Raw genomic sequence first — 57,198 nt, 5'->3', positions numbered from 1 at the left:
ACGCGCAGAATGCGCTCGCCGAGCTGTACGGGCTGCAGGCCGGCCTCGGTCAGCTTGTCCACTTCATAGGGTATCCAGCCGCCTTCGGGACCAATCGCCAGCGTTACCGGTCCGGTCAATGCTCGGGGACAGGGTGGATAATCGCCTGGGTGGCCGATCAGGCCGCAAGTACCTGCCACCAGCTGTGGCAGGCGGTCCTCGACGAAGGGTTTGAAGCGATTTTCGATCGTGACCTCGGGTAACACGGTGTCGCGGGCCTGCTCCAATCCGAGTAGCAGCTGTTCGCGAATGGCCTGCGGCTCGAGGAAGGGGGTCTGCCAGAAGCTCTTTTCCACGCGGTAGCTATTGAGTAACACGAGCCTGGGCACGCCCATGCTGGCTACTGTCTGTAGTACACGGCGCAGCATCTTGGGGCGCGGCAGGGCCAGCAACAGGGTAACGGGCAATTTGGCCGGTGGGGCTTGCTGCAGCTCGATCCTGAGTTCGGCTTCCCTGGCATCCAGACGCAGCAGGCGCCCCTGGCCCATTGGCCCATCTAGCACCCCGACCCGCAGGCACTCGCCCGCCTCGGCGCGGTGAACTTCCTGGATGTGCTTCAGGCGGCGGTCACGCAGGATCACCCGATCGGCGGCAACAAAGTCGGCCGCCTCCAGCAACAACAGATTCACGGGTGCGAGGCAGGCGGCTGATCGCTGGAGCGGGCCTCGTTGTCGTCGGCGTCGCCACGAAACTCCTGCTCACGCTTCTTGACCATGCTGCCGCAGATCAGGCCGGCTTCGAAGAGTATCCACATAGGCACCGCAAGCAGGGCCTGGGAAAAGACATCCGGTGGGGTCAGCACCATGCCGATCACGAAACAGCCCACCACGACATAGGGGCGGCTCTTGCGCAGGGTAGCTACGTCAACGATGCCGACCCAGATCAGCAGGAAGGTCGCCACCGGTATCTCGAACGCGACTCCAAAGGCAAAGAACAGCGTCAGGACGAAATCCAGGTACTGGCCGATGTCGGTCATCATCGCCACGCCTTCGGGCGTCACGCTGGCAAAGAAGCCGAACATGATCGGGAAGACCACGAAGTACGCGAAGGCCATGCCACCGTAGAAGAGGAAGATGCTGGAGATCAGCAACGGCACCGCAACGCGCTTTTCATGCTTGTACAGACCGGGCGCAATAAAGCTCCAGATCTGGTGCAGGATCACGGGCATCGACAGAAACAACGCCACCATCATGGTCAGCTTGAACGGTGTCAGGAACGGCGAGGCCACGCCGGTGGCGATCATCGTCGCGCCTTCTGGCAGGTAGGCTCGCAGTGGTGCGGCCACCAGCGCATAGATCTGCTGTGAGAAATAGAACAACCCGCCGAACAGCAGCAGGATCGCCACCACGCAGCGCAGCAGGCGCTTACGCAGTTCCGTCAGGTGGGCGATCAGCGGCATTTCCTGATCATCAATGGAAGTATTGCTCATGGCTCAGGCGATTTGTCCGGGCGAGGTACGGGGGCCGTGTCGGCGGGTTTGGCTTCTATAGGCGCTGGCTCTTCGAGATGGCTGGCATCCGGTGGCGGTGTGGCCGATTGCGGAGATGGCGTGCTGTTGGTGCTGGGCGAACTGGGCATGATGCTCTGCTTCATTTCCCGCTCGAGGTCGAGGATGCGCTCGTTGTGGAGCTGACGGCGAATTTCGTCGGCGCCAATCTCGCGCTCGACCTCGGATTTGATATTGGCAAAGCTCCGCTTGGCGCGCCCAACCCAAAGTCCTGCGGTGCGCACGGCACCAGGCAAGCGCTCAGGGCCCAATACGAACAGCGCAACCAGGCCGATCAGTAGCAGTTCGGTGAAACCGATATCGAACATGGCGCCTCAGTTCTTCTTTGTCGGTTCTTCGACCTTGCGGGCCTCGGCATCGATGGTGTGATTCTGCTTCTCTTCGGCGCTCGGCTTTTCTTCGTCGGTGCCCATGGACTTGCGGAAGCCCTTGATGGCGTCACCCAGGTCCGAGCCCAGACCCTTGAGACGCTTGGTGCCGAAAAGCATGATCACGATAAGCAGAACGATCAGGAGCTGCCAGACGCTGATTCCACCAAAACCCATGCTGCAATACTCCGAAGTTATCTATCAGGTTTGTGGGCGAGCGGCTTTTTCCGCATGCCCGGAGAGACCGAATCGGCGGTCCAGTTCGTCCAGTACCGCCTGAGGATGCTGATCGAGAGCGGCCAGCATTACCAGGCTGTGAAACCAGAGGTCGGCGGTTTCGTAGATCAGGTCGCTGGCGTCACCGCTGGAGGCGGCATCCTTGGCGGCCAGAATGGTTTCCACCGACTCCTCACCAACCTTCTCGAGAATCTTGTTCAGGCCCTTGTGATACAGGCTTGCCACATATGAACTGTCCGCTGCGGCGCCCTTGCGGGCTTCCAGCACCTCGGCCAGACGGGCGAAGGTGTCACTCATGTGCGTGTCCTGCATAAATGGCGTTTGGATCCTTCAGCACCGGGTCGACGGATTTCCAGTCACCATTCTCGAACACCCGGTAGAAGCAACTTTCCCGACCGGTATGACAGGCAATTCCGCCAACCTGCTCGACCAGCATTACGATTACGTCGGCATCGCAGTCCAGGCGCAGCTCGTGCAGCCGCTGGACATGACCGGACTCCTCGCCCTTGCGCCACAGCTTGCCACGCGAACGTGACCAATAGATGGCGCGGTTTTCCGCAGCCGTAAGCTCCAGTGCTTCCCGATTCATCCAGGCCATCATCAGGATGCGCCCGGTCTGGTGATCCTGGGCGATGGCCGGCACCAGGCCGTCTTCGTTCCAGTTGATGTGGTCCAGCCAGTTCATCGAATTCTCCGCTCAATGGCCCAAGTGTGCCAGCCTCGTGGACCGGTGGCTATCGGCGCACCACGATGTAGACGCCTGTTACCAGCATCAGCCAGGCAGGCCAGGCGGCAACCGACGAAAAACTCTCCACCGTGGCCGCCAGGGTTGCACCGCCGCCCAGGAGTAGAGCGCCCACGAGGCGCAGCGGCCAGTGGCGGTGATGCTCGTGCCACGGCGGCGGCAGATTGTGCGCATGGGGCCCGGACATGCGCTCCAGCAACTCGCGGGTCATGCCTGCCAGGTGCGGCAGTTGTTCGATCTGCGCCTGTGCGTTCTTCAACAGCTGTTTCGGGCTCATGCGCTCACGCATCCAGCGCTCCAGGTAGGGCTGGCCAGTGGCCCAGAGGTCCAGCTCGGGATACAGCTCGCGGCCCAGCCCCTCGATGTTGAGCAGCGTCTTCTGCAACAGCACCAACTGCGGCTGGACTTCCATGTTGAAGCGACGGGCGACCTGGAACAGGCGCACCAGCAACTGGCCGAAGGAGATGTCCTTTAGCGGCTTTTCGAAGATCGGCTCGCAGACGGTACGAATCGCTGCTTCGAATTCGTTGACCTTGGTTTCCGCCGGTACCCAGCCGGAATCGATGTGCAACTGGGCTACCTTGCGGTAGTCGCGGCGGAAGAAGGCCATCAGGTTGCGCGCCAGGTAGTCCTGATCTTCCGGTGTCAGGCTGCCGACGATGCCGAAGTCGACCGCGATGTACTGCGGGTTCCAGGGCTGATGGGTGCTGACGAAGATGTTGCCGGGGTGCATGTCGGCGTGGAAGAAGCTGTCGCGAAAGACCTGGGTGAAGAAGATCTCCACACCGCGTTCGGCCAGCTGTTTCATGTCGGTGCGCTGTTCGGCCAGGCGCTTCATGTCCGTCACCGGCACGCCGTAGATGCGCTCCATGACCAGCACCTGCGGGCGGCACAGGTCCCAGTAGACCTGGGGCACGTAGAGCAACGGAGAGCCCTGGAAGTTGCGCTTGAGCTGGCTGGCGTTCGCCGCCTCGCGCAGCAGGTCGAGTTCATCGTAGATGGTCTTGGCGTAGTCATCGACCACTTCCACCAGATGCAGGCGGCGGGCTTCGGTGGAGGCGCGTTCGGCCGTTTTTGCCAGCAGGAACAGCCAGGCGATGTCCTGGCTGATGATCGGCCGCAGGTTGGGCCTGACAACCTTGACCACTACTTCCTCACCGCTGCGCAGCTTGGCGGCGTGTACCTGGGCGACCGAGGCGGAGGCCAGCGGCTTGCTGTCGAAACGGGCAAAGACCTCGCCAACCGGTGCGCCCAGCTGGCGTTCGATCAGCGCCGTGGCGACGGCCGAATCGAAGGGAGGCACGCGGTCCTGCAGCATCGACAGTTCTTCGGCGATATCCAACGGCAGCAGGTCACGGCGGGTCGAGAGAATCTGGCCGAACTTGATGAAGATCGGCCCGAGGCCTTCGAGGGCCAGGCGCAGACGTGCGCCGCGGGACAGGTGGCGGTTGCGGCGGGGCAGCCAGCGCCAGGGCAGCAGGTAGCCTGTCGCACGCAGCCACCAGGGCATTGGCAGGTCGAGGATGATGTCGTCCAGGCGGTAGCGGATCACCACCAGCAGGATGCGAAACAGGCGGCGAGCCGCGGCGAACAGCTTCATTCGGATCGGTCTGGTTTCAGTTGGGTGAGCCGTTCGACCCGGGCTTCGAGTCGGTCGAGGTCCAGCTTGAGGCGGTCGAGCTCGGCGAAGCGTGTTTCTGCCTCGGCCATGCCAACCAGTGCACGTGATTCTTCGCTGAGGTAGTCGGCCAGATCCTGGCGCAGGCTGTCGGCGCTCTGGCGCAACCAGTCGGCCTGGTTGCGCAAGCTGGAGCCCAGCAACTGCGTGGCGACCGGGCCGAGCAGGCGGGACACTTCGTATTCCCAGTCCAGCTCCAGGTCCTGCAGTACTTCGGCCAAAGCCATCAGTGCGCCGCTGTCGCCCTCGATGTCGACGTCGGGTCCATGCAGGACCGCCGTCTTGTTCTGGCTGGTGGCCAGGCGGACCAGGCTGGAGGCTGACGCACGCAGACGACAGTCCGGTTCGCTGGCCCAGTCTGCTGCCAGCCGCAGGCCATCGGCGTCGGCCAGGATGAACAGCCGCCAGGCCGGCGCCGTGCAGTCTATCTCGATGATCCGGCCGCTGAGCTGGGTCAGCCGCGGCAGGGCAGTCGGGTCCAGGCGCAGGAGGCGGTTGATCGCGCCTTCAGCGCCGGCCAGCACGGCGGTGCGCAGCATCAGGGCTTGATGCCGCGGTGCAGGGCGACGATGCCGCCGGTCATGTTGTGGTAGGTAACACGCTCGAAACCGGCATCGGCCATCATGCCCTTGAGGGTTTCCTGATCCGGATGCATGCGGATCGACTCGGCCAGGTAGCGGTAGCTCTCGGAATCGTTGGTAATCAGCTTGCCCATCATCGGCAGCAGGCTGAACGAATAGGCGTCGTAGGCCTTGGAGAACAGCTGGTTGGTGGGCTTGGAGAACTCCAGCACCAGCAGGCGGCCGCCGGGTTTGAGCACGCGCAGCATGGACGCGATGGCGTCTTCCTTGTGGGTCACGTTGCGCAGGCCAAAGGCGATGGTGACCACGTCGAAGTGGTTGTCCGGGAAGGGCAGCTTTTCGGCGTCGGCCTGGACAAACTTCACATTGCCCGCGACGCCCTTGTCGAGCAGTCGATCGCGACCGACCTTTAGCATCGAGGCGTTGATGTCCGCCAGCACCACTTCGCCGGTCGGACCGACAATTCGCGAAAACTGCCGCGTCAGGTCGCCGGTGCCGCCAGCAATGTCCAGCACGCGGTTGCCGTGACGCACCCCGGACAGCTCGATGGTGAAGCGCTTCCAGAGACGGTGCACGCCAGCGGACATCAAGTCGTTCATCAGGTCGTACTTGGCGGCTACGGAGTGGAATACCTCGGCCACCTTCCGGGCTTTTTCGCTTTCCGGCACGTTCTTGTAGCCGAAGTGCGTGATGGGTTCTGCGGCAGGCTCTTTGCGGGGATCGGTCATGTCACTGTCACCGGAAGAATGTGCGGGGCATTCTAAACCTAAATGGTGCCAAAGCCGACATCAGCGCAAGGCAGGGCGCAGAAGTGCAGGGGACAAGCGGCAGGCCAAAGCAAATGCCGGCAGGGTTGCGCTGTACAGCCCCAGCCGTCAAAGCATCAACTTGACCGGCGAAACATCCGGATCGCGCGATTTGCCCACCCTGGCCAGCGCCTCCAGGTAACCCTCCCACAGCGCCTGCTGATGGGTGGCCAGATGATGCAGGTAATCCCAGGTGTACAGACCGCTGTCGTGACCATCGCTGAAGACAAGCTTCAGGGCGTACTGCCCGGCTGGTTCGATACCCTCGAGCGCAACATTGATTTTGCCGGTCTGCAGCACCGGATTGCCGTGCCCCTGCACTTCGGCAGACGGCGAGTGGACACGCAGGAACTCGGCGGGCAGCACATGACGCTGCTCCGGCCCGTACTCCAGCTCCAGTGTCCTGGAGCGCTTGTGCAGCTTGATTGCGGTGGGGATGTGCATATAAAGAACCGAAGAGAGGCTGGACGGCTGGAGGCTGAACGAGGGCGGCTCTTTCGTCCAGCCTTCAGCCTCCAGCATCCGGCCGGTTAAAGGATGTACCGCGACAGGTCTTCGTCTTCGGCCAGCTCGCCGAGATGGCTGTTGACGTATTCGGTGTCGATGCGGATCGGTTCGCCATTCTGCTGTCCGGCCAGGTCGCCTGCGCTGAAGGAGACTTCCTCAAGGAGGCGTTCGAGCAGGGTATGCAAGCGGCGCGCACCGATGTTCTCGGTCTTTTCGTTGACCTGCCAGGCGATCTGGGCCAGACGCTTGATGCCGTCCTCGGAGAACTCGATGGCGAGCCCTTCGGTCTTCAGCAATTCGCGGTACTGCTCGGTCAGCGAGGCGTGCGGTTCGGTGAGGATGCGTTCGAAGTCTTCCGGCGACAGGGCCTTGAGCTCGACACGAATCGGCAGGCGCCCCTGCAGCTCCGGTACCAGATCGCTGGGCTTGGACAGGTGGAACGCGCCCGAGGCAATGAACAGGATGTGGTCGGTCTTGACCATGCCCAGCTTGGTGTTGACCGTGCTGCCTTCGATCAGCGGCAAGAGGTCGCGCTGCACGCCTTCACGGGAGACGTCGGCGCCGCTGGTATTGCCGCGCTTGGCGACCTTGTCGATCTCGTCGATAAAGACGATGCCGTGCTGCTCCACCGCTTCCAGAGCCCGGGACTTGAGTTCTTCCTCGTTGACCAGGCGCGCGGCCTCCTCGTCGCGGACCAGCTTGAGCGCGTCCCTGATCTTCAGTTTGCGGCTCTTCTTTTTGCCCTTGCCCATGTTGGAGAACAGGCTCTGCAGCTGGTTGGTCATCTCCTCCATGCCCGGCGGGGCCATGATCTCGACGCCGCCCGGGTTCTCGGCAACTTCGATATCGATTTCCTTGTCATCCAGCTGGCCTTCGCGCAACCGCTTGCGAAATAGCTGACGCGTGTTGGAATCGGTGCTCTGCACCGGTTGCTCATCGTTGAATCCGGCCGGGCGCGCCTGGGGCAGAAGTGCATCGAGGATGCGCTCTTCCGCCGCGTCTTCGGCACGATGGCGCATCTTCACCACTTCCTGCTCACGCAGCATCTTCAGGGCAGCGTCGGCCAGATCACGGATGATGGATTCGACATCCCGACCGACATAACCGACTTCGGTAAACTTTGTCGCTTCCACTTTGATGAATGGCGCGTTGGCCAGCTTGGCCAGGCGACGAGCAATCTCGGTCTTGCCGACGCCGGTCGGGCCGATCATCAGGATGTTCTTTGGCGTCACTTCCGGGCGCAGCTCGGCGGGGAGCTGCATGCGCCGCCAACGGTTGCGAAGGGCAATGGCGACGGCACGCTTGGCGTCGTCCTGGCCGATGATGTGGCGGTTGAGTTCGTGGACGATCTCGCGAGGCGTCATGGACATTTTTGTTACTCCCGAAGCTGGCAGGGCACAGGCCAGGTCGTTAGAAAAAAACGAGGTGAGGCAGGCAAGGCAGTGCAAAAACAGGCGAGGTAGCGGGCCGTGGTGGCCTCAGTCGGTCGGCCCGACCCGGCTCGCGACAAGCCTGTCTTTAGCGAAAAATTGCCAATGCAGGTAGTTTTCCGTCGGCCTGTCAGATCGCGCTGTCCAGCTCCTCGATGGTGAGATTCTGGTTGGTGAAGACACAGATGGTGCCGGCAATGTTAAGTGCGGTTTCGGTGATGTCCTGTGCGGACATGCTCTCGTCACCCTTCTGCATCAGGGCCATCGCGGCAGCCTGGGCGAACCCGCCGCCGGAACCCATGGCGATCAGGTCGTTCTCCGGCTGCACCACGTCACCATTGCCGGTGATGATCAGCGAGGCGTCCTTGTTGGCCACGGCGAGCATGGCTTCCAGGCGACTCAGCGAACGATCGGTCCGCCAGTCCTTGGCCAGCTCAACGGCCGCACGTACCAGATGGCCCTGGTGTTTTTCCAGCTGGCCTTCGAAGCGCTCGAAGAGGGTGAAGGCATCAGCGGTGGCACCGGCGAAGCCTGCCAGCACCTGGCCGTGGTAGAGGCGCCGGACCTTCTTGGCGTTGCCTTTCATGACGGTGTTGCCAAGGGAAACCTGGCCGTCGCCGCCCATGACGACTTTGCCGTTGCGGCGCACTGAAACGATGGTGGTCAAAGGGAAAATCTCCACGCAGCGGGGCGATGAATGCCCGAATGCGCTTGATATGGGGGACCCTGCTGCGCATTTCAACCGATGTAGGCAATCCGCGGCTGTGTGCGCCCCCATCGGCAAGCGCCGATAGGGGGTGGCTCATGCGGCGCCGACGCCTGCCGGCGGGTCAGGCTCGGTGGGGGCGGGTCGGTCATCGCCAAACGCGATCACCTTGCGCACCCTTACCGGGATGGACTTCGCTGCCGGCACTTTGCTGCGTTCGGCATGATGCCATACGGGCAACAGCGCATTGCATTCGGGGTAGTAGCCGGCACAGCAGCCTTCGGGTATGTCATAGGGGGTGACCCGCAAGGGGCCGACCGACCGATGTATGCCGTCGTGCACGACGGTTATCGCCTCGATCTTGTCCCCTTCGGCCAGGCCGAGGCGTGCCATGTCGTTGCTGTTCATCAGGATCACTGCGCGGGTACCCTGAATGCCCCGGAAGCGGTCGTTGTACCCGTAGACAGTGGTGTTGAACTGGTCATTGCTGCGCAACGTCATCAGTTGCAGGACGTCGCGCTGCTCGTGGCCGCCTTCCTCCGTGTCCGGATCTTCGGCCAGCGCCGGCGGGTTGATGAAGTTGGCCTTGCCGGTCTCGGTCGCCCACTCGCGCTTGCTCGCACCCAGCGGGCGATGGAAGCCGCCCGGCTCCAGCATACGGGTATTGAAATCATGAAAGATGTCGGGATAGCTCTCGGCGATGGCGCTGCGCACCAGAGCATAGTCACCGACCCAGGCATCCCAATCGAGGCTGGGGGTGTCCGGCAGCGTTGCCTTGGCCAGGCGTGCCACGATAGCGGGCTCCGACAGCAACAGCTCGCCGGCAGGTTCAGCCACGCCGCGCCAGGCGCGAATACAGCCGGTGCTGTCCTCGGTGGTGTGGCGCTGCTCGCCGGTCGCCTGACGGTCGATCTCGGTGCGGCCCAGACACGGCAGGATATAGGACACCTTGCCGGTCACCAGATGATTGCGGTTCAGTTTGGTCGAGACCTGCACGGAGAGCTGCAGCTTGCGCCAGGCCGGCTCCATTTGCAGGGTGTCGGGGATGGCCCGGACGAAATTGCCGCCCATCGCCACAAAGCCCTTTACCCTGCCCGCCAGGATGCCTTCGCAGGCCTCGATGGTATTCACCCCGTCTTCCGCAGGCGGCTCGAAGCCGAACTGGCGCCGCAAATTGTCGGCCGGCACCTTCTTTGCCTTTTCGGTGATACCCACCGTCCGCTGACCCTGCACGTTCGAATGCCCGCGCACCGGTAGGATTCCGGCGCCTTCCTTGCCCATGTTGCCCCTCAGCAGCAACAGATTGACCAGCATCTGGATGGTCTGAACACCATAGCGGTGCTGGGTCAGGCCCATGCCGTAGGCGGCGATGACCCGGTTGCAGCGTGCATAGGCGACCGCTGCTGCTTCCATCGCGCCGCGACTCAGCCCGGAGCGGCGTTCCAGCAGTTGCCAGCTGTAGCCGCGCATGCGCGCTTCGAACGCTCCGAAGCCATGGGTGTGCTGCTCGATGAACGCGACATCCAGCACCCGCGGCTGCCCGTTGCCTACCGCTGCATCGTCCAGATCGAACAGCGCCTTGCAGATGCCGGCGATGGCCGCGATGTCGCCACCGATCTTCACCTGGTGATACTGGGTACTGATCTTGGTCTCGTCGGGGGTCATCATCTCCCGCGGTGACTGCGGATTGACGAAGCGCTCCAGTCCGCGTTCGCGAATGGGGTTGAAGGTGATGATCGGTGCGCCGCGCTCGCGTGCTTCCTGCAGGTCGTGGAGCATGCGTGGGCTGCAGGTGCCGGTGTTCTGGCCGAAGAACAGCATGCCGTCCATCTTGTGCATGTCGTTCAGCGTCACGGTGGCCACCGGCACCCCGATGCTTTCGGGCAGTGCGATGGAGGTGCTTTCATGGCACATGTTCGAGCTGTCGGGCAGATTGTTGGTGCCATAGATCCGCGCCAGGATGGCGAACATGTAGGCCGTCTCCAGCGCGGCGCGGCCGGACATGTAGAAGACCACCTGGTTGGGATCGGCCATGGCCTTGAGCTCGCGGCCGATTTCCTCGAAGGCCTGGTCCCAGCTGACCGGCTGATACTTGTCGCTGGCCGGGTCGTAACGCATGGGGTGGGTCAGGCGACCCTGCTGTTCCAGATCGAAGTCGGTCCAGTTGAGCAGCTCGGTCACGCTGTGACGTTCAAAGAACTCCGGACCACAGCGGCGGCTGGTGTTTTCCCAGGCGGTAGCCTTGGCGCCGTTCTCGCAGAACGACAGCGGGCGCGACGGGTGGGGTTTGGCCCAGGCGCAACTGACGCAGGCGAAGCCGTCGATGGGCTTGTTCTGTTTGAGCAACAAAGCCGCGCCGGCCAGTGGGATCCTTTCGCGGATCAGGATGTTGGCGACCGAATAGGCCGATCCCCAGCCGCCTGAAGGCGCAGTGTAGGGTTTGAACGTTGGCTGGCTCACGTCGTTCTCCTGTGCTGGGCGGGGAATACCGCGGCGGCAAGTACTAGTTACGACGTGGGGTCGGTTCGATTGTTCAACTGCGCTGATGACAGGGCTTGGCGCGGGCTCAACGCTGCGTCACTGGAGCGCGAAATCAAGCTGTCGCCAGGCTTCATAGACAGCAACGGCGACAGTGTTGGACAGATTCAGGCTACGGCTGTCGGGGCGCATGGGCAGGCGCAGGCGCTGCTCGTTGGGCAGCGCATCGCGGATTTCCGGTGGCAGACCGCGGCTTTCCGGGCCGAAGAGGAATGCGTCGCCGCGCCGATACTGCACCTGATGGAAGGGTTGCGAGCCCTTGGTTGTAAAGGCGAACAGCCGCGGCTGTCCGAGGCTGGCCAGGCAGGCGTCGAGGCTGGCGTGGCGCTTGAGCGGTGCGTACTCGTGATAATCCAGGCCCGCCCGGCGCAGGCGTTTGTCATCCAGCTCGAAGCCCAGGGGCTCGATCAGATGCAGGCTGCAGCCAGCATTGGCACATAGCCTGATAATGTTGCCGGTATTCGGCGGAATCTCCGGTTGAAAAAGGATCACATGGAACATGCGCGACACCCGCTCTGAAAACGACGCGCATTCTACTGCGCCTGTCGACCCGCTACCTCGTCTGCGCCGGCGCTTTTTCGGCTCGCTGGTGCTGCTCGGGTTGCTGTTCGGATCATTGCTGGGGCACGTTTTCAAGCCAGGGCCTGTGCAGTTGCTGCGTGTGGAGCCGGTGGGAGGTGGTCTGCAGCTGTGGTTCGATCGCGAGCCGGAGATCTACAGCCAGGATGTGGAGGGCGCGGTGGGTATGCTGTTCCAGGCCGAGGGCCGGGCCGAAACCGGGCGCCTCGACGTGGCCGGTGCGAGTGCCAGCTGGAGGGTGCAGACAACGGAGAAGGGCCTGCTGGTGCATGTCGTGGCGACCCGACCGCTGGCAGCCAGCTGGTCGGGCGACAAACTTGACGGTGACTGGCGCCTGCTCTTGCAGGTCCAGCCGCGCTAGCGAGCGTGCGGAGATCAGGCCTCCTCGCCTTCGTCCTCGTCGGGGCCGTCACCGCCCATGCCCAGTTCCTTGATCTTGCGCGTCAGGGTGTTGCGGCCCCAGCCGAGCAACAGCGCGGCATCGCGGCGGCGACCTGCGGTGTGCTTGAGCGCTGTCTCGATCATGATCCGCTCGAACGCCGGCACTGCCTCGTCCAGCAGGTTGGACTGGCCGCGAGCCAGCGCCAGGTCAGCCCAGTGGCGCAGTGCCTGCTCCCAATTGTTCGATGGCATGGAATCGGTCGGCTGGTTGAGCAGTTCCGGTGGCAGGTCGCTGACGTGCACCTCGCGCCCGGACGCCATGACCGTGATCCAGCGGCAGGTGTTCTCCAGCTGCCGCACGTTGCCTGGCCATGGCAGGTTCTGCAGGTACTCCTCGGTCTCGGGCTTGAGCAGCTTGGTTTCGACGGACAGCTCGGTGGCGGCATTGGCGAGGAAGTGTGAAGCCAGCGTCGGAATGTCCTCGCGGCGATCGGACAGGCGCGGAATATGGATGCGGATCACGTTCAGACGATGGAACAGGTCTTCTCGGAACTTGCCGGCCTGGACCAGGGTTTCCAGGTCCTGGTGAGTCGCGGCAATGATGCGCACGTCGACCTTGACCGGCGTATGGCCGCCGACCCGGTAGAACTCGCCATCAGCCAGGACGCGCAGCAGGCGAGTCTGGGTGTCGGCCGGCATGTCTCCGATCTCGTCCAGGAACAGGGTGCCGCCGTCGGCCTGCTCGAAGCGCCCACGGCGTTGGTTGGCCGCACCGGTAAAGGCGCCTTTTTCGTGACCGAACAGCTCGGATTCCATCAGATCCTTGGGAATCGCCGCCATGTTCAGGGCAATGAAGGGTGATGCCGAACGCGGGCTGTGACGGTGCAGGGCGTGGGCAACCAGTTCCTTGCCGGTACCGGATTCGCCATTGATCAACACGGTGATGTTGGAATGAGAGAGCCGGCCGATGGCGCGAAACACTTCCTGCATCGCCGGCGCTTCGCCAATGATCTCCGGTGTATGGCGCTGATCGGCCGGTGCCTTGCTGAGCCCCTGCTGCTCCTTGGCGTGCTGGTTGGCGCGCTTGACCAGAGACACTGCCTCATCCACGTCGAAAGGCTTGGGCAGGTACTCGAACGCGCCGCCCTGGTACGAGGCAACCGCGCTGTCGAGGTCCGAATGGGCGGTCATGATGATGACTGGCAGGCGCGGATAGAGATCACGGATCTGCGCCAGCAGGTCCAGGCCGCTTACGCCGGGCATGCGGATGTCGGAGATGATCACGTCGGGCTGCTGCCGCGAGAGTTTCGCCAGCACGCCATCGGCGCTGTCGAAGCTCTGGGTGGTCATGTTTTCCTGCTGCAGGGCCTTTTCGAGTACCCAGCGGATGGAGCGGTCATCGTCGACAATCCAGACAGTTTCACTGCGGCTCATGCGGTTGGTGCTCCTTGTTCCAGTGGCAGGAAAATCGAGAACGCGGTGTGCCCGGGATGGCTTTCGCATTCGATCAACCCCTGATGCTGACTGATGATGTTCTGGGTAATGGCCAGGCCCAGCCCGGTGCCATCCGGGCGACCGCTGACCATCGGGTAGAAGAGGGTGTTCTGCAGCTCGGCAGGAATGCCGGGGCCGTTGTCGATGATTTCGATGCGCGCCACCAGGCGATGCCGGATATGCCCGATGGTGAACTGGCGCAGGGTGCGGGTGCGCAGTGTGAGGCGGCCGAGCCCAAGCTCAGTCTGCCCGGCCAGCGCCTGCATGGCGTTGCGCATGATGTTGAGCACCGCCTGGATCATCTGCTCACGGTCCATCAGGACTTCGGGAATGCTCGGGTCGTAATCGCGCACCAAAATGAGGCTTCCCTGGCACTCGGCTTCGATCAGGCTGGCGACATGCTCAAGGACCTCATGAATGTTGGTCATCGACAGCGATGGCAACTTGTTCGAGCCCAGCATCCGGTCAACCAGGTTACGCAGGCGGTCAGCCTCTTCGATGATGACCTCTGTGTAGTCCTTCAGGTGCTCTTCGGGCAGCTCACGGGCCAGCAGCTGGGCCGCACCCCGTATGCCGCCGAGCGGATTCTTGATCTCGTGGGCGAGGCCGCGCACCAGCATCTTGGTGGTTTCCTGCTTGGATAGCTGCGCCTCTTCCTTAGTGATGCGCAGCAGGCGGTCGCGTGGCAGCACCTCGAGCAGCAGCATCGTCTCCTGCTTCGTCAGTATTGGCGTCACGGCGTAGTCCACGGTCAGCGACTGGCCGCTGGCGGAGGTCAGGGTCGCTTCCCGCTTGGTGAAGGGATGGGCTTCCTCGACAGCCAGGCGCAATGCGGCCAGGGCCTCGGATGATTCGGTGAAGAGTTCGCTGATGAACTGACCGTGGCTGCGCTGGCCGCTGACGGCAAGCAGCATCTCGGCGGCCGGATTCATGTGTTCCAGGCGCAGCCGTGAGTTGAGCAGCAAGGTGGCGGTGGTGAGGTTCTCGATCAGCAGGCGCTGTAGGGCTTCGTTGATCATGGCAGTCCGCATCCGGTGTGTAGAACGGGAAATGCAAGAAGCAAACCAAGGCGCTCCTTTTCGGCGCGGCACGGTGGGCACTGGCGCTCCAGAGCGGGGCGCGCTGGAAACGGGGTGACACGAATCGGGACGGCTTCGGCTGCGCACCATTGCGGTGCGCAGCATGATCACAGAAAGGGCACGAAGGGAATATCTTTCTTTTCCACTGGCTTGTCCCTGAGCGGGCACTCCGGGCGGACGCCGTAATCATCCTTCCTGCATGGATTGACCTGCCGGCGTTGCGCCAGGGAGGTGCGCATCATATGAAAGGCACGCGGCGTGCTGGCTTGCAGGGTCATTCCCTGGCTGTCGATCACTTCGACTAACAGCTCGTGGCTGCCTCGGTCGACGTTCTGCAACATCAATACAGGGCTCTCGCCTGGCGCGCCAAAGGGAGCGCCATCAAGCAGCAGCCGGTATTGGTGGCCGGGATGCAGGGCTGGGTCGCTGGTCACGCTGACGGTCAGTTCACCTGCATTGTTGCGGATGGTGGCATCGGGAGCTGGCTGCACGATATCGAGCAGCGCGTAACCCGGTGTGGCTGCCTCCAGCACCCTGACCGCCTGCTTTGGTGGAGGTAGCGGCTGGGCGGCCATGCTGTTGGCCGGCCTGGTCTCGACCTGCTCGGCGGCGCGACCACCAGGGCGGTCGGTGAAGACCCGATTACCCTCGGCATCGATATAGCTGTAGATCGCTGCGCTGGCCGGTAGGGCAAGCGTCAGCAACAGCCCGGGCAGGGCGAGCGTGGGGCGGATCATGGGCGGGCCGGGCTGGAGGTATGCACGCGCTGAACGGTGAACTGCTCCTCGGCGCGCTGCACAACCTGTCCGCCGCTGAGCACCTGGACTTCGATCAGGTGAGTGCCACGGTCGACGTTGGTCAGATGCAGCGCTGTGGTGTCGCCGGGTTCTGCCTGCGGCACGCCATCGAGTAGAAATCTAATCTGATGCCCTTGTTTCAGCGGCGGGTCGAGCTGCGCGTTGACGACGAAGGTGCCGTTGTTGGCACGCAACGCCTGTTCGTCCGGGACGCCGCCAATGGCGAGGCTGCGGTAAGGCTGCTGCTGACCCTCGCCGCTCTGCTCGTCGGCCAATGGTGGTGGTGCTTCCGGCGTCTTGATGTCTACGGTGTTGGCGGGCGGAAGGTCGACAGTATCGACCGCCACGCCTTCGGGCGGCTGATTGGTAAACACGGTGTTGCCCTTGTCGTCCGTGTATTTGTAGATCTGCGCCATGGCAGGTGCCATGAATGCGAGTAGCAGGCTGAACAATGCAATGCGCATGGGAGGCTCCGCGATGTGGGGTTCATAAAGCCTTGCACCGCTGGGCGGGCTAGGCAAGTGCGGTCGATGGGATTTGGGAGCGACGCCACTCCGGTTGCGTGGCGAGGCGTTGAGGGTCCTGTCTGGTGGCAGCGCAGAAACGAAAAAGCCTCCCGAAGGAGGCCTTTTCTGTCACGCGGACCGGATCAGACGCTGTAATACAGGTCGTATTCCAGCGGATGAACGAAGGTACGGACCTTGATTTCTTCCTCGCTCTTCAGCTCGAGGTAGGCGTCGATGAAGTCGTCGGAGAACACGCCGCCCTTGGTCAGGAACGCGCGGCCCTTGTCCAGCTCTTCCAGGGCTTCCTTCAGGCTGCCGCAAACCTGCGGGATCAGCTTGCCTTCTTCCGGCGGCAGATCGTACAGGTTCTTGTCCGCCGCATCGCCAGGGTGGATCTTGTTCTGGATGCCGTCCAGGCCAGCCATCAGCAGTGCAGCGAAGCACAGGTAAGGGTTGGCAGCCGGGTCCGGGAAGCGCGCTTCGATACGGCGGGCTTTCGGGCTGGAGACGTAAGGGATACGGATCGAGGCGGAACGGTTGCGCGCCGAGTAGGCCAGCATGACCGGCGCTTCGAAGCCTGGCACCAGACGCTTGTAGGAGTTGGTCGACGGGTTGGTGAAGCCGTTCAGAGCTTTACCATGCTTGATGATGCCGCCAATGAAGTACAGGGCGGTCTCGGACAGGCCGGCATAGCCTTCACCGGCGAAGGTGTTCTTGCCGTCTTTGGAGATCGACATGTGCACGTGCATGCCCGAACCGTTATCGCCGTACAGCGGCTTCGGCATGAAGGTAGCGGTCTTGCCATAGGCGTCGGCTACGTTGTGCACGCAGTATTTCAGGGTCTGGACTTCGTCAGCCTTGTTGACCAGCGTGTTGAACTTGACGCCGATTTCGTTCTGGCCGGCAGTCGCCACTTCGTGGTGATGCACTTCGACGACCAGGCCCATCTCTTCCATGGCGTTGCACATGGCAGTACGGATTTCGTGGTCGTGGTCGCACGGCGGAACTGGGAAATAGCCGCCTTTAACGGCTGGGCGATGGCCCTTGTTGCCGCCTTCGACGTCCTGATCGGTCATCCAGGAGCCTTGCTCGGAGTAGATCTTGAACATGGAGCCGGAGATGTCGGACTTGAACTTCACCTGGTCGAAGATGAAGAACTCAGGCTCCGGGCCTACGAATACGGTGTCACCGATACCGGTGGACTTGAGGAACTCCTCGGCGCGCTTGGCGATGGAGCGCGGGTCGCGGTCGTAGCCCTGCATGGTGCTCGGCTCGACGATGTCGCAGACCAGGATCAGGGTCGGTTCTTCAGTAAAGGGATCCAGTACGGCGGTTTCGTCGACCGGCATCAGGATCATGTCGGAGGCTTCGATGCCTTTCCAGCCATGAATGGAAGAGCCGTCGAACATCTTGCCGTGCTCGAAGAAATCTTCGTCCTGAGCATCACGTGCCGGAACGGTGACGTGGTGCTGCTTGCCCTTGGTGTCGGTGAAGCGCAGATCAATCCACTTCACATCGTAATCTTTGATCAGTTGAAGCGACTTCGACATGGTGCTCTCCAAGTGGTGGAAGCGTTGACAGAGACAAGCTTCCGAAATCTAGGGGTGAAGCCGAGCGGGGATACTCCGTCAAGGCGACCTGCCTCACAAGGGAGCAAATTGCATGCCAGTGCTCCGAGATGGGTCTGAAGCGCCTGGGACCGCCTTGGCGGGCCATACGTTTCGACATGCGGCACTAAATCGCCCTCCTGGCGCACTCTAATGGTGCGGTGCGTAACTGATATGACCCAGTATGGTGCGCAGAAGGCATCGCAGAATAAACTGTCTAAAGGTTGATCAAATTCCGATATACTCCGCCCCCCTCTTTTACGCCATGTCGGCGCACGCGCGTTTTCAATGAAGCTGATCGTCAAGGTTTTTCCCGAAATCACCATCAAGAGCCCGCCGGTACGCAAGGGTTTCATTCGCCAGCTGGCGAAGAACATCCGTACCGTGCTGCGCGACCTCGATCCCGGACTGCGGGTGGAGGGGGTGTGGGACAACGTCGAGGTGGAAACCGCAGTCAGTGATTTGAAGACATTGCACCAGATGATCGAGCGCCTGCGCTGCACGCCCGGCATCGCACATTGCCTTGAGGTGCATGAATACCCATTGGGGGATATGGACGACATCCTGGCCAAGTGCAAGGCCCACTACGCCGATCGCCTGCCGGGCAAGATCTTCGCGGTGCGCTGCAAGCGGGCCGGCAAACATCCGTTCAGTTCGATGGACGTCGAGCGCTATGTCGGCGGTGAGCTTCGCGTGCAGTGCGGTGCGGCCGGCATTTCCCTGAAGTCCCCGGAAATCGAGGTGCGGATGGAAATCCGCGACCAGCGCCTGTTTGTCGTGCACGCACAACACGACGGCATCGGCGGCTATCCGCTGGGTGCACTGGAGCAGACGCTGGTGCTCATGTCCGGCGGTTTCGACTCCACTGTAGCGGCTTACCAGATGATGCGCCGCGGCCTGATGACCCATTTCTGCTTCTTCAATCTGGGTGGCCGCGCCCACGAGCTGGGCGTGATGGAAGTTGCCCACTATTTATGGAAGAAGTACGGCAGCTCCCATCGCGTGCTCTTTATCAGCGTGCCGTTCGAAGAAGTCGTCGGTGAGATCCTCGAAAAGGTCGACAACAGCCAGATGGGCGTCGTGCTCAAGCGCATGATGCTGCGCGTATCGACGCAGATCGCCGAGCGCCTGCATATCGATGCACTGGTGACAGGCGAGGCGATTTCCCAGGTCTCCAGCCAGACCCTGCCGAATCTGTCGGTGATCGATTCGGCCACCGACATGCTGGTGCTGCGCCCGCTGATCGCCAGCCACAAGCAGGACATCATCGACACCGCATTCGAGATCGGCACCGCCGAGTTTGCCAAGAACATGCCCGAGTACTGTGGCGTCATCTCGGTAAACCCGACGACCAAGGCCAAGCGTTACCGCGTCGAGCACGAAGAGAAGCAGTTCGACATGGCCATCCTCGAGCGTGCCATGGCCAACGCCCGACAGGTCGCCATCGATCGCGTCATCGACGAGTTGGGTCAGGATTTGCAGGTCGAAGAAGTCGTCGAAGCAAGTGCAGGGCAGGTGGTGCTCGACATTCGCCATCCTGACCTTGCCGAGGACGAACCTCTTGAAATGCAAGGCATCGAAGTGCAAACGCTGCCCTTCTATGCGCTGAACAACCGCTTCAAGGAGCTGGATGAGAACCGCCAGTACCTGCTTTATTGCGATAAAGGTGTCATGAGCCGCCTGCATGCTCATCACTTGCTGAGCGAGGGGCACCAGAACGTGAGGGTTTATCGGCCGGTAGGCTTGAAGCTTGAAGCTGGAAGCTCGAAGTGAAACGTCTCTGTTCTACCAGCCACTTCGTCATCAGACGCAAGCACCCTCCCGACCCGGCGGTGTGCGCTGCCTTTTCTTCCGGCTTCCAGCTCCAGGCTGCCGGCTTTCAGCTTCTTTTAGGTACCCCAAAGTGATCGATAATCTCCGTAACATCGCCATCATCGCCCACGTTGACCATGGCAAAACCACACTGGTCGACAAGCTCCTGCGTCAGTCCGGCACCCTGGAGCGCGGCGAGCTCAACGACGAGCGCGTGATGGACAGCAACGACCAGGAAAAAGAGCGCGGCATCACCATCCTGGCCAAGAACACCGCCATTCGCTGGAACGAGTACCGCATCAACATCGTCGACACCCCCGGCCACGCCGACTTCGGCGGTGAAGTCGAGCGGGTGATGTCGATGGTCGACTCCGTGCTGCTGCTGGTCGACGCCCAGGACGGCCCGATGCCGCAAACCCGCTTCGTGACCAAGAAGGCCTTCGAGGCCGGCCTGCGTCCGATCGTGGTGATCAACAAGGTCGACCGTCCGGGCGCGCGTCCTGACTGGGTGCTGGACCAGATCTTCGACCTGTTCGACAACCTGGGCGCCACCGAAGAGCAGCTGGACTTCCAGGTTGTCTACGCCTCGGCCCTGAACGGCATCGCCGGTCTGGATCACACCGACATGGCCGAAGACATGACCCCGCTGTACCAGGCGATCGTCGATCACGTGCCAGCTCCGAAAGTCGATATCGACGGTCCGTTCCAGATGCAGATTTCCGCGCTGGACTACAACAGCTTCCTCGGCATCATCGGTGTCGGCCGTATCGCCCGCGGTCGCGTCAAGCCGAACACGCCCGTCACCGCTATCGACATGCATGGCAAGAAGCGTAACGGCCGTATCCTCAAGCTGATGGGTCACCACGGTCTGCACCGCGTCGACGTCGAAGAAGCCACCGCGGGCGACATCGTCTGCATCAGCGGTTTCGACGAGCTGTTCATCTCCGATACCCTATGCGACATGAACAACGTCGAAGCGATGAAGCCGCTGACTGTCGACGAGCCGACCGTTTCCATGACCTTCCAGGTCAACGATTCGCCGTTCTGCGGCAAGGAAGGCAAGTTCGTCACCAGCCGTAACATCAAGGAGCGCCTGGACAAGGAACTGCTGTACAACGTGGCCCTGCGCGTCGAAGAAGGCGACTCCGCGGACAAGTTCAAGGTCTCTGGCCGTGGTGAGCTGCACCTATCGGTACTGATCGAGAACATGCGCCGCGAAGGCTTCGAGATGGCTGTAGGTCGTCCGGAGGTGATCATCCGCGAAGTAGACGGCGTCAAGCACGAGCCGTTCGAGAACGTCACCATCGACATCCCTGAAGAAGCGCAGGGCAAGGTCATGGAAGAGATGGGCCTGCGCAAGGGCGACCTGAGCAACATGGTTCCGGATGGCAAGGGCCGCGTGCGCCTGGAATACAACATCCCGGCCCGTGGTCTGATCGGCTTCCGTAACCAGTTCCTGACCCTGACCAACGGCGCCGGCATCCTGACTTCGATCTTCGATCGCTACGACGTGATGAAGTCGGGCCACATGTCCGGCCGTCAGAACGGCGTACTGGTTTCGGTCGAAACAGGCAAGGCGCTGACCTACTCCCTGGAAACCCTGCAGGCGCGCGGCAAGCTGTTCGTCGAGCACGGCCAGGAGATCTACAACGGTCAGATCGTCGGCCTGAACAGCCGCGACAACGACCTGGGCGTCAACCCCACCAAGGGCAAGAAACTCGACAACATGCGTGCGTCGGGCAAGGACGAGACCATCGCCCTGGTCCCGCCGGTACGCTTCACCTTGGAACAGGCTCTGGAATTCATCCAGGACGACGAGCTGTGTGAAGTGACCCCGAAGTCGATCCGTCTTCGCAAGAAGATCCTCGACGAAGGCGAGCGCAACCGCGCGGCAAAGAAAGCCAAGGCTTGATGCTGGTTTAGCTGGAAATGAAAAGGCGCCCTAGGGCGCCTTTTCTCTGCTGCTTGGATTACCTCCATGCTTTCTGTTGGCATGAGCGAGGCGTACAGAAAAGCAGCTAGCAGTCTCGCTTCGCATACAAGAAGACTGCAGAGGTGTAGTGGTCTGCTGACCCCCGGACGTCGAGTTATGAAGTACTCCTGGCCAGAATATCTAACTACAGCAGGTTACCTACAGCTCGGAGGCATAGGGGCATCACTCACTACCTGATCCAGCGCTACAACAAGACCAGACCGCATCGGGTCGATAACGGGCTGCCGCCTGCGGTCGGCTGTCGGATACCCACAAAGTTTGAAGACGCTCCATTGCTGCTGTCAGGGAGCAGGCAGTACCCACGATAACCCTACAGGTGACCCCGAGTTAGGGAAATGTTGGCAATTTCTCTAAGCTAAAGCATTCAGGCAATGCGGCGGCTAACCACAATTTTTATAATATGAGTAAATGCCCTGGGTCCGCCTTGCCGAAGACAAGAGCCTTAACATTGAAGACTAATGGGTTTCCTTAAGTTTCACCGTACTTATTATTTCAAAACTTCCTATGGAGCCTGCAGCTGCTTAATTTAACTTGAGTTAATCAGCACTTTGAGGGTTCGTGCATTTTATTTCTGACAACGCCCTGCCCTTGGCCTCGACAGTACACCTTTGTACATACTCTCCTGGTTCTTCATTCAGAAGATAGTTAAAATCAAAACTGACGGCGCTGCCATAAAAGTCTATTTTTGAAAAGCCTGCATATGAAAAATCATTTGCCAGAGACAGGCCGTTCATTTCACAAATATCCTTTCGTTCGACAACAGCCCGGTCATCTTTAGGGTTTATCAATTCAAGTCTAAGGCATGGATATGGCGACTCCGAATTGAATCGCGTATATTTGAATAAGAGACCTTCAGCTCTCTTAGCATTAACTTCTACTGCATACCGATATACATCCGTATCGGCAACGGAATAAACCGGCGCAACGCCTAATGCCAACGCAGCAAGCAACATATTCCAGCGCATACTATTCATCTATGTACCTTGATCTTCTCAAGAAACGATCACTGGGTAGGTTTTGTGGCCAATTTGATCGGTTTTTTATCACACTGCTAAATCGTGCAAGATCGTTACTCGCCACATATTCTTGGAGCAGGGCGCGAATATCCGGCGTGTAATCTCCTCGGTAACGCAAGTCCACCAACATGTCCTTTATTTTTGGATGAAGCGCATCCCAATCTGTAGCTCCGTACGCTTCAATAACATCTCTCTTTTCACATATCCTTTTGACATCCTTCTCCATAAACTCATATACAAAGACAAACAAGTCATGCTGTTGCTTTCTTGTGATATGTGTAGATCTAATTCTTGCGGTTGCGGAGTTTAAATAATCACTCGCCTTGCTTTCAGTAAGCCCCTTGCCACCAGACAGCCAAGATAGCAGCGGCTCTGAAATACCAACGCACTCTAAATCATCTTTCACATTTGGCTGATGACCGACGTCATAACCCCGACCTATGGTTACCCCGGAAGCGCCAACCGGAGGCCAGTGGGGCACCCTACTGAAAAAAAGAGAGTCTTCAATATCGTTCCCTTCAGCATCAAATGTTAGCTGCCCACGCGGAACTTTTAGCCACTTAAGGTCATTTTCATCGTCTATGAGACTAAAGTCGTTCGTTAATCCGATGGTCTGAATATGCCACGCTTCCCTGTCCTCACTAAAACCATGCTGCCCAACCAGTTCGCCCCACCAGCTCAACTTCTCGATCCGCTGCTTTTCCACCTCCCAAACAAGGTTCGGCTTTCCGGGCTCTTCCGCTAACAACGGATCAAGCTCATCCCACTTGCCCTTGTTCCAGAACCACTCGCTTTCATATTTGGCGACCAGTTGGCCAAGCACTTGAGCGTGCCAAGGCCTGGCCAGCGCTGCTTGGATTTCAACGCTGGTCAATACGCCATCCTTATCGGTATCGGCGATATCGTAGAGTCGAGCGAGCGTTACGATTGGGCTGCCATCGGCCTTGCTGACCTGCGCCCGGTAGTTGTGCTGTTCGTCTGGGCTCAGCATGCCTCTGGCATTGAAGGCGTAGGCGAGCTTTTCGACGGGCGTTCCGGTTTCCTCGATACACTGGAAGCCTTCCCACTCCCACGGGCTGTGGCGAGTAGTGATCAGCTCCTGCGTAAGCGCTCCCTTGTAGCGTCATGGCGAAAGCGCGTTTATGGCAGGGTTGTGGGGTGATGGCAATATGGTGTCGTTGGTTTTGCGGAGACGCCTTAGTTTGAGTGCGGTCTCGGAAAGTTATTCAAGGTCAAGCAAACTTCCATCCACCGAGGCTGAAAGGCATGGGATATAAGTTAAGTAGTTTGAGTTTTTCTTAACCAGTATGCCGTGCTTGGGCTCTTGGACGTCAGCAACCCTGTTGATGGCGGATATCACTGTGTACGTATATTCGCCATTATGTAAGCTGATGGAGTTGGTCAGTTCGCTGCCAGACACGTTGCCTATTAAGATTACTATCTCGTCTAATGTTTTTTTAATTTTAGCTCTGGCGGATGGTTAGGTCGTCCGAAAGTATAAGTAATCGTGTTGTCTTGCTTATGTAGTTCGATGAGCTTGTTAGATTCCGCTGTGCAGCTGAAGAGGAGCTTAGGCTCTTCGATAGTCTTTGCCGCTAGGGTGGACGAGAAAGCTAAAGTCAAGGCCAACGTAATATCGTAAATGGAGCTGCTTAGACGTGATCCACGCTGCATTTTTTCAGCACGTTATTTTCTTGATCAACAAAATCCGGCTCATTTATCCATTCTCGTGAATTCGATATTTTGTTGTAAAAACCAAACCACTTAATTTTTGCGGACTTATCTGAAATCATTTGCATCTCAGCAATTGGTATTGCCCTAGAAAAGCTATCCCAGTCTAGCGACATCCCACCAAATCCTAAATCAGTAGGCTCGATTAACTTTATAACCAATTTTTTTTTGCTGATTTTTCCAGCGGCATGTATGTAAATTTGGTTCGCATTAACCTCCATTGTTATGTCTTCCTTGCTAGCAATTGAGATCCAGCCACTTTCGTCACACTTTAGTGCCCATTTCCCTGACAGGTCACTTTCTTTTAATGGTTCTTTCTCGCTGCCATGGCCTAAGGATGATAGGCAGAGAACACCCACAGCCAACAAGCAACTGGGCGTAAATATAGACATAATGGTCAATATCCAAACTCCCCTAGAAACCCTGATTTTATATGTAAGTCTGTTTCACTTAGCTTTTCTTCCTTGAGGAATTTTTCATAATTCCCAAGAGCCTCCTCCATGGTTTCTATAGGCTGCCCATATCTGCTTGGAGGTAAGCTAGCCCATATCCAACTACAGCTCTCTATGGCTTCTTTTATTTTATCGTCCACGATCATTTTCAGAGCATTTCCCTTAGTGGCATATCTAAGCAATACGACCCCGAACCTATCTTGGGATTCTGGGGAAAAATCTTGTATCCTCAGTCTGCTCCTTATCTTTATATAGTTGGCGTCACTCCATGTATACCCCATTACTTGATATGCCCCTGCTGCCGAAGAAACATATCCTCCAGCTTTTATTTTAATTTGTGGGTGGTCAGAAAAATCTTTCCCATGATCCTTAATGAAAGATGAACCACCGAATAATCTTTCATAGCCGCGAGGGCCAACAGTTCCCTCTCCGACCCTAATCATTCTCATAAATGCACGGACTCTTAGCTCTTGAAGAGAAATCTTTGTAGGGTGAGTAAATGCAGCCGATAGCCACATAGGCTGAAAATGCCAAGCGCTCCCGTCCGCACTGATTCCACCCTTACCCTTCAAACTCTCCCACCAACTCAACTGCTCAATACGCGCCTTTTCGCTTTCCCAATCTTGGTTCGGGTCAACATACGGGATATGCCCCATCAACGGATCCAGCTCTTCCCATTTATCGGCCTTCCAGAACCACTCGCTTTCATGATGCGTAATGAGTTGTGCGATGGATTGTGCATGCCAGGGTTTTGCCAAGGCGCTACGGATCTCGTTAGCAGTGAGCTTGTTGTCACGGTTGGTGTCGATGATGTTATACAGCCTTGCCTTTACTGGTCCCTGGTCTTCCTGGCTGACCAGGGCACGGTAATTGGCGCGCTCCTCGTCGGTGAGTCGACGCAAGGCATCATAGAAATAAGCAGCTTTGCCGATGGGGCGGCCGGTTTCCTTGATGAAGTCGTAGCCCACCCATTCCCAGGGGCTATGGCGAGTGGTGATGGGCTCCCGTTCTGCCAGCCAGCCACTGATGGGGTTACCGCTGCTATCGGCAAGTAAGTTGTCCAGCCGCCACCAGCGGTTCACCACAGGTGTGCTGCTGCCAGGCATGATCGTGCTGGCTTGCAATTTGTGGTCGGCTGGGAGTGCATCCAGCACGCTTTGCGGAATGATCAGGTCTACGCCGACGGTTGTGCCAGCATCGCTGGTCTTCGGCGGATTGCTAGCGTTGATATCTTCACGGTGTGGGATGAGTTTGCTGGCACCCTTGTAGACCTTCAGGAGGGTTTTCTGTTGATCGGGCAAACCGTTAGCCCAGGCCCGGCTTTGGGCGATGAAAGCGGGTACGTCTTCACAACTGAAAACCTCCAGATGCAGGAGTGGTTTGGCACCCCCTTCATCGTGGTTCTGGTACTGGCCAAGGTGCCCAATCAGCTCGCCAGCCTTGATCGGATAGGGCTTAGGCAATACATGCACTTGATCCAACACGGGTTCCGAGCGAGTGGCTTCGAGCGAGCCGAAATGCACGAAGCCCTTTATGTTGTGAGCACTATTGGCCGACAGCGGCAATGCTTCATGCCCTTCGATGATCTGCTGTAATTCCCGATAGGCCGTTGTTCCAGCCTTGAGCGAGAACTTTGCTCCAACAGGGAGCAAGCCGGTTTTCGGATCGCTACTTTTGCCGTTACCAGTTTTTCTTACATTCAGGCCTTTTTGTGGGGCAAGGCTCGGCTCCTCATCATCGGCATCGTCTGCGACCAGAAAGGTATCTGGTTCACCCGCTACGGCTTGCATTTCCTTGATGAAGACCCACGACTCTTCGCCTGTGAGCGCGGGTATGGCGCAGCCTTCCACGATGCTCAGTAACTCGCGCCAGTTGGAAGAGTCGGTGCCTGGAGCGACCTTCACCTTGGTGCCTTTGGGTAGCAAGGCAGTGACTGCGCCATTCTTGGGGGCTGCACGCACTCGCAAGCCGCGCACGCTATCGACAGCCTTATCGGGCTTCACGCTGTACAGCGTGTCCCCCATGAAGGCAGGGGCTGTAGGTGCTCCTGTCTTGCTGTAGCTGTCCCAGTCCAGCAGGTGCATGTAGAGGCTGAAAAAGGTCAAGGAGGGGGACGGTACAGGCGTCACGCCTTCCTTCGGCGGCAACGCTGGCGCCTCCAGGCGATGTTTGACCAAGACAAAACAGCGCGAGAATGGGGCCGAGAAGGTGGTTTTCGCTGAGTTGAGGTAGAGGCTTTTGGGATAGCTTTTGTCGATTCGATAGGCGATCACCTCGCCATCGGCAATGCAGCACACTTGGGATTGATCGAATACCACCGCTGTCTTGTCATCGAAATGAATGCCGCCATGCCACTGGCCATTCTTGCCGATGGGGTAGTAGCCACCGCCCGCCTTGGCCATCGCGGTCAGATGTTGAATGGGATCGAGATTTTCCTCCTTGGGCTTGAAGGGAAAGCTCCAATTGTTGACTTTGGTCGTGTCGCTCATGTCTACCGATCCTTGATTGATTACTTCCTAAGCCATCAGCCCGAGAAGTTGAACATTCTTTTGGGCTGCTTGGGTTCTGAGGACTCATTCGCCAACGCCTGCTCCAACAAGCTCCCCGCCTTGTCGCTATCCGCCGCGCCCGGAAGCACGGGCGGTTTGATCTTGATCCCCGAGCCCTTACCCGGCGCGCCGCCAGCGTTGATTCGCACCAGCGGGCCGGAGACGGTGATGCCGCCCGGGTCGAGCTTGATGAAGCTGCCGCCGGCCTTGAGGGTCAGTTCGACGCCGGCTTCGATGACCATCTTCTGCCCGGCCTTGAGGTGGATCTCGCGACCGGCCTTGGTCAGCTGGGCGGTGCCAAGCTTGATGTGCTGGGTCTGGCCGACGGTGAAATGGTCGTCGGGTTTGACTTCCACCTTGCGGTCGCCGGCAACGGTCAGGTGTTCTTCGGCGCGGAATTCGCTGTAGCTGTTGGCTTCCACCGTATCGTGGCGTTCATGGCCGACGCGGATCTTCTGGTCGTGCTCGATGTTCTCGTCCCAGTCGCGCTGGGCGTGGAGGTAGATCTGCTCGGCGCCCTTGCGGTCTTCGATGCGCAGTTCGTTGTAGCCGCCACCACCCGGTGAACTCAGGGTTTTGAACACCGTGCGGGTCTTGTTTGCCGGCAGGTCATAGGGTACCTGGTGCTCCTTGTGGTACAGGCAGCCGGTCACCAAGGGATGGTCGGGATCGCCTTCAAGGAAGGTGACCAGCACTTCCATGCCGACACGCGGGATGGCGATGCCGCCATAGCGGTCGCCGGCCCAGCTCGAGCTGACGCGCAGCCAGCAGCTGGTCTTGTCGTCGGCCTGGCCGTGGCGATCCCAGAAAAACTGAACCTTGACCCGACCGTATTCATCGCAGTGGATTTCCTCACCAGGCGGCCCGGTGACGACGGCGGTCTGGCTGCCCAGCACCTTTGGTTTGGGATGACGCAGGGCGGGGCGGTAAGGGATGTCCCAGGGGGTGGCGGTAAAGCGGTTGCGGTAGCCTTGGGTAAAGTTCGAGTCGCCTGGGGCACCCTCACCCCAACCCTCTCCCTGAGGGAGAGGGGGCTGTCCGCGGTGGGCAGGGGATGAGGTGATCGATTCCTCCAACACCTGCGGCTGCTTGCCTTCATGCAGTACTTCGGTCAGCAGCCACAGGTCATTCCATTCGCGGCGCGGGTGGTCCGAGATTTCCAGCAAATGACCGCTGACGAGCCTGGGCTGGTCGCTGTGGCCTTCGGCCTGGCGGAAGTCGGCGCGGTGGCGTTCGAGGGTACGCTGGGAGAGGTGTTTACCGAGCGAGCGGTCGGTGAAGCGGCCCGGATAATCGTAATCCTCCAGCGCGAGCGGCTCTGTACTTGGGCGCTGCTCGTTATGGCTGGCTTCCATCACCAGGCGTGGTTGTTCGAAGTCGTAATCGCGCCGGCTTACCCGATTGGGTCGGGTTTCCAGGCGAACGGCGAAGCGTTTGATGACCGGCTCGTCAGCGACCAGACCGCTGTCCTGCAGATACGCGGTGGGCTGGCCAAGGCAGGGAAAGCTGGTCTGGTCATCACCGAATACCAGCACATGACCCTGGGCGCTGTGCTCGAAGTGGTAGTGGATGCCTTCTTCCTCGCACAGGCGTTGGATGAAGTGCAGATCGGTTTCGTCATATTGGGTGCAGTAATGGCGCTGCGGATAAACGAAGGGACCGAGCTGGAAACGATAGGCGTCTGCCTGAATGCCGTGGCCCTCGAGCACTTGCGCGATGATCTGCGGCACGGTCAGGTGCTGGAAGATGCGTTGGTCTGTGCGATGGCCGAGGTAGGCGAGCTGCGGCACCAGTTTCAGCCTGTAGCGGGTCAGGCGTTTGCCGGATTCACCCTGCGCGACGCGATGAACCAGGCCATGAATGCCATCGCCGGCGGGCGAAAGCGCGAGGAAGGCGGGGCGGTGGAGTAAGTCTTTGAGGTCGAGGTCGGCACGCTCGCTGACCAGCTCCAGATCGAAGCGATAAGGCTGGCTGATAGCCTCATGGCCGGTAAAGGCGAGCACCTGTAGGTCGTGCTCAAGGTCCGTGACGGTCAGGCTGAAATGAGTTTGATTGGCCGCGTTGAACATGGCGCTTCCTTGTGTCGTGTCATCGGGCCCGCCCAAGCCAGCGCTGCAGGCGGCTCGGTGCGGGGCGCAGAAATGCGTCCAGTAATGGGTGCAGGCTGGCGGCCCGCTCGCTGTTGTCGAACGCCAGTGCGGCGCGCAGGGCTGGCCAGCCGTGTGCGGGGAAGGTCGGTGGGCATCGCAGCGCCTTGTCCAACGCCATCGCGCGAGCCTGCTTGGCACTGAGGCGGCGGAACGGATGCTGCCCGGACGCCAGTTCGAACAGCAGGCAGCCGAGTGCGTAGATATCGCTGGCGGCCGACGGCTCGGCCCCCTCGAGCAGTTCCGGCGCAGCGTAGCGGGTGGTCCAGGCCTTGAAACGCGTGCGCGACAGACGTGGCAGGTTTGCCAGCAGGCCGTCGATGGGCTGCCCGAGACCGTAGTCGAACAGGCGCAGGCCGTCATCGGCGAGGATCACGTTGCTTGGCTTGATGTCGCCGTGGATCACGCCACGGCTGTGCGAATACTCCATCGCCTGGAGCAGGGGCACGGCGATGTCCCGCAACGCTTGCCCCGCGAGGCCGTGCGGGTGTTCAGCAAGAAGCTGGTCGAGTGTCGGCCCCTTGAGTAGCTCGAGGGTGATGAAAGCCCGTTGGCTGGCGGTGTCCACGTCGAAGCCGAACAGGCGCACCACATGGCGGTGGCTGAGCCGGGCCGTCAGGGCGAATTCGCTGTAGAGCAGTGCGTGCGCATCGGGGTATTCGGCGAACTCGTCACTCAGGGTCTTCAGGGCCACAAAGGGTTCCGGATCGCCGAACTGTTCGCGCAGCAGGTCGCGTGCCCGGTAGACCGCGCCCATGCCGCCGACGCCGAGCAGCCGCTCGATCAGGTAGCGACCGGCAAGGATGTCTGGCAGCTCGCCAGGCGCGATCGACGGGGTCGGCGCCGCCGGTGCGCTGGACGTTGTCGCGTTGGCAGCGAACGCGAAGTAGGTCAGGTCCGAATCCAACTCGGCGCGTAACGGATCGGTCATCGGCGGATCACCACGGCGCTGAGGTTGTCCCGAGCCGGGCCGTCCAGCACGGCATCGAAGAGCCGCTGCAGGGCCAGGCTCGGCGACGGCGCATCAAGCGCCGCACCAAGGCTGTCCGGCGTCAGGCTCTGGTACAGCCCGTCGCTGCACAGCAGCAGGGTATCGCCCGGATGGACGTCGAACTCAAGGATGTCCAGCACCAGCTGCTCGCCGGCGCCGATGGCGCGGGTAAGGGCATGGGCGGCGGGATGACGTGCGGCCTGCTGTGGGCTCAGTGCCTGCTCGTCGATCAGCTGCTGCATCAGCGAATGATCGCGCGAGAGCTGATACAGCCGCCCACCGCGCCAGAGATAGCAACGGCTGTCACCCGCCCAGACGCAGGCCGCGCGCGCGTCGTCGATCAACAGCGCAACCACGGTGCTGCCGATCACCGGATCGGGTTGGTCGGCCGTTACCGTGAGGTCATGTCCAAGGCGCCGGTTGAGCGCGTGCAGGCAGTGACGCAGGGCGATCAATCGCTCCGGCAGGCTGCCTTCAGGCAGCTCGGCCAGGTGCTCGACGATCAGGCGGCTGGCCAGCGCGCCGTTGTGATGCCCGCCCATGCCGTCGGCAACGACCCAGAGACCCTTCTCGGGCACATTGAGGAAGGCATCCTCGTTACGGGCGCGGACCTTGCCGGTATCGGTCCGCGCCGCGCTGCGCCAGGTACAGGCCGGGCGTGTCATGGTCATCACAGGGTCGCCGGCAACTTGAAGTCACGCAGCAGCGCGATGTCGAACGGGTTCGGCGAGCGCTGGCTGTGCAGCAGGAAGTTGGCGTGGCGACCATCAAGGTTGGCCTTGAGCATCAGGACGTCACGGCCACTGTGATAGTCGACCTGCATCAGGTCCAACAGGCGGAATAGCGACCAGGGTCCGGTATTTTTCTCGATGCCCACGCGTCGCCCGCCCAGCTCTTCCACGACCAGGTTGGTGCGGCCTTGCTCGGCATCGGCCGGCCAGGTGAAGGCGGTCTGCAGGATGGGACCGTGACGGTATTCGAGATGCTGGTCGCCGAAGCGGAAGTCGGCACGGCCCAGGCTCGAATCCAGCGAGTAGGGCTCAAGCTTGAAGCGAATCTGCGGCTCGTTGGGGTTTTCCGCGAAGAAACTGCGGCGGATCGTCTGCGCGTGACGCATCTGCGCCAGGAATTCACGCGACAGTGGCAGCCCGCGACCATCGACACGGCGTATTTGATAGCCACCCGCGGTGCCGCTGACAAACGGCTTCAGGTAGCGCTCGAAAAACCCGTCGGCAACCCCCTGTGCCTTGAAGAATTCCCGGAAATCGGCAATGGCCACATCGCTCTGGCTGTTGGCGCTGAAGGGGTAACGCTGGCGCAGCGAGCCCTTGTAGAAGGCATACAGCTCGCCCTGGTAGCGCTGGTTCAGGTAGTGATAGGCATCGTTGAGCACCAGCGACCAGCTGTCCTCGGCGAGCAGGCCAAGCCAATTGCCGATCGGCTGGGGCAGGCGCGCCGCGCTGGCGCGCAGCTGGTTGATCGCGTCGCGCTGGCCACCCATGCGGGCCTTGGCCAGCTCGAAAGCCGCCTGATCGGGCGCACTGGCGTGAGCCAGCCCGGCCAGCTGCAGTTGCAGGGCGTCGAGCGCCTGCAGGGTTGGAATCAGCTCGGCGCTGGGGCCCGCGTTCTCGTCCAGCAGCCGATGCAAGGGTTCGAAGCGCCGCTCCAGGGTCTTGCGCGCGGTATCCGGCAGGTTTTTCGCCAGCGCCGCCTGCGTCTGCTCGGCGGCAGCCGAGGCAAGCCGGGCCGCTTTGCCGAGCTTGCCATTGGCGCCGTTGAGCGCCTCGGCCGCTTCCGCCGCGTCACCCGCAGCTTCTGCGGCCCCGGCAAAGCGCGTGTTGTCGCGAACCTCGACCAGCAGCTGCAGCAGCGGGGAGTTGGCGGCGGTCAGCCCACCGAGCAGCGTCGCGCCCTGCGCGGTGCCGGCGATGGGTTCCAGGTTCAGCTGCGCCACGGCTTCGGCCCAGTAATTGGCGTAGTCGCGGAAATACAGCTGCTCCATATCGACCATCAACCGGCCAAGGTCCTTCAGGCTGAGGCTGTCGCCTTCGCCCAATACCCAGTTGTCGCGCAGAATGTCCCGTACCAGGTCGCTGCCCTGGGCAACATAGAAGCTGTCATAGCCGTTGCGGGTGTAGAAACCGGGAATCGCATAGTCGCTGCCGCTGAACAACGCGCCCTGCGGCCCGAGGCGCTGGCTGAAGCGATAGGCCGGCAGGCTGCGCGCTTGATCGCGCAACATGCGGTAGACGACATTGGCCAGCGATTCGCTGCGCAGCACCTGGCGCGCCTCGGCAACCAGCGGGTCGTTGAGCGTGTGCGGGGTGTAGCCTTCGTCGAGCAGGCGCTTGAAGTGCGTGTTAAGGCCATTCTGCGCGACGGCATTGCCGGCGTAGCGCAGCGACCAGTCGGCGGCCAGCCAGTCCTCGAGGAATCCGTTGTCACGTCGTTCAGCCAAATTGAGCATAAGGTAGGCGCGCAGGCTGCCCAACAGCCGCTCGCGATCGCCAAGATTGGCCCGAATCTGAGCCTCGAGCTGGCGGGCGACACGTGGCAGGAGCAGGCGTTCGAGTTCGCGCCGGTAAGCCTGGTGCAGCGTCGGGTCGACATGTTCGCCCTGGTAGAGACCGCCGCGTTGCAGATAGGACACCTCGTTCTTGTCCGGGAACACCAGGGTTGCGGCGTAGCTGGTATCCAGTGCCTTGAGAATACGCAACGCATCGTCCTGTTCGGCGATACCGTCATGCTCCCGGTCCAGCTGCTCGGCCAGGCTGCGCAGCTGCTCAAGACGCTCGTGATTGCCGGAGAAATTGTGCGCCCAGATCGCCCCGAACAGCGCCAGGCAGGCGAAACTCGCGGCATACAGGGCACGCTGGCCCCAGTCGATGCGTCGCACTTCCTTCTGGTCCAATCCGGCCAGGTCGGCTTCGGGAAAGATGACCCGACTGAGCAGGTGGTTGATGAAGCGCGCCCGGCCGCTGCGGAAGGTCGGCAGTGCACTGCTCGACAGGCCGAGGTTGCGTCCGATACCGCTCGTCAGGGGATCGAGCGACCCTTCCAGCTGCGGCGCGCTGGTCAGATAGAAGCCGCGTAGCTGGCTGGCGCGCTGGTAGCGATTGCCGGAAAAGGCGAGCTCGATGAACAGACACAGGCGCTCGCCGATCTGGCCGAGCTGGTGCGGAAAATCGAGGATTCGGCCACGCCGTTGGGTGTCGCGCTCCTGGTGCATGCGCAGGATGACCTGGCTGTTGAGCCGACGCAGCAGCTCTTCGAATTCACTGCGGATCACGCCTACATCGGTACCGTCCTGTTCCTTGCGGAAACTGGCGCCAAGCACCTGGTCGCTTTCCTCGCGTGATAACTGATCGAAGAACTCATCGAAGCCCAGGATGCCGTCCGCCTTGCTCAGCACCAGATAGACAGGAACATCGGCACCCAACCGTTGATGAATGTCATGCAGGCGCTGGCGACTCTGGCGCGCCAGGGTTTCGAGCTCGTGTTCGCTTGCATGCAGCAGCGATTCGACCGGGATGTTGACCAGCACGCCGTTGAGCGGGCGGGCGCGGCGACGGCGCAGCAGCTGCAGCAGTGTGTCCCAGGCCTTGGCATCGACCGTGGCGTCGGGCTGGGTCAGGTAGCGTCCGGCGGTGTCGATCAGCACGGCGTGGTCGGCGAAATACCAATCGGCATAACGGGTGCCGGAGACGTCCTTGGTCAGACGCTGGTTCTCGCCACGGTTGAGCGGAAAGTCCAGCCCGGAGAAGTCCAATAGTGAGGTCTTGCCGCTACCCTGGGGGCCGAGCAGGAGATACCAGGGCAGCTCGTTGCGCCATCTTTCGCTGCGGCCACGGTACAGGCTGGAACTCTTCAGCGTGCGCAGTGCATCGCGATGACGCTGACGCAGGATCGCCTGCTCCTCGCTGATCAGGCCGTCGCGGCGCAGCCGCTCCTGAGCGTCGTCGTCACTGGCTTCGGCCTGCTTCTGCCGGGTGCTGCGCCAGCTGGCGAAGACCATAAACAGACCCCAGGCCAGGCAAAGGCCGGCGATGGTCAGCAGGCGACTGGTCGCCGACTCCCAGAACTTGTAGTCGTCAACGGCCAGCAGCGGGCCGACGAACCATACCAGCAGGATGAGGATCAGCAGCAGGCATAGGCTCCATACCCAGGTCCTGCGGAAAAACGCGGCAAGCTTGCCGAAAAAATCCTTCATGGCGTCACGTCCTTGTTACGGCTTGGGCTCGACCTGCAGGGTCGGATCGGTGGATTGGTAAGGTTGCAGAATGGCGTTGCGCTGTTCGCCCAGTACCCAGGCGAAACCGGCATACAGCATGCCCAGGCAGGTCAGGGTGAAGAGCGCAACCATCCACCACGGGACGATGCGAACCAGGCGCCGGCGGGTGTCCTTGAGCCCTTGCCAGTGCGGAGACACTTCACGGGGCACGTCGCCGCGAAGCTGGCGGATCTGCCGGTACAGGCTGTCGCGTACCGCTTCGAGCTCGAGCATGCCGCGTGGCATCACCCAATACTTGCCTTCGAATCCCAGCGACAGGCAGAGGTACATCAACTCCAGCATCGGCAGGTGTTTGACGGGATTGCGGGACAGCCGCTCGAGCAATTGGAAGAATTTCTCCCCGCCGAAGGTCTCGTTGTGGAACGAAGACAGCAGGCTCATCTGCGACCACTCGCTCTCATTGCCCCAGGGCGTGGTGACGACCGCCTCGTCGACGGCGGTGCAGAGCACGTAGCGTGCGGCCATGACCTGGCTGCTTTCGGCGCCATCGTGCAGCGCGCGATGCTCGAACAGTTTCAGTTCGCTCGAGAGGCGCTGGTTGAGCGCCTGCAGATCCTCGCCCTCGTAGCTGTGCTTGAGCCGCACGACTTCGGAGAGCAGCGAGGAGGCGGCCGCGACCAGGGGGTTTAGGCTGATATTGAAGGTTTCCGCCGGGCGCAGGCGCGCCGCGTAGATCATGCGTTCTTCGAGCTGCTCGAATTTGGGCGCCGCGCTGAAATCCGTCAGCGGGCTTTGCGCCGGGGCGTCGCCGTGGCGATTGAGGATGACGGTCTTGTCATCCTGTGCGTAGTCCATTTCTCTGATCATGTCGGTCAGTTCCTGATCGCCCAGAATTTCAGCTCAAGCCCGGAGAACTCCCCGGACACGTGGAAGGCGAAGCCGCCGGAGCGCTCGAGTTGCGCCAGCTCCTCGGAACTGAGCTCGAGCGCGAAGTACGTCTTGCCGGCGTGGAAAGGGATCTGCCGTGGTGCCACCGGCAGCGGCTTGACCTTGATGCCGGGCAGGTGCAGGTTCACCAGCTGGCGGATCCGCTCCACCGGGCCGGCCTTGAGGTGCGCCGGCAGGCGCGTACGCAGCTCCTCCGAGTCGCATTGGGCGCTGGCGGCGAGCACGAACGAGGCGCTGCCCAGCAGCTTGTGGTCATGCAGCGGCGAGACCTGGATGCCGTACTGACGCTGTTGCAACAGGAGTTCGATGGCGTGCTGCTCCAGGACCATCGACAACACCTGGCGGATCGCATCCATCAGCTTGCGGAACGACACGCCCTGGTCGTTGTGCAGGTAGCGGCCCTCCAGGCGCGGACGCTTGGTCTCACTCGAGAAGGTCGCCAATTCGCCAAGCAGACCCAGCAGTTCCCGATAGATCTGTTCAGGGTGGACTCGGTCGATGCCAAGGTAGTGACGCAGCACGGGTTCGTAGCGGTTGATCAGCTGCAGCATCATGAAGTCGCCCACCTCTGCACCGCCCACCTTGCCGGTGGCACGGATGCGCTCGGCGAGGATGTCGCCGCGGTGTCCGAGCATGCTGATCACTTCCTTGAGGCAAGACAGCAGGTAGCTCGACGCCTGGAAGTCGACAAAGGTCGGAATGTATTCCGTATCCAGGCTGATCACGCCGTCCGGTGTGGTGTCGAGGATGTCGCACAGCTTGAGCTTCACATAGGCCTGATCGCTCTGCTGCTCACCGAGCAGCAGGCGGAAGTCCGGCCTTGCAGTGCTGACCTGGCTGCTGCTCGTGTCCCCGGCGTTGGAGTCGGTGACCTCTTCATCGAAGGCGGTGTAGCGCGCCAGTACGTCCTTCTGCTCGGGGCGCCGGCATTCGATGTGATTGCCGGTGACCAAGGGCAGCGCCAGGTAGACCGGTGTGTTGCTCGTATTGGGCGGTACATCGAGGGCGAGCGGTTCGCGCTCGGCACCGATCTCGAACAGGCTGCCGTCAGGCAGCAGGCCATTGGCCTGGCTCACCACCAGCTTGCCCATGTTCAGAAACTGACGGTCGATCTCCAGCTCGAAGAAGCCCCACGCGTAATGGCCCAGCTTCTGGGTGCGTTGCTTGAGCTGCGCATCGTAGTAACGGTCGTTCTGCTGGAAGTGCTGTGGGCGCAGCAGCATGCCTTCCTGCCAGACCACCTTGTTCATGCTCATCGCCCGGACTCCTTGGCGAGCGGGTCGACCGGCTGGATGCCGCGCTCGTCGAGGCGCAGCTCGATGCGGTTCTGGGCCCTGTGCCGGATGGGAATCACGAAGCGCCAATCCGACTCGGGGAGGTCGCGATAGGCGGCCAGTACACCCACGTAGCGGCTGCCGTCCTGCACGTAGACCTTCAGGTCGCGCTGCTCACCCGGGCGCAATTCCAGCTCTTCCTGAATCACCAGGTCGGGTGCGAGGACTTCCTTGGGGCGTTGGTAGAGCGAGAAGAAATCGGCGTTCTCGAAGGCCACCGGATGCTTGAGTTCGAGCAGACGCACCACGATTGGCGAGGGCCGGTCGTTGAGGTCGGGGTTGAGCCGGTCACTACCGTGCAATGTCAGGTCCAGCTTTGTCAGGCTGGAATTGGGCGAAAGCGCCGAACAGCCGCCGACAAGAGTCAGCGCCGCTAGCAATGCAGCGGAAAAAAAGCGAGACATGGGCATCATCCTTGAAGGTCGGTATTGAGGGTGGCGATAAGGCGGACCTGCTCCTCGTAGGCCTGTGCGAAATCGCGGGTGAACAGGCGCTCGCTCCAGTCGTCGTCCTGCTGCAAGTGCTGGTGCAAGCGCCGGTAGGCACGCCAGCGGCTTCCCGCCGTGGCGATCATGGGTTTTCGGTCGCGCTCGAAGCGCATGACCAGTTGCTCGGGCGCGAGCTGCTCGAGCATCGCCTTGGCCGCGGCGCGGCTGCCGGCGACCAGCGCAACCTGGTGTGCCTGCAGGTCGCGGAAGGCGCGTCCGACAGCCTGTTCCGCTGGCAATTGCCCGCTTTTGCCGCCGCGTAACAATTGGTTGAGCGCCTCGCAGCTGTCGACGCCATGCTTGAGCGGGTTGTTACCGGCACTTTGTACGGTGGTCAGCGACAGGCGCATTTCGTTTTTCAGCTCGCTGCGGGTGCGGAGCGCTTGTTGCAGCCCGCCGACTGACTGCCGGAGCAGGGCGGCTGCCTTGAGCGCCAGCGCCTGGCGGGCCTCCTCGTCAAGATCATCGAGCGGGACGCCCAACGCTTGGCCGAAGCGCGTCCAAAAGTCGGCGTTCAGCTGCTCAGGTTCAGGCATGGGTTTGGCCTGCGTTGCCGGCGGGGCGGCGACCAGTTGCGGGACCTGCAGATTCTCCTCGTCGATCTGGGCGTAGTCGCGCTGCTGGGCATGCGCCCGAGGCGGTGCCAATACCGCTGCCAGGTCATCGACCTGGGCGTATACCCGTTCCTGCTGATCCATGGCGGTCAGCGGATCGAGATCAAGAAAGGCATCGTCCGGAATGATGCTACCGGCCGGTTGCGGTCGGCCCAGCTCGCCATCGAACGCGGCTGGGTCCTGGATCAATCGCGCGCGTATTTCGAAATCGCCAAGGCAATACACGCTACCGTGCTCGATACGCTGAGCCTGGCCCTTCATCAGGCTGGCGCCGGTGTCCTTGAGCAGGATGCCGTTGCTGCTGGTGTCGGTAAGGAAGAAGGCGCCGTTGCGGTAGCTCACTTCGGCGTGACGCCCGGACAGTACACGCTTGCGGTCCGGGATGACCCAGTCGCAATCCTGGTTCCGCCCGATGATTCCGCCGGCCTGTTTGAATGTCTTGCTGCTGATCAGCCCCGGCACGAACTGCTGGGCGCTGACCATATCGAAAACCAATTCCATGGTTCTGTGCTCCTGGTGGATCAGTTGCGGCGGGTGGAGGCCTGCGGATCGCCCAACGGACGATAGTCATCGTCGTTGAACTTGTAGTTGCCGGAGCAGCCGGCAAGGGCGAGGGATGCGGCGAGTAAGACGGGGGCGCAATAGCGGGCTAGCACGCGATTTCCTCCTTGAAAGCGTGTGGGCAGGCGGCCCGCGCAGCGACGTGGCGCGCGGCGGGACTCAGGCTGAGCATTGAAGTTCACCCAGGTGTCCGTGTGGGTGAACGAGGTCACGAAACCGGGCGGGACTGGGTCGGAAACGAGAGCTGGGGCTATAAATGCGGGGCCAGGCGCTAGGCGATTGCGCTCGCACCGCGTGGTGCGTTGGCTGCCTGCCGTTCCGCATTCTGGTTGTCCTCGATGGCACCCCACTGCGCGACCAGCTCTGGCAGATCTGGCCGCTCCGCGTGCTCTCCAAAGACACCGCGGGGTGTCACTACCCGCTCCGCCTGGGCGAGCAGGCGCTGTTGCGTGCGAGTCAGGGCGGGGCTTTGTTCGGCTCGAACACGTTCGCCCTGTTCCACCGCATCGGCATAGATGGCGCGCAGTTCGAGGTCTGTCTTGCCATGGAAGCGCATCTCACCCCTGCGTCTGATTTCCCAGCGGAATTCATTGAATGAGCGTGCTTGCCAGCTTTCCAGCAGCTGTGCAGTGCTCAGAAGCTGGGCGTAGATGTCACGGATCTCGACATCGGTGAACAGCCGGCCGTTGCGCTCTTTCACGCTGGTATGCCAGCGCAGCAGGTTGGTTAGCGCCGCCCGCGCATAGCCGCTGTCGCTCAAATGTTGGGATCCAGCGAGGGCAACGCGCTTCGGCATATCGCCATCCAGGCCGATCTCGCCGATGGTTCGAGCGCAGGTCTGGTCGCTAATCAGCGCGCAACCCGGCTGCCAGAGGATCGCCGCCTCGCTGCTGGCGCCGGGCGTGCGTGGCATGAAATGCCACTGCTCGCCGTGATGCTCGTAGGGATCGCCTTGAAGGTTGACGATTCCCGCCAGCAGCAACGCAGCGCCAATGACCGGTGAGCTGTACGCTAACGCCGCGCCGGGAAGCGCCAGCTTCCATTCGGCATCCATCCATGGCAGTGGGAGGGCGGGCACCGGGTCGTTGTGGTTGACGATACGGTGATGCGAAAGAGATTGAGCCGCCTTGACGAAGGCCGCGTCAGCGGCGCGTGGGGCGCCGAAGGTGTAGAGCTGGATATCGCTCGACCATTCTCTGCGCAACCATTCCGCCAATAGCAGGGCGATCGCGCCGCCGAGGCTATGGCCACAGACCACTAGTGTTTGCTCGCCAGTATAAAAGGCGTTGAGGTAGCGCCCGATGAATGGTTTCGTTGCTTGAAAGGCTTCATAGAAGCCGCGATGCGCCTGGCCTTCACCTTCTGCGTACGGCACCTGGCGTGCATCTGCGTCTCGACTGGCGTCGGCCAAAAATTCCTGCGTACCGCGGACGGAAATCAGTATGACCTTGTCGTTATGGGTAATGAATGCCTGGGTATCGGTGTCTGTTTCGTTATCCGTGTCGCACAGGAAGTGCACGTCCTCGAGATTTCGCCAGCCCCCTTGGGCTTCCTTTTCATAGCGCGCCGGATCGTATGGCATGATTTCGAGACGCTTCGAATAAGGCACTTCTTCGCAGAGCAGGTGATAGGGGGAGGCGGTATTGAATTGCGTTGGCCGAATCCGGCGCCCTAGCTGGATCTGAAGTACGTATCCGATGCTGCCAAGCGTAGAGTAGGGCGGCGGCGCCGAGGCGTAAGGTTTGCTAGCCGTACTGAATGGTGCATAGACAAAGGCGCTCATGACGGCCAGGTGATAGGCGTTCAGCGCGCAGAACTCGGCGCCGCGGGAAAGCAGCGGGCTATACGCGCGTAGCGCCTTGATTTCGATGACATGGTGCCTGTTACATCCAAGCGCAACACCGGGTTGGGCTGCTGCTGAGCCTGCGTTCTGTTTTAGCGTAGACGATGTCGTCCACTCTCGATCTGGCAACGGAAGATGGCCCTTGCTCGTTACGAAATCGCTTACTTCCGCCCGTAAGAAATAAGCATCTTCCTTCGCGGCGCGTTCTTGCGCGAGATAGGTCTTCCCGTTAGTACGCCGAGCACCGGCAGGCGATTGTTCAGCTGCAACTTGAAGAGCTGAAATAGAGATTGGGAAATGTTCCCTAGTGATTAAACCCCTATACCACGGGTCGCTGCCGTCATAACCGCTCGGAAAAGATACAACCAAGGGCCCTCCGTGAACGTTATCCACCTGTGCATAGCCGTCTTCGTCTAGGGTCGCGGAGCAATCAAGCCCATGGCGATCTGTAATTCGGTACGCCAGCCCAGCGTAGGGTTTGCCGCTTCCATGCTCGTCTACTAAACGAAAGCTTACCCTTGCCAAGCGACTCGGGCATCGCAGTAGGGCCTGCGAGGTTGAGTTACTCATCCGTTAGTCACTCCGTGCAGTTTGGATAGACCGTGCATGTGCCGCCATCCATCGTGAAAGTGCGAAATTGCGGGGGACTTGTGCAGAACTCCTCAAATCTTGTTCCCCAGCGGCCCGTACATGGCTTCCATCCGGATTTTGTTTTTAGCCAGTAATCACGGTAATAGGGACGGTCTTCGCCGCTTTGCTCGAATTGGATCTGTACAGTTTTGCTTGCTAATGCTGTGCGTAGAAGAAATGCGCCGGCGCCCGTGCAGTTAAGGATCTTGCTGATTTCTCCGCGGCGTGATTGGGCTTTACTCATTTGGAATAGCCAAGAGCATTTAGCTGTTTTAGCTAAAGCTCCGTCTGCTTGATAAGTTGGGGTGTTTGGCGGAAGTTCTTCAACAACCACTAACCCGCCGTTATCGTAGCTATGTTGCCAATCCTGCTCTCCGTACATCGCATGAATAAAAAGCCCGACCCTAGTCAGTTGCAGCTCGCAAAGTCCGTCCCGATAACTAACTGGAATCTCGAACTCATACCCATGCGGCACCTTTTCGTAATCTTTCTTGAAACCCTTCACATGCCTGCGGTCACTGCATCCGCCGGGCCCGCCGTAATGCGCTTGGGCTTTCAATGCGAAATCGGCCGGTAGTTCGCCCTCCAATGTGAAAGTATCGGCGCCGACCGTGCCGAGCGTGCTGCAACCGCTGAGCAGGAAGCCGAAGAGTGCAGGCCATGCGCAAGCGCGTAGGTAGCGACTACAGAAAAAAGTATAAGCAGTTCCAATTCCGTGCTCGTTTACTAGCCGAAAACTAATTCCTTTTTGGCGGTTAGGGCATTCTAGACTGACGGTGCTTGTCGAAAAGTCCATCCGTTATTGCTCCGTGCAACTTGGGAAAACGGAGCAAACGCGGCCGTTCATTTTAAATGTGCGAAATTGAGGTGGTTCTGTGCAGCGTTCTTCGTAATCAGTGCCCCACCGCCCTGTGCAAGGTTTCCAACCATGTTGTGTTTTTAACCAATACCCTCGTAGGTATGGTTTGTATGTGGTACTGATACTGATATCAAGTTCTACGGTTTTATTTATTAGTTCGCTAATTGCAAGATGGGCTCCAGCCCCGTTACAGCTCAGCAGCCTACTGACCTCACCTTTACGGGAATGTGCTTTGCTAAGCTGAAACAGCCATATACATTCAGCCGTCTTGCTCAATCTTCCGTTGCCATCGAATCGCGGCGCACCTTCCGGCAGCGTGTCGACCAGCTCCAGCCCTCCATTGTCGTAGGTGCGTTGCCAATCCTTGTCGCCGTAGCGGCCGTTAATAAACAGGCCTACGCGCGCCAGGCGCATCTCGCAAAGACCGTCGCGGTAGTTGACCGGTATTCTGAATCGATACGCGTGAGGGCTGTCTTCGAAGTCACTCTCAAACGAACGCGTGCGGGCGCGGCCGTTGCAGCCGTTGGCGACACCATAGTGCGCCTGAGCCTCTAACGCGAAATCGGCCGGTAGTTCGCCCTCCAATGTGAAAGTATCGGCGCCGACCGAGCCGAGCGTGCTGCAACCGCCGAGCAGGAGGCCGAGCGTAGGCCATGCGTGAGCAAGCAGGCGCTTCCATGGCTCTTTGATCATCCCGGGTCACTCCTTGCAGTTCGGGTAAACTGTGCACTCTTGGCCATCCATTTTAAACGTTCCGAATACGGGCGGCTCTTGGCACTGCTGCCATCCTTTCTTGGGTAGACACGGCCGCCACCCTTCTGGGAATTCTATCCAAGTATTATCTCGATAAGGTTTTTCTCCAGGGCTTACCGTGAAAGTCAGCATGACGGTCTGCTGAGGAAGCTGCTTTCTGTTCAGTCGAGCTCCTGCTCCCTTGCAGATCAATATTTTGGATATTTCTAGGTTTAGTTTGCTCTCTTGGAAAAACCATGAGCACTCAGAATGTATGGCTGTGGGGTCGCTAACGAGACTCTTGCTGTCACCAGTAGCAACTACCAGTAACTCGCCGTTATCGTAAGTCCTTTGCCAATCCTGCTCTCCGTACTTCGCGTGGATAAAAATCCCGACCCTGAACAGTCGCAGTTCACAAAGCCCGTCGCGATAACTAACCGGAATCTCGAACTGATACCCATGCGGCACCTTTTCGTATTCTTTCTTGAAGCGCTTCACATGGCCGCGGTCACTGCATCCCTCGAACCCGCCGTAATGCGCTTGTGCTTTCAGCGCGAAATCGGCCGGTAGCTCGCCCTCCAAAGTGAAAGTATCGGCGCCGACCGAGCCGAGCGTGCTGCAACCGCTGAGCAGGAGGCCGAACAGTGCAGGCCATGCGTGAGCAAGCAAGCGCTTCCATGGCTGTTTGATCATCCAGATCACTCCTTGCAGTTCGGGTAAACGGTGCACTCTCTGCCATTCATTCTAAACGTGCCGAATACAGGCGGCTCTTGGCACTGCTGCCATCCCACCTTCGGTACACATGGTTTCCAGCCTCGAGCCGTACTGAGCCATGTATTCCGTCTTGCAGGTCGCTCTTCCTGTTGGACTTGAAACGAGAGGTTGACGAATTTTCCGGGCAGCGTTTGATTTGCCAGGTACGCACCTGCACCGCTGCAACTAAGGAGTTTGCTGATCTCACCTTTCCGAGAGTGAGCTCGGCTGAGTTGAAAAAACCAAGTACATTCAGCCGTCTTGCTCAATCTTCCGCTGCCATCGAATCGCGGCGCACCTTCCGGCAGCGTGTCGACCAGCTCCAGCCCTCCATTGTCGTAGGTGCGTTGCCAATCCTTGTCCCCGTAGCGGCCATTAATGAACAGGCCTACGCGAGCCAGGCGCATCTCGCAAAGACCGTCGCGGTAGTTGACCGGTATTCTGAATCGATACGCGTGAGGGCTGTCTTCGAAGTCACTCTCAAACGAACGCGTGCGGGCGCGGCCGTTGCAGCCGTTGGCGACACCATAGTGCGCCTGAGCCTCTAACGCGAAATCGGCCGGTAGTTCGCCCTCCAATGTGAAAGTATCGGCGCCGACCGAGCCGAGCGTGCTGCAACCGCTGAGCAGGAGGCCGAACAGTGCAGGCCATGCGTGAGCAAGCAGCAAGCGGCTTCGGGAAAGAGAAGATGTCATCTGATCAAGCTCGTGCAGACTGGCTTGGAGTCAGCACTGAGCTGACTCGCGAAAAATGCGCTTCTGACGTTTCCCGGTCGGCTGGCGGCCAGGCAGGATGCTCGGCCAGTTCGGGGTCGAGCCCGTAGCGGAGCAGAAAGTGCAGTTGCGGCTGGCTGTGCCATCACCATTCCTTCGCTTTGTCGAGTTGATGGTCCAGCCAGTCGCTTACCAGCCGGGTTTCGGCGAGCCGAGTGGTCGGCTGCGTATGGTTCTGCCATAGCCACAACTCGAGGTTGTGGTGCGCCACAGCACGTTGTACCGGATCGGGCTCTGGGATGGACAACCAAGGTTTTTCGAAGGGCTCACGGTACTCCCCTGGCTGCTCGTTATCGAGCCATTGCCAGTCCAGACCATCCCAGCAGAGCGCGCTGGCCAGTGGACCAAGCAGCAGAGGACGTTGGGACGCGTTCAGTTCGCCGAGGTGACGCGCGACTATGCGGTTGTCCTGGGATTGATAAAGCGAGCGCTGTCCTTGGTCGTTGGCAAACATACGGTCTTGCCAGTGCCGGGCGAGGGCAGCCATGTCGGCATTATCGGTGCTGGCGAGCCATCCCCAGTTTTGCTCGGGCCTGGGTTTGGCGCCGGCCTTGTCTTGGTCAGCGGCCCAGCGAATCTGGACGGCGAAGATGTTCATGGCAGAGCCCCGAATTCATCTTGATGGTGGCGCCACTCAGCGTCACGCCGTTGGAATCGAGCTCGAGGAAGCTTCCCCCCTTTGGTAGTGAGTTCCATGCCCGCGTCGATGACGACCTTGCTGCCGGCGAAATAATGGATTTCGTCACCCGCCTCGACGAACTGCCCAGTGCCGATCTTCAGGTGCTGAGTGTTCCTACGTTGAGGCGGTCATTGGCGCGGACTTCGGTCTCGAACTCGCTGTAGCTGTTGGCTTCCACGGTGTCATGGCGTTCGTGGCCGACGCGGATTCTGCAAAACCACCACAAAAAATACCCAGTTCCCGACCCAGAGCGCCGGTCAACATCCCTCCGTGCCGGCTTCGGGTAAATCATTCATCGTGTGTTGTTGTCCTTGGGCGTCAGTTGCTCTGGCGTGAGGCTAATGAGCTCGCAAGCCTCCAGACGGGGTGTGGGGTCATCGGCGTAGAGCGTTGTTACCAGGCCGTCTGAGCAATAGCGAAACGTATACCACCGGGGCCACCGATAATGGCGTCGTCGCCTTGCGAGCCGCTGAGCAGGGGCAACGGGCTGTGGTAAACCACCTGTACCTCCAGCCGCGATACGGGCCGAACAAAGCGCCCGGTCAGCAATCTGTTCATGCCGCTCTGTTGTTTTGCGCCAGCTCAGCCTCGCGCTCGGCAATGCCGCGCTCCAGTTCGGGGGAGCGTTTAGCCCATTGTTCGGGCGGCAAGGGCTGCGACCATTCGACGATGGCGGGGTCGGTCAGGTTGGGGGGGGCGCTAATTTCAGGTTCTGGAGTTTTTCAGCGAAGTAAGTACCCAGAAGAATCACAAAGAACAAACCATGCAGAACGTCTTTGATATCGCCTTTGCGCATGCTGGTCACGATGGAGCCTATCTGGGTTTCCTCGTATGGCTGTTTGCCTAGACGGGAGTTCGGTACGACCTCCGGCCCAATCTCCATATAGCTGCGCATGCACTCCCAGAGGCACATGGCGGTGGTGCCCCCGCCACAACTGAACCCCAGGCTGAAATGCTTATCCTCGTCCTTGGCATTCGGGTCGGGGTTGGTGAATCCAACCACCAATAGTCCCTGGGTGGTCTTGCCATGCTGGCCTATCGAGGAAACGGCAGTGGCGGCAGCGGTTACCTGTTCCCAAGGAACGATCCAGTAGCTGCCATCCTTTTGCGGCACGCAGACTTCGCGGCGTTGGCGGTTGAAGCGCACTGGGGGCGGAACAGGTTGGGTCAGACTATGCAGCAAGATCAGGATGGGGATACCACAAAAACACATGAACCCAAACCAATAGAACGAATCAAGGCTCGTGTACCAACCCATCCAGACGAATAGTACTAGCAGCGGCCATATCACCATCACGGCCGAGCCAATGCTGTACGAGCCGATATCAAGAAACACTTCGTTCTTGCGCCAGATGGTATTGAGCACATCCTTGGGTGGTTGACCGGTGGGGATATGCGGCGGGGCCAGGTAGTCGTCACGGGAGAACAGGCCTTTGCGGCTGCTGCCGGCTGCGGGTTGGCTCATGCGGTGGCACGCTCGCTGGCCAACTCGGCCTCCCGCTCGGCAATGGCACGTTCCAGTTCGGGGGAGCGCTTGGCCCATTGTTCGGGTGGCAAGGGTTTTGACCATTCGACGACTTCGGGGGCGGTCAGGTCGGGGAGCTGAGCAAGCTTCTTTCTTTGTAGGTGTTCTAACAAGATGGTGTTGAACAGCAATCCAAAAAAGCCTTCCCACAGGATGGCAAGTAACCAGCCCCGGCTCTTTGCCGCCTGGCGGATGTCATGCAGGTAACTTTCCCAGACGTTCATGCCTGCGTTACGAATGGCAGAGCCGTCAGGCACCGCGTCCGGGCCGATTTCCATAAAGCTGCGAATACATTCCCACTGAGCCATGGAACCCATGCCACTGCCGGTATTGAGCATCATCACCCAGCCCGGTTTGTTCTCCGAGTAGGCCTCATGCTCCTGCCCTTCGAGCGGCAGCCAGAGGATAAGTACACCCTGCTTGCTGGCACCGCCGGTGTTGAGGCTGAGGGCGCTGGGGGAGACCGCATGCACACGCTCCCAGGGCACGAACCAGTAGTTGCCATCAGGCTCGGTCACGCAGACCTCGCGGCGCTGGCGGTTGAAGCGCAGGGGCGGCGTCAGTGGTTTGCGCCATTGCTTGATAAACAGATACCAGAGCGTCCCCATCAGTGCTGAGGAAAAGGCAATGAATGCAAGAGTTTCCCAAACTTGTCCTGTTGACGCGAACAACCAAGTAGCCCAAATGAATATGAGATTTCCTAGATTGAGGGTCATCCATCCCCCCCTATAGCAAAGCTACCGATATCCAAATAGACCGGATTCTTGCGCCAGATGATATTCATCAGATCCTGGGGAGGTTGCCCGGTTGGGATGGGTAAAGGGGCCAGATGCTCTTGCTGGCGGAGAAAGCCACGATCGATATCGCCGGCCTGTGTGTTCATCACTGATCCTCGGGGGTCAAGACTGTCCGTCCGACCTCAACGGCGGGAAGGTGGTCGCTGACCAGCAGGCCGTCGCTGCTGCCATGCTCGGTAATGCTGGTGCCGCGGATGATATAGCGCATGCCCTGGGCACCACCGACCACCAGTTGGCGGGGGGTGAGGGTGCCGGTCAGCATGGCCAGGGGGCTGTGGTAGATCACTTGCAACTGCCAGTAGCCGCCCTCCGGTTGGGCTGGCAGTTTGCCGCTCAGGCGCTGGCCCATGCCTTGGTGGATTGGCAGCCACTGGTGGGTGCAGTCAGTCGGGGCCGGTTGTCAGTCATGCTGCCGATGAAGCGGCCAGCTCAGCCTCCCGCTCTGCAATGGCACGCTCCAGTTCCGGGGAGCGCTTGGCCCATTGTTCGGGGGGCAGTGGGGTTGACCATTCCACCGCTTCCGGGGCGGTCAGGTCGGGGATATTGGCGAGTTTTCGGATCAGCAGTACCGCAATCCAGGGCAAACCGAAAATGGTCAGGCCGAGAAAGGTCATGCAGGCAGCACCGAACTGGCCTTGCTTTAGCTCGCGGAACAACTGCTGGAATGCCTCGATCCATGCCCCTAGGTAGCCGCCGCGCTGAACCTTCTCATAGGCGTCTTCACGGGTGGTATCAGGCACCGCCTCCGGGCCGATTTCCATAAAGCTGCGAATACATTCCCACTGCGCCATGGAGCCAGTGCCACCTCCGGTATTGAGCATCATCACCCAGCCCGGTTTGTTCTCCGAATAGGCCTCATGCTCCTGCCCTTCGAGGGGCAACCAGAGGATAAGTGCACCCTGCTTGCTGGCGCCGCCGGTATTGAGGCTAAGCGCGCTGGGGGACACAGCATGCACACGCTCCCAGGGAACGAACCAGTAGTTGCCGTCCGGCTCGGTCACGCAGACCTCACGGCGCTGTCGGTTGAAGCGCAGGGGCGGTGTCAGTGGTTTACGCCATTGCTTTATAAAAAAGTACCAAAGCGGCCCCATGATCGCCGCCCCCACCAATGGGATAATCCCCAGATAGACCAAAGTTACACCTGGAACGCCAGAAGAGCTTGCAACGACCCAAACAGAAATCGCAATGAATACGTGGGACATGGCATGCAGCGTCATCCACCCCCCCCCCATGGCGAAACTACCGATATCCAGATAAACCGAGTTTTTGCGCCAGATGATATTCATCAAATCCTGGGGTGGCTGCCCGGTTGGTATCGGCAAAGGGGCCAGATGCTCCTGTTGGCGGAGAAAGCCGCGTTCGATATCGCCGGCCTGTGCGTTCATTACTGATCCTCGGGAGTCAAGACTGTCCGTTCGACCTCAACGGCGGGTAGGCTTTCGCTGAGCAATGGGCCGTCGCTGCTGCCATGCTCGGTAATACTGGTACCACGGATGATATAGCGCATGCCCTGATTGCCACCAACCACTAGCTGGCGGGGGTTGAGAGTGCTGGTCAGCATAGCCAGGGGGCTGTGGTAGATCACCTGCAACTGCCAGTAGCCGCCCTCCGGCTGCGCCGGCAGCTTGCCGCTCAGGCGCAGGCCCATGCCCTGGTGGATAGGCAGCCACTGGCTTTGTACAGTGGCCAGCCATTGGCGTGTGCAATCGGTGGGCGTGCCGGCGGCGTTGATGGCCGCCAGACGCAGGTGCAACTGGGTGCGGCTGGGGTCGGCGCCGGGCAGGTAGAGTTGCAGGCTGTCGGTTTTGCTGCCGATGACGATGCTCTGGTCGCTGCCGCCCGAGTGGCGGCTGGTCAGCAGCCCAGTGGCCTGCAGCCGGGGTTTGAACAGCATGTCGATCAGGGTTTGCAGCTCGGAGCTGGCCTGTTCAGGGCTGTCGTCCCAGCGGCGTGCATTACCCCAGCAGCATTGTTCGAGGAACTGCTGCAGCTCGCTGTCCTTAAAGTAATTCCAGGCAAGGTACAGACCTTCGACGATAAGGATCAGCCAGTTCACCGGCACGATGCGCAGGCTGAACCATTTGATCGCTTCGCCAATGGTCCAGCGATTGGTCAGGGCCATATAGGTGGCATAACCGCCGAGGCCGGTCTGGGTGGCCATCAGGCCCAGCACGGCACCGTCATGTCCCAGTCGTGCCCAGTGGTTGCCGCTCCAGTAGGCATTCTCTTTCTGCATTTCGGCCGTGAGTTTGGCGAGGTCAAAAACAGCCGCCACGGTAGCAAATGCGCCGGTTAAAGCCGCAAACAGGGTACCGATGGGAGCCTGCAAGGCTTGATTGAACAATGTCACGCTAACCGCTCTCTGCCCGGTAGCTTCCCAACTCGCCCCGATCACGGCCGATAGCGCAGCAGCCACTTTCATGCTTTCTGCCTTATGTTCCCAATCACGAACAGCATCCAGCTCCCGCCCCTGATCGCGCTGATAAAGCTGCGCCAGGTTGTTCATATGCAGCAGCAGGGCTGCCATCGGCAGCACGCCGCCCAGGGTATTGAGGTTGCGGATGGCGGCAACGTTCGGTGCCAGGCCTCTTTGCAGGTGGCGCCCTGCTTCCTGGCTCCAGTCCCACAGGCGTTGGCCCACAGCGCCACTGAGGCTGAAACCGATCTGGCCGCTTTTGATCACCACACCGGAACTCCAGCGCACGACCAGCAGCAGGCCTTGCAGCGGCAAAGGGAAGCGCGCGATCAGGTTCGGCGTGCTGGCTGTGCCGTTCAGGTGCTCCAGCTCCAGGGTGCCGAGCGCAGCCGCCAGGCGGGAAATGGCCTTATTCCAGCTGTGACCATCAGGACCGCCCAGCTCACTGAGCCAGGCCAGTTTGCCCTGGCTGACCAGAGAGCCAAGTAGTTGCCCTATGGCTGCCTGGTTCTGGCTGGTCAGCGCCGCGGTGACCTCGTTCGATCGGTCGGAGATATCCACCAGTTCAGGGCTGAAACCATTACTCAACAGGCTGAAGGGGCGTTCCGGCGAGGGTGAGCGAAGCAGGTTGACGGCCACCTGTATGCCCGGCCCGCTGCTGCACAGCTCGCTCAGGCTCGCCAGGCTGAGGTGGCTCAGCCAGTTGCAGTGCTCAGAGCTGTCATAGTCGGCGTACCACAGGCTTTCACCATGCACGGCCAGGAAGGTTTCGCTGTCTTGCAACAGGCTTGCGCGCCGTTCGGCCAGCCAACGATGGTGCGGTGCGGCTTCGTCGTCCATCCAGCTTTGCATGGCGTCCAGGCGTACCCGCTCGGCCACCTGTGCGCCGCTTCTGCTGTCGGTCATGTTGCGTGCCTTGTCGGCGGTGTAGCCCATCACCACCGAGCGGATTTCGTTGTGCAGGTGCGGCGGTATGAAGCTACGGGTCGGCAGCAGTACTTGCTGCTCGTCGTAATGTACCTGGCGCAGCAGCGCATCAGCTTGAGCATGGCTGTATTGCCGGCCACGCTCGCGGTTGATACGGGTTTCCTCGTCGAGCAACGGCTTGAGGTCGTTGTGCGCCTTGAGTAACTGGTCGCCTTCTTCGGGCGTCAGTTGTAGCTCTTCGCCGGGCCTGTAGCGGTAGTTGATGAGGTTGCTCAGCTCCGCACCATCTTCGTTGATCAGGCTGTTGACGAAACCGGCAATCATGCCCTTGTTGCCGTTCTGCTGGTTCCATTGCTCGTGACGGATGTTGATCAACCCCTGCTCGTTGTTGAGATCGCGCAGGGCGCCCAGGTCGTCATCCAGGCATGCCAACACGGCATGCAATGCGCCGGCCTGGCTGCGCGCCAGAGCGAGCCACGCCTCGCAGGCAAAGGCATCCCAGGCCACAGTGCTCCACTCACCGGGCTTGTGCTCGGCGGCATCGGGATGCCTCTCGGCTGCCGCACTGCATTTGTCTTGCTGGGATTTGAGCTGTAACCAGGCGTCGGCCGCCGCCGCATTTTGCTCCGCTGTGTCGAAGGTGCCGATGGTGGCGTAGACCTGATCGAGTGTTTGTTGCTGCTGTTCGCCATTTTCGACATGCTCGGCGGCCAGCGCCTTGTCGTAACTTTCCGGCAGCAACTCGGCGATCAGTTGCGTGGCCTCGCTCAACGGCGGGCAGTGCTCTGCCGTCAGCTCGCGGGCGACGCCTGGCAGATCGAGCTGACGCATATGCCGGCGGCGAACGCTGGGGCTTTTCAACTCATAACAATGTTGTGCCGACAAGGGCCGCTCGGCATGCATCATCCAGGCGCCCCGTGCCTTGTTCAGTTTTAGGCCCGTCAGTGCGCCTTGCGCAACTTCGCTGTGACCATCCTCAAGCGCTTGCTCCAACAGGCGACCATCTTCGGCTACGGCGAAGCGTTGCAGAGGGCCCTCGGCCTGCCACAAGTACAGGTAGCCGGGCCGCAAGCGGCGCAGCGCCATCGGGTGGCTGAAGGTCTGGCGAATCGGCTGCACCGAGGAGTGCTCGGCCTTTTCCTCACTCAAGGCATAACGCACCGGCACCACGAAGACTTCAGCTTGCCTGGCCGGGCAGGCGCTTACCGAGCTGCCCAGGTCTTCAGCGGGGAAGTTCTGCTTGGCGGCCTGGTTGGCCGCTGCCAGGTTGAGTGCCTGACTTTGATTCGAGGTGGTCATGCGGTGACTTCCTTGTCGGTCAGCAATTGCCGTTGCAGTTCCAGGGCCAGGTGTTCCAGGCGCTGCTCGGGGCGCAACTGCGCTGTGTCGAGTATCTGCCGGTAGGCCTGGTGCCCAGATGCTTGTGGGAAATCCAGGCCCAGCACGGCGCACAGGTTGGCCCATTGCACCACTTTATCGGCGCTGCTGTAGCCGCGGGCACTGGCATTCAGGCGGCAGGTCCGTGCCCAGGCCTGGCGGGCGGCAGTATCCTGACCTGCCAGGCAGCCGGGAAAGTAGTGATCGACATGGGCCAGCACCTGTTCGTCGAAGGCTTCCAGGTGGGCCTGGTTCAGCCGTTCGACCGTATCGTCACTCAGGTGCAGCCAGGGCGTATCGTCATAACGAGCGGCAGCCGATGCTGTTTGCCGCTGCAGTTCGATGGGCTCGTCGTCCACATTGCGAGAGGCAAGGCGAATGCACTGGATGGGGCCCATCAAATGGTCACGTTCTTCGCTGGGGAGTTCGACCAGCCAATGGCGCATCACCCTTGGGTCGTAGTAGCGCAGCAGCACCGTCACGCCCTGTACGCTGGCATGCACCAAGCTGCGCAAGTGCTCGACCAACTCTTTAGTGTGGGCATCGCTTTGCAGCCACACGCCCGTGGTTGCCTGCCAGTGCTCGTTGAAGTGGGCCTCCAACCTGCTGTCTGGCGCAAGCTCGACCAGGATCGGGCCGGTATCTGCGGAGGCTTCGTAACGCGTACCACGATAGAGCAGTAGGGGGCTTGGGTTGTCCTCCAATTCATAAAGCTGAGCCAACAGGTCGTCGATCTGCGCACCGTCGAGCAGCAGGTATTGCCGCAGTTGTTCGCTCATGCTTTCTGCTCCATTTGCTGGCAAATAGCGCAGAAGGGTTGGGCCTGGCGGGCGGCGCGTTGCAGCGCCTGTTTCTGGGCCTGGATCAGCAGGTGGCCGGCGTTGTCTGCATCCGTCGGATGCACCTGCCCCGGCAGGATGGGTTTAGCTCCGGAACCGCTCCCTGGCGCCCCGCCCGAATTCATTTTGATGGTCGCTCCATTCAGCGTGACGCCGCCCGGGTCGAGCTTGAGGAAGCTTCCCCCCCCTTTGGCGGTGAGCTCCATGCCGGCGTCGATGACGACCTTGCTGCCGGCGTAGTAGTGGATTTCGTTGCCGGCTTCGACGAACTGCCCGGTGCCGATCTTCACGTGCTGGGTGTTGCCCACGGTCAGGTGGTCGTTCGCGCGGACTTCGGTCTTGCGGTCGGCGTGGGTAGTGCGGTGTTCTTCGGCCTTGAACTCGCTGTAGCTGTTGGCTTCCACGGTGTCATGGCGTTCGTGGCCGACGCGGATTTTCTGGTCGTGCTCGATGTTTTCATCCCAGTCCCGCTGGGCGTGGACATAAATCTGCTCGACGCCCTTGCGATCTTCGATACGCAATTCGTTGTAGCCGCCACCACCCGGGGAGCTGAGTGTCTTGAAGACGCTGCGAGTCTTGTTGGCCGGGAGGTCATACGGGACGACGTGCTCCTTGTGATACAGGCAGCCGGTGACGAGGGGCTGATCCGGGTCGCCTTCGAGGAAGGTGACCAGTACTTCCATCCCAACGCGCGGGATGGCAATGCCGCCGTAGCGGTCGCCGGCCCAGCCCCTGACGCGCAGCCAGCAGCTGGTCTTGTCGTCGGCCTGACCTTCACGGTCCCAGTGGAACTGGACCTTTACCCGGCCGTATTCGTCGCAATGGATTTCCTCGCCGGCCGGGCCGGTGACCACGGCGCTCTGGCTGCCCAGCACCTTTGGTTTGGGATGACGCAGGGCGGGGCGGTAGGGCACGTCCCAAGGCGTCGCGGTGAAGCGGTTGCGGTAGCCTTGGCGGAAATCGTGGTCAGCCCTCAGCCGGGCGCCCCCGCTTGAGAAGTCGGTGACCGATTCCTCCAATACCTGCGGTTGTTTGCCTTCGTGGAAAACTTCGGTGAGCAGCCAGAGCTGGTTCCAGTCGCTGCGCGGGTGTCCGGTCAGCGGAAGGAAGTGACCAGTGACGAGTCGCGGTTGGTCACTCAGTCCTTCGGCCAGTTCGTAGTCGCTGCGGTGGCGCTCGAGCGCCCGCTGCGACAACTGCTTGCCTCGTTCACGCTCGACGAACCGACCGGGGTAATCGTAATCCTCCAGGTCTGGCTGGAAGTCGCTCTGGAAAGCGGCTTCCATCCGCAAGCGTGGCTTTTCGAAATCGTAGTCGCGGCGGGTAACGCGGCTGGTGCGGGTCTCCAGGCGTAGGCCGAAGCGCTTGACGACCGGCCTGTCGGCTACCAATCCCGAATCTTGCTGGTAGGCGACCGGCATCAGTTTCGGAAATCCTGTCTGGTTGTCTCCGAATACCAGTACATGGCCCGACGGGCTGTGCTGGAAGTGGTAGTGGATGCCTTCTTCCTCGCACAGGCGCTGGATGAAATGCAGGTCGGTCTCGTCGTATTGCACGCAGTAAGTACGGGTTGGATAGGCCGCACCCAGCTGGAAGCGGTAGGCGTCGCCCTGGATCCCATGTTCCTCCAGTACCTGGGCGATGATCGCGTCCACGGTCATGTGCTGGAAGATGCGCTGGCCGGTGCGATGGCCCAGATAGGCCATGCGGGGCTGCAGGCTGATCCGATAGCGCGTCATGCGCCTGCCGGAGTCGCCCTGTGCAACGCGGTAGATCTGGCCGTGAATACCGCTGCCGGCGGGGCAGAGGGCCAGAAAAGCCGGGCGATGCAGCAGGTCATCAAGATTCAGGTCGGGGCGCTCGCTGATCAGCTCCAGCTCGAAGCTGTAGGGCTGGCTGACGGCTTCTCGGCCAGCGAATTCGAGCACCTGCAGATCGTGCTCGATACCCTCGATGGCGAGGCTGAAATGGGTGTCGTTGGCCGGGTTGAACATTGGCAATCCTTGTCCGGGTGGTCTTCCATGGGCCTCAAGAAGGCCGGTATAAGGCTATCGCTTACCAATCCACGGTTCCGTGGAACTGATCAAATCGATAGGTAGCAGTACGGTGTCTATCGCCACATCGACCGGTACTGAGAGAAGCGCCAACGGCCCACAGACAATGGTCGTGTAGCAGATGAAGGTCGCTGCAGCCGAAGGGTCATAGGGCTCGCTCGCGCCGGTGACGCCAAGAAACGCGCCGTCCTGTTGCAAGCCCGGATAGGCGTCTGGATAACCATTGGCGCACCGGATCACCGAGCCGCAACCTCCCCGCAGCCCTGTTAGTCCAGCAATGACAGCTGCAGCCGGGCAGCGTCGGAGCATCCGGTTCCTCCAGTTGAATTCAAAGATCACCGGCGTTCACCCCCAGCCGATCCATGCGGTACAGCAGGGTGCGACGCGGCAGGCCGAGTTCACGTGCGGCCTGGCTCTGATTGCCACGGTTCTTGCGCAGGCAGTCAACGAGAAGGTTGCGCTCGACGCGCTCGAGGCGTTCGCGCAGATTCAGCGTGCTGTCCAGTTCATCGTCCACGGGGCGCAGGTTGAAATGTGCCGGTAGCAACTCGCCGCCGTCACACAGCAGCACGGCGCGTTCGACCAGCCCCTTGAGTTCACGAACGTTACCGGGGAAGCCATAGCCTGACAGTTGTTCCAGCGCCGCGTCCGACCAGCGCACGGCATCGCGCTGCAGGAAGCCGCACGCCTTTTCGGCGAAGTGCTGAGCCAGGCGCAGAATGTCCTGGCCGCGGTCGCGCAGCGGTGGAAGCTCGATGGGGAAGATGGAGAGCCGGTAGTAAAGGTCTTCGCGGAAGCGGCCTTGTTCGACGCGTTTGTGCAGGTCCTGATGGGTCGCGGCGACAATGCGCACGTCGACCTTATGGGTGCGTGTGCTGCCCAGCGGTCGCACCTCGCCTTCCTGTAGCACGCGCAACAGCTTGGCCTGTAGCGTCAGCGGCATGTCGCCGATCTCGTCGAGAAACAGCGTGCCGCCGTTGGCGGCGTCGAACAGGCCTTCATGGTCGCGATCGGCACCGGTAAAGGCCCCCTTGCGATAGCCGAACAGTTCGCTTTCGAGCAGATGCTCAGGCAAGGCGGCGCAGTTCTGCACCACAAACGCCTGGCTGCGACGGGACCCGCAATCATGAATGGCGCGAGCGGCGAGTTCCTTGCCCGTGCCGGTTTCGCCGGTCAGCAGCACGCTTACCGGGTTATGCAGCACCTTCCCGATCAGCCCATAGACGGTGCGCATCCGGGGACTGTCCCCTATCAGGCCATAGCCACTGGCGCAGGGTCGCAACGGCGGCGTCGGTGCGCTCGCGGGTTGCGCTGTGTCGCGCAGGCGATTGAGCCGCTGCGCCTGGCCAAGGGCGAACCGGCCGAGGCGGGACAGCGGCACGGCGGCGCCCGCGAGGTCCTGCTTGGCAATACTCGCCGCCACGAGGAGGCCGACGGCGTGTCCGTCGGGATCCAGTAACGGCAGGCAAAGCAGGCTGTGCCAGGGGCGCGACGTTTCCGGCAGAAAACTGGTCTGGTGCAGACTGGCATCGAGCGGCGCGATGCTCAGTTGCCGGTTCTGGCTGAGGCAATACTGCAGCAATTGTTCGTCGCGATAGTCGCTGGGGACGCTGGTCGCCTCGTGGCGCTGCATGCCCTCGAACCATTCGGCCGACAGCGTCAGACGCGTATGGGTGGCGTCGAGCAGGTAGAGCTGAGCGAGCGGGCAGCGCGCGATCTGCGCCGCCAGCTCGATGAGCCCGCCGAGCCAAGCGTCTGTATCGCTGCACCATGCCAGCTTGGCCAGGCGCTCGAGCAACGTCTCCATGTCGCACGGCGAGTCCGCTCCGGCGAACACGGGCGGGACCTTAAGCGAACTCACAGACCACCGCTCCCTCGCCGTCGAGCGTGGCATGCACCTGACGCAGGGCTTCTCCACCCGCCATGGCATCGAGCAAACGGTCGACGACCAGTGGCTGCAGATGCTGGTCGATCAAGTGGTCGATCAGTCGTGCACCACTTTCGCCATGCGTGCAGCGTTCGGCCAGATGCCGCACCAAGGCCTCGCAATGGCTGAATTGCAATTGGCGACGCGCGAGCCGCTCGCCGAAGCGCGACAGCTTGAGTGCGACCAGTTCATCGAGCACCTCGCCCTGCACCGGGTAGTAGGGCACTACGCGCATGCGGGCGAGCAGTGCCGGCTTGAAGTGCTGGGCCAGTGCGGGGCGGATCGCCAGCTCCAGGTCTTCGGTAGCGGGTCGCTGACCACCGGCACAAAGGCCGGCGATGCGGTCGCTGGCCAGGTTGCTGGTCATCAGGATCAAGGTGTTGCGGAAATTGATCTCGCGGCCTTCGCCGTCGTTGGCGACGCCTTTGTCGAAGATCTGGTAGAAGACGTTCATCACGTCCGGATCGGCCTTTTCGACCTCATCGAGCAGGACGACCGAATAAGGCTTTTGCCGTACTGCTTCGGTGAGCATGCCGCCCTCGCCATAGCCCACGTAGCCTGGCGGAGCGCCGATCAATCGGGACACGCTGTGCTTTTCCTGGAACTCGGACATGT

At 60.6% G+C, this 57,198-nt stretch carries 51 protein-coding genes and 2 pseudogenes (2 of these 53 only partly in view); 3 read left to right on the top strand and 50 right to left on the bottom strand.

The genetic code is table 11. The features are described 5' to 3' along the window. The 14 genes from AC4LFW_RS17145 to trmL form a co-directional block, all read right to left on the bottom strand. Positions 1–668 carry the 5' portion of a 16S rRNA (uracil(1498)-N(3))-methyltransferase gene (locus AC4LFW_RS17145; protein WP_491820591.1) on the bottom strand. It extends 40 nt beyond the left edge of the window, so only the first 668 of its 708 coding nucleotides appear in the window; the start codon lies at positions 666–668; its stop codon lies off the left edge, out of view. Continuing rightward, positions 665–1,468, bottom strand: a complete 804-nt coding sequence (gene tatC / locus AC4LFW_RS17140) for a twin-arginine translocase subunit TatC (protein ID WP_491820590.1) — start codon at positions 1,466–1,468, stop codon at positions 665–667. The genes AC4LFW_RS17145 and tatC overlap by 4 nt, the downstream gene beginning before the upstream one ends. Continuing rightward, on the bottom strand, positions 1,465–1,854 hold the full coding sequence (gene tatB, locus AC4LFW_RS17135) for a Sec-independent protein translocase protein TatB (RefSeq protein WP_491820589.1): 390 nt from the start codon (positions 1,852–1,854) through the stop codon (positions 1,465–1,467). Before tatB ends, tatC begins: the two co-directional genes overlap by 4 nt. 6 nt (positions 1,855–1,860) lie before the next feature. Then, positions 1,861–2,091, bottom strand: coding sequence for a twin-arginine translocase TatA/TatE family subunit (tatA, locus tag AC4LFW_RS17130; RefSeq protein ID WP_491820588.1), 231 nt, complete (start codon positions 2,089–2,091; stop codon positions 1,861–1,863). 24 nt (positions 2,092–2,115) lie between these two features. After that, positions 2,116–2,448, bottom strand: a complete 333-nt coding sequence (locus tag AC4LFW_RS17125) for a phosphoribosyl-ATP diphosphatase (RefSeq protein WP_491820587.1) — start codon at positions 2,446–2,448, stop codon at positions 2,116–2,118. Then, positions 2,441–2,836 (bottom strand): phosphoribosyl-AMP cyclohydrolase, encoded by a 396-nt coding sequence (gene hisI / locus AC4LFW_RS17120; RefSeq protein ID WP_491820586.1) that lies wholly within the window; start codon positions 2,834–2,836, stop codon positions 2,441–2,443. Before hisI ends, AC4LFW_RS17125 begins: the two co-directional genes overlap by 8 nt. Positions 2,837–2,885: 49 nt before the next feature. Beyond that, positions 2,886–4,496, bottom strand: coding sequence for a ubiquinone biosynthesis regulatory protein kinase UbiB (gene ubiB / locus AC4LFW_RS17115; RefSeq protein ID WP_491820585.1), 1,611 nt, complete (start codon positions 4,494–4,496; stop codon positions 2,886–2,888). Beyond that, positions 4,493–5,113 (bottom strand): ubiquinone biosynthesis accessory factor UbiJ, encoded by a 621-nt coding sequence (locus AC4LFW_RS17110; RefSeq protein WP_491820584.1) that lies wholly within the window; start codon positions 5,111–5,113, stop codon positions 4,493–4,495. Before AC4LFW_RS17110 ends, ubiB begins: the two co-directional genes overlap by 4 nt. Then, complete coding sequence (gene ubiE / locus AC4LFW_RS17105; RefSeq protein WP_491820583.1) at positions 5,113–5,883, bottom strand: bifunctional demethylmenaquinone methyltransferase/2-methoxy-6-polyprenyl-1,4-benzoquinol methylase UbiE; 771 nt, start codon at positions 5,881–5,883, stop codon at positions 5,113–5,115. The genes AC4LFW_RS17110 and ubiE overlap by 1 nt, the downstream gene beginning before the upstream one ends. 147 nt (positions 5,884–6,030) lie before the next feature. Next, entirely contained in the window at positions 6,031–6,405 is a 375-nt protein-coding gene (locus AC4LFW_RS17100; protein ID WP_491820582.1) for a gamma-butyrobetaine hydroxylase family protein, read from the bottom strand. An 86-nt stretch (positions 6,406–6,491) separates the two neighbouring features. Next, the gene (gene hslU / locus AC4LFW_RS17095) at positions 6,492–7,838 is read right to left on the bottom strand and encodes an ATP-dependent protease ATPase subunit HslU (RefSeq protein ID WP_491820581.1); all 1,347 of its coding nucleotides are present in this window, start codon (positions 7,836–7,838) and stop codon (positions 6,492–6,494) included. A gap of 190 nt (positions 7,839–8,028) precedes the next feature. Then, entirely contained in the window at positions 8,029–8,565 is a 537-nt protein-coding gene (gene hslV, locus AC4LFW_RS17090) for an ATP-dependent protease subunit HslV (protein WP_491820579.1), read from the bottom strand. 135 nt (positions 8,566–8,700) lie between these two features. After that, positions 8,701–11,064: an FdhF/YdeP family oxidoreductase gene (locus tag AC4LFW_RS17085; protein ID WP_491820577.1), complete on the bottom strand. Its 2,364-nt coding sequence runs from the start codon at positions 11,062–11,064 to the stop codon at positions 8,701–8,703. Between the two features lie 117 nt (positions 11,065–11,181). Then, positions 11,182–11,643 (bottom strand): tRNA (uridine(34)/cytosine(34)/5-carboxymethylaminomethyluridine(34)-2'-O)-methyltransferase TrmL, encoded by a 462-nt coding sequence (gene trmL, locus AC4LFW_RS17080; protein ID WP_491820576.1) that lies wholly within the window; start codon positions 11,641–11,643, stop codon positions 11,182–11,184. Between trmL and AC4LFW_RS17075 the strand changes: the two genes are divergently transcribed. Further along, positions 11,642–12,082, top strand: a complete 441-nt coding sequence (locus AC4LFW_RS17075; protein ID WP_491820574.1) for a hypothetical protein — start codon at positions 11,642–11,644, stop codon at positions 12,080–12,082. The genes trmL and AC4LFW_RS17075 overlap by 2 nt on opposite strands. Before the next feature lie 14 nt (positions 12,083–12,096). Here AC4LFW_RS17075 and ntrC read toward each other — a convergent pair whose 3' ends face one another. The 5 genes from ntrC to glnA all read right to left on the bottom strand — a co-directional run bounded on the left by ntrC (position 12,097) and on the right by glnA (position 17,528). Continuing rightward, complete coding sequence (ntrC, locus tag AC4LFW_RS17070; protein ID WP_491820573.1) at positions 12,097–13,536, bottom strand: nitrogen regulation protein NR(I); 1,440 nt, start codon at positions 13,534–13,536, stop codon at positions 12,097–12,099. Further along, complete coding sequence (gene glnL / locus AC4LFW_RS17065) at positions 13,533–14,615, bottom strand: nitrogen regulation protein NR(II) (protein ID WP_491820572.1); 1,083 nt, start codon at positions 14,613–14,615, stop codon at positions 13,533–13,535. Before glnL ends, ntrC begins: the two co-directional genes overlap by 4 nt. A gap of 167 nt (positions 14,616–14,782) precedes the next feature. After that, positions 14,783–15,412 carry a DUF4124 domain-containing protein gene (locus tag AC4LFW_RS17060; RefSeq protein ID WP_491820570.1) on the bottom strand — a complete coding sequence of 210 codons (630 nt, stop codon included), beginning with the start codon at positions 15,410–15,412 and terminating at the stop codon, positions 14,783–14,785. After that, positions 15,409–15,936, bottom strand: coding sequence for a DUF4124 domain-containing protein (locus AC4LFW_RS17055; RefSeq protein ID WP_491820569.1), 528 nt, complete (start codon positions 15,934–15,936; stop codon positions 15,409–15,411). Before AC4LFW_RS17055 ends, AC4LFW_RS17060 begins: the two co-directional genes overlap by 4 nt. Before the next feature lie 185 nt (positions 15,937–16,121). Beyond that, positions 16,122–17,528 carry a glutamate--ammonia ligase gene (glnA, locus tag AC4LFW_RS17050; protein WP_491820568.1) on the bottom strand — a complete coding sequence of 469 codons (1,407 nt, stop codon included), beginning with the start codon at positions 17,526–17,528 and terminating at the stop codon, positions 16,122–16,124. A 345-nt stretch (positions 17,529–17,873) separates the two neighbouring features. On the opposite strand from glnA, the gene thiI reads away from it, so the two are divergent. Then, entirely contained in the window at positions 17,874–19,358 is a 1,485-nt protein-coding gene (thiI, locus tag AC4LFW_RS17045; RefSeq protein ID WP_491820567.1) for a tRNA uracil 4-sulfurtransferase ThiI, read from the top strand. 130 nt (positions 19,359–19,488) lie between these two features. After that, positions 19,489–21,309, top strand: a complete 1,821-nt coding sequence (gene typA / locus AC4LFW_RS17040) for a translational GTPase TypA (RefSeq protein ID WP_491820566.1) — start codon at positions 19,489–19,491, stop codon at positions 21,307–21,309. Positions 21,310–21,926: 617 nt separating this feature from the next. On the opposite strand, the gene AC4LFW_RS17035 is transcribed toward typA, so the two are convergent. From AC4LFW_RS17035 to tssH, 31 genes and pseudogenes are all read right to left on the bottom strand, one after another. Continuing rightward, positions 21,927–22,364 carry a hypothetical protein gene (locus tag AC4LFW_RS17035; RefSeq protein WP_491820565.1) on the bottom strand — a complete coding sequence of 146 codons (438 nt, stop codon included), beginning with the start codon at positions 22,362–22,364 and terminating at the stop codon, positions 21,927–21,929. Then, a complete protein-coding gene (locus AC4LFW_RS17030; protein WP_491820564.1) occupies positions 22,357–23,397 on the bottom strand; it encodes a pesticin C-terminus-like muramidase in 1,041 nt (346 codons plus the stop codon). Before AC4LFW_RS17030 ends, AC4LFW_RS17035 begins: the two co-directional genes overlap by 8 nt. A gap of 661 nt (positions 23,398–24,058) precedes the next feature. After that, positions 24,059–24,538, bottom strand: coding sequence for a hypothetical protein (locus AC4LFW_RS17025; RefSeq protein WP_491820562.1), 480 nt, complete (start codon positions 24,536–24,538; stop codon positions 24,059–24,061). Continuing rightward, positions 24,535–27,078 carry a glycoside hydrolase family 24 protein gene (locus AC4LFW_RS17020; RefSeq protein ID WP_491820560.1) on the bottom strand — a complete coding sequence of 848 codons (2,544 nt, stop codon included), beginning with the start codon at positions 27,076–27,078 and terminating at the stop codon, positions 24,535–24,537. Before AC4LFW_RS17020 ends, AC4LFW_RS17025 begins: the two co-directional genes overlap by 4 nt. Positions 27,079–27,113: 35 nt before the next feature. Continuing rightward, complete coding sequence (locus AC4LFW_RS17015) at positions 27,114–29,207, bottom strand: type VI secretion system Vgr family protein (protein WP_491820559.1); 2,094 nt, start codon at positions 29,205–29,207, stop codon at positions 27,114–27,116. Between the two features lie 19 nt (positions 29,208–29,226). Further along, positions 29,227–30,216, bottom strand: a complete 990-nt coding sequence (locus AC4LFW_RS17010) for a serine/threonine-protein kinase (RefSeq protein WP_491820557.1) — start codon at positions 30,214–30,216, stop codon at positions 29,227–29,229. Then, a complete protein-coding gene (locus AC4LFW_RS17005) occupies positions 30,213–30,941 on the bottom strand; it encodes a PP2C family protein-serine/threonine phosphatase (RefSeq protein ID WP_491822162.1) in 729 nt (242 codons plus the stop codon). Before AC4LFW_RS17005 ends, AC4LFW_RS17010 begins: the two co-directional genes overlap by 4 nt. A gap of 5 nt (positions 30,942–30,946) precedes the next feature. Beyond that, positions 30,947–34,486 (bottom strand): type VI secretion system membrane subunit TssM, encoded by a 3,540-nt coding sequence (tssM, locus tag AC4LFW_RS17000; protein WP_491820555.1) that lies wholly within the window; start codon positions 34,484–34,486, stop codon positions 30,947–30,949. Positions 34,487–34,501: 15 nt separating this feature from the next. Next, on the bottom strand, positions 34,502–35,374 hold the full coding sequence (icmH, locus tag AC4LFW_RS16995; protein ID WP_491820553.1) for a type IVB secretion system protein IcmH/DotU: 873 nt from the start codon (positions 35,372–35,374) through the stop codon (positions 34,502–34,504). Between the two features lie 5 nt (positions 35,375–35,379). Continuing rightward, entirely contained in the window at positions 35,380–36,711 is a 1,332-nt protein-coding gene (gene tssK, locus AC4LFW_RS16990) for a type VI secretion system baseplate subunit TssK (RefSeq protein ID WP_491820552.1), read from the bottom strand. Beyond that, positions 36,708–37,193, bottom strand: a complete 486-nt coding sequence (gene tssJ / locus AC4LFW_RS16985) for a type VI secretion system lipoprotein TssJ (RefSeq protein WP_459704976.1) — start codon at positions 37,191–37,193, stop codon at positions 36,708–36,710. The genes tssK and tssJ overlap by 4 nt, the downstream gene beginning before the upstream one ends. Before the next feature lie 5 nt (positions 37,194–37,198). Next, positions 37,199–38,392 carry a type VI secretion system-associated FHA domain protein TagH gene (gene tagH / locus AC4LFW_RS16980; RefSeq protein WP_243607702.1) on the bottom strand — a complete coding sequence of 398 codons (1,194 nt, stop codon included), beginning with the start codon at positions 38,390–38,392 and terminating at the stop codon, positions 37,199–37,201. Between the two features lie 20 nt (positions 38,393–38,412). Further along, a complete protein-coding gene (locus tag AC4LFW_RS16975; protein ID WP_423705596.1) occupies positions 38,413–38,547 on the bottom strand; it encodes a type VI secretion protein in 135 nt (44 codons plus the stop codon). A 176-nt stretch (positions 38,548–38,723) separates the two neighbouring features. Next, a complete protein-coding gene (locus tag AC4LFW_RS16970; protein WP_491820551.1) occupies positions 38,724–40,820 on the bottom strand; it encodes a lipase family protein in 2,097 nt (698 codons plus the stop codon). A 52-nt stretch (positions 40,821–40,872) separates the two neighbouring features. Further along, complete coding sequence (locus AC4LFW_RS16965; RefSeq protein ID WP_491820550.1) at positions 40,873–41,721, bottom strand: hypothetical protein; 849 nt, start codon at positions 41,719–41,721, stop codon at positions 40,873–40,875. 3 nt (positions 41,722–41,724) lie between these two features. After that, entirely contained in the window at positions 41,725–42,477 is a 753-nt protein-coding gene (locus AC4LFW_RS16960) for a hypothetical protein (protein WP_491820549.1), read from the bottom strand. Between the two features lie 6 nt (positions 42,478–42,483). Then, entirely contained in the window at positions 42,484–43,209 is a 726-nt protein-coding gene (locus AC4LFW_RS16955; RefSeq protein WP_491820547.1) for a hypothetical protein, read from the bottom strand. A gap of 5 nt (positions 43,210–43,214) precedes the next feature. Then, on the bottom strand, positions 43,215–43,964 hold the full coding sequence (locus tag AC4LFW_RS16950; RefSeq protein WP_491820545.1) for a hypothetical protein: 750 nt from the start codon (positions 43,962–43,964) through the stop codon (positions 43,215–43,217). 163 nt (positions 43,965–44,127) lie between these two features. Then, positions 44,128–44,640, bottom strand: coding sequence for a DUF4123 domain-containing protein (locus AC4LFW_RS16945; protein ID WP_491820544.1), 513 nt, complete (start codon positions 44,638–44,640; stop codon positions 44,128–44,130). Between the two features lie 7 nt (positions 44,641–44,647). Continuing rightward, a pseudogene (locus tag AC4LFW_RS16940) lies at positions 44,648–44,932 on the bottom strand (type VI secretion system tip protein VgrG); the annotation flags it as partial. 182 nt (positions 44,933–45,114) lie between these two features. Then, complete coding sequence (locus AC4LFW_RS16935) at positions 45,115–45,279, bottom strand: hypothetical protein (RefSeq protein ID WP_491820543.1); 165 nt, start codon at positions 45,277–45,279, stop codon at positions 45,115–45,117. Next, a pseudogene (locus AC4LFW_RS16930) lies at positions 45,276–46,186 on the bottom strand (DUF6708 domain-containing protein). Before AC4LFW_RS16930 ends, AC4LFW_RS16935 begins: the two are co-directional and overlap by 4 nt. Further along, positions 46,183–46,854 carry a hypothetical protein gene (locus AC4LFW_RS16925; RefSeq protein WP_491820542.1) on the bottom strand — a complete coding sequence of 224 codons (672 nt, stop codon included), beginning with the start codon at positions 46,852–46,854 and terminating at the stop codon, positions 46,183–46,185. Before AC4LFW_RS16925 ends, AC4LFW_RS16930 begins: the two are co-directional and overlap by 4 nt. A gap of 104 nt (positions 46,855–46,958) precedes the next feature. Continuing rightward, positions 46,959–47,129: a hypothetical protein gene (locus AC4LFW_RS16920; protein ID WP_491820540.1), complete on the bottom strand. Its 171-nt coding sequence runs from the start codon at positions 47,127–47,129 to the stop codon at positions 46,959–46,961. Next, positions 47,129–47,392 carry a hypothetical protein gene (locus AC4LFW_RS16915; protein ID WP_491820539.1) on the bottom strand — a complete coding sequence of 88 codons (264 nt, stop codon included), beginning with the start codon at positions 47,390–47,392 and terminating at the stop codon, positions 47,129–47,131. Before AC4LFW_RS16915 ends, AC4LFW_RS16920 begins: the two co-directional genes overlap by 1 nt. A gap of 55 nt (positions 47,393–47,447) precedes the next feature. Then, the gene (locus AC4LFW_RS16910) at positions 47,448–48,428 is read right to left on the bottom strand and encodes a hypothetical protein (protein WP_491820538.1); all 981 of its coding nucleotides are present in this window, start codon (positions 48,426–48,428) and stop codon (positions 47,448–47,450) included. Continuing rightward, on the bottom strand, positions 48,428–51,685 hold the full coding sequence (locus AC4LFW_RS16905; RefSeq protein WP_491820536.1) for a toxin VasX: 3,258 nt from the start codon (positions 51,683–51,685) through the stop codon (positions 48,428–48,430). The genes AC4LFW_RS16910 and AC4LFW_RS16905 overlap by 1 nt, the downstream gene beginning before the upstream one ends. Further along, positions 51,682–52,542, bottom strand: a complete 861-nt coding sequence (locus tag AC4LFW_RS16900) for a DUF4123 domain-containing protein (protein WP_491820535.1) — start codon at positions 52,540–52,542, stop codon at positions 51,682–51,684. The genes AC4LFW_RS16905 and AC4LFW_RS16900 overlap by 4 nt, the downstream gene beginning before the upstream one ends. Beyond that, positions 52,539–54,596, bottom strand: a complete 2,058-nt coding sequence (locus AC4LFW_RS16895; RefSeq protein WP_491820533.1) for a type VI secretion system Vgr family protein — start codon at positions 54,594–54,596, stop codon at positions 52,539–52,541. The genes AC4LFW_RS16900 and AC4LFW_RS16895 overlap by 4 nt, the downstream gene beginning before the upstream one ends. 388 nt (positions 54,597–54,984) lie before the next feature. Then, positions 54,985–56,463: a sigma-54 interaction domain-containing protein gene (locus AC4LFW_RS16890; protein WP_491822160.1), complete on the bottom strand. Its 1,479-nt coding sequence runs from the start codon at positions 56,461–56,463 to the stop codon at positions 54,985–54,987. Between the two features lie 40 nt (positions 56,464–56,503). Further along, on the bottom strand, positions 56,504–57,198 hold the 3' portion of the coding sequence (gene tssH / locus AC4LFW_RS16885; RefSeq protein ID WP_491820532.1) for a type VI secretion system ATPase TssH. It continues 1,909 nt past the right edge of the window; only the last 695 of its 2,604 coding nucleotides appear in the window; its start codon lies off the right edge, out of view; it ends in the stop codon at positions 56,504–56,506.

The organism is Stutzerimonas sp. C6.4V (genome assembly GCF_058536345.1).
This window is presented reverse-complemented; position numbering and strand designations above follow the sequence as displayed.

Coding starts and splice junctions, on each gene's coding strand:
- tssM (WP_491820555.1), bottom strand. CDS start 34,486: ATGAAGGATTTTTTCGGCAAGCTTGCCGCGTTTTTCCGCAGGACCTGG.
- AC4LFW_RS16890 (WP_491822160.1), bottom strand. CDS start 56,463: ATGGAGACGTTGCTCGAGCGCCTGGCCAAGCTGGCATGGTGCAGCGAT.
- AC4LFW_RS17005 (WP_491822162.1), bottom strand. CDS start 30,941: ATGACACGCCCGGCCTGTACCTGGCGCAGCGCGGCGCGGACCGATACC.
- AC4LFW_RS17055 (WP_491820569.1), bottom strand. CDS start 15,936: ATGCGCATTGCATTGTTCAGCCTGCTACTCGCATTCATGGCACCTGCC.
- AC4LFW_RS16960 (WP_491820549.1), bottom strand. CDS start 42,477: ATGATCAAAGAGCCATGGAAGCGCCTGCTTGCTCACGCATGGCCTACG.
- ubiB (WP_491820585.1), bottom strand. CDS start 4,496: ATGAAGCTGTTCGCCGCGGCTCGCCGCCTGTTTCGCATCCTGCTGGTG.
- AC4LFW_RS17015 (WP_491820559.1), bottom strand. CDS start 29,207: ATGTTCAACGCGGCCAATCAAACTCATTTCAGCCTGACCGTCACGGAC.
- AC4LFW_RS16955 (WP_491820547.1), bottom strand. CDS start 43,209: ATGATCAAACAGCCATGGAAGCGCTTGCTTGCTCACGCATGGCCTGCA.
- AC4LFW_RS17075 (WP_491820574.1), top strand. CDS start 11,642: ATGCGCGACACCCGCTCTGAAAACGACGCGCATTCTACTGCGCCTGTC.
- AC4LFW_RS16925 (WP_491820542.1), bottom strand. CDS start 46,854: ATGGGGACGCTCTGGTATCTGTTTATCAAGCAATGGCGCAAACCACTG.
- tatC (WP_491820590.1), bottom strand. CDS start 1,468: ATGAGCAATACTTCCATTGATGATCAGGAAATGCCGCTGATCGCCCAC.
- thiI (WP_491820567.1), top strand. CDS start 17,874: ATGAAGCTGATCGTCAAGGTTTTTCCCGAAATCACCATCAAGAGCCCG.
- AC4LFW_RS16920 (WP_491820540.1), bottom strand. CDS start 47,129: ATGAACACACAGGCCGGCGATATCGATCGTGGCTTTCTCCGCCAGCAA.
- AC4LFW_RS17010 (WP_491820557.1), bottom strand. CDS start 30,216: ATGACCGATCCGTTACGCGCCGAGTTGGATTCGGACCTGACCTACTTC.
- tssJ (WP_459704976.1), bottom strand. CDS start 37,193: ATGTCTCGCTTTTTTTCCGCTGCATTGCTAGCGGCGCTGACTCTTGTC.
- AC4LFW_RS17035 (WP_491820565.1), bottom strand. CDS start 22,364: ATGAATAGTATGCGCTGGAATATGTTGCTTGCTGCGTTGGCATTAGGC.
- AC4LFW_RS16900 (WP_491820535.1), bottom strand. CDS start 52,542: ATGAGCGAACAACTGCGGCAATACCTGCTGCTCGACGGTGCGCAGATC.
- glnA (WP_491820568.1), bottom strand. CDS start 17,528: ATGTCGAAGTCGCTTCAACTGATCAAAGATTACGATGTGAAGTGGATT.
- AC4LFW_RS17030 (WP_491820564.1), bottom strand. CDS start 23,397: ATGCTGAGCCCAGACGAACAGCACAACTACCGGGCGCAGGTCAGCAAG.
- AC4LFW_RS16945 (WP_491820544.1), bottom strand. CDS start 44,640: ATGAACATCTTCGCCGTCCAGATTCGCTGGGCCGCTGACCAAGACAAG.
- AC4LFW_RS17060 (WP_491820570.1), bottom strand. CDS start 15,412: ATGATCCGCCCCACGCTCGCCCTGCCCGGGCTGTTGCTGACGCTTGCC.
- AC4LFW_RS16905 (WP_491820536.1), bottom strand. CDS start 51,685: ATGACCACCTCGAATCAAAGTCAGGCACTCAACCTGGCAGCGGCCAAC.
- glnL (WP_491820572.1), bottom strand. CDS start 14,615: ATGATCAACGAAGCCCTACAGCGCCTGCTGATCGAGAACCTCACCACC.
- AC4LFW_RS16915 (WP_491820539.1), bottom strand. CDS start 47,392: ATGGGCCAGCGCCTGAGCGGCAAACTGCCAGCCCAACCGGAGGGCGGC.
- hslU (WP_491820581.1), bottom strand. CDS start 7,838: ATGTCCATGACGCCTCGCGAGATCGTCCACGAACTCAACCGCCACATC.
- AC4LFW_RS17110 (WP_491820584.1), bottom strand. CDS start 5,113: ATGCTGCGCACCGCCGTGCTGGCCGGCGCTGAAGGCGCGATCAACCGC.
- AC4LFW_RS16965 (WP_491820550.1), bottom strand. CDS start 41,721: ATGGACTTTTCGACAAGCACCGTCAGTCTAGAATGCCCTAACCGCCAA.
- hisI (WP_491820586.1), bottom strand. CDS start 2,836: ATGAACTGGCTGGACCACATCAACTGGAACGAAGACGGCCTGGTGCCG.
- tatB (WP_491820589.1), bottom strand. CDS start 1,854: ATGTTCGATATCGGTTTCACCGAACTGCTACTGATCGGCCTGGTTGCG.
- tssK (WP_491820552.1), bottom strand. CDS start 36,711: ATGAGCATGAACAAGGTGGTCTGGCAGGAAGGCATGCTGCTGCGCCCA.
- AC4LFW_RS17020 (WP_491820560.1), bottom strand. CDS start 27,078: ATGAGCGACACGACCAAAGTCAACAATTGGAGCTTTCCCTTCAAGCCC.
- icmH (WP_491820553.1), bottom strand. CDS start 35,374: ATGATCAGAGAAATGGACTACGCACAGGATGACAAGACCGTCATCCTC.
- ubiE (WP_491820583.1), bottom strand. CDS start 5,883: ATGACCGATCCCCGCAAAGAGCCTGCCGCAGAACCCATCACGCACTTC.
- tagH (WP_243607702.1), bottom strand. CDS start 38,392: ATGGAATTGGTTTTCGATATGGTCAGCGCCCAGCAGTTCGTGCCGGGG.
- AC4LFW_RS16910 (WP_491820538.1), bottom strand. CDS start 48,428: ATGAACGCACAGGCCGGCGATATCGAACGCGGCTTTCTCCGCCAACAG.
- AC4LFW_RS16895 (WP_491820533.1), bottom strand. CDS start 54,596: ATGTTCAACCCGGCCAACGACACCCATTTCAGCCTCGCCATCGAGGGT.
- AC4LFW_RS16935 (WP_491820543.1), bottom strand. CDS start 45,279: ATGAACAGATTGCTGACCGGGCGCTTTGTTCGGCCCGTATCGCGGCTG.
- AC4LFW_RS16950 (WP_491820545.1), bottom strand. CDS start 43,964: ATGACATCTTCTCTTTCCCGAAGCCGCTTGCTGCTTGCTCACGCATGG.
- ntrC (WP_491820573.1), bottom strand. CDS start 13,536: ATGAGCCGCAGTGAAACTGTCTGGATTGTCGACGATGACCGCTCCATC.
- trmL (WP_491820576.1), bottom strand. CDS start 11,643: ATGTTCCATGTGATCCTTTTTCAACCGGAGATTCCGCCGAATACCGGC.
- AC4LFW_RS17100 (WP_491820582.1), bottom strand. CDS start 6,405: ATGCACATCCCCACCGCAATCAAGCTGCACAAGCGCTCCAGGACACTG.
- tatA (WP_491820588.1), bottom strand. CDS start 2,091: ATGGGTTTTGGTGGAATCAGCGTCTGGCAGCTCCTGATCGTTCTGCTT.
- AC4LFW_RS17125 (WP_491820587.1), bottom strand. CDS start 2,448: ATGAGTGACACCTTCGCCCGTCTGGCCGAGGTGCTGGAAGCCCGCAAG.